Here is a 56169-nt window from a genome sequence, read left to right as displayed (position 1 = left end):
GGCCGTGCTGCGCTGGCCCGACGGGCGTACCCGCCCGCTGCTGGTGGAGGGGGAGCCGATCCTGCCGTCCGGTGTGTACGCCGACACCGACGGGCGCCTGCACGTGGGGCGGGACGCGCTGCGACTGGCCCACGCCGACCCCGACCGCTACGAGCCGAACCCCAAGCGCCGCGTCGACGAGGCGGAGGTGGTCCTCGGCGACCGTCGGTACCGCCCGGCCGAGCTGCTCGGCGGGGTGCTGCGCGCGGTGGGCGAAGCCGCGGTGGGCGCGCTGGGGTTCCTGCCGCCCGCGGTGGTCACCTGCCCGGCCACCTGGGACGCCGACCGGCGGCAGGTGCTCGCCGAGGCGCTCGCCCTGGCCGGCTGGCCGTCGGCGGCCGAGCACACCCTCTCCGGTCCCACCCCGCCCGGTACCCGGCTGCTGCGCGAGCCGGTCGCGGCCGCCCGCTACTACACGGAGGTGCTGCGCCGGCCGGTCCCGGTGGGCGAGTCGGTGGCGGTCTTCGACTTCGGCGGCGGGACGCTGGACGTCGCCGTGGTCCGCAACGAGGGCGCGGACCCGTGGGGTGACTCCGGCTTCCGGGTGATCGCCTGCGGCGGCCTCGACGACCTGGGCGGGCTGGACCTGGACGCCGCCCTCCTCGCGCTGGTCGGCGAGCGGGTCGCCGCCACCCACCCGGCGGTGTGGGCGCGGCTGAGCGAGCCCACCGACACCACCGGGTGGCGGGAGCGCCTCCAGTTCGTCGAGCACGTCCGGGGCGCGAAGGAGATGCTGTCCCGCACCACGGTGGCGCCGGTAGCGGTGCCGGGGGTGCCGGCCGCCATGTCGCTGACCCGGGCGGAGCTGGAGGGGGTGGCCACCCCGCTGCTGCGGCGGGCGGTCGCCGAGACCCGGCGGGTGATCGCCGCGGCCGGGCTGACCCCGGAGCGGCTCGCCGGGCTGTTCCTGGTGGGTGGCTCGTCGCGGATCCCCCTGGTGGCGCGGCTGCTCCACGCCGAGCTGGGGATCGCGCCGACCGTGCTGGAGCAGCCCGAACTGCCGGTCGCCGAGGGCGCGCTGACCGACCTGCCGCTGCGGCGGAACCGGCCGGCCGCCCCGCCGCTGCCGCTGGCCCCGGTCGGCGCGGCCCCCGCCGGCCCGCCGTCGGCCGCGACCCCGGACGCAGCGACCCCGGGCGCCGCGACGCCGGACCCCGGCCCGGCCGGCACGCTGCCCGGTCTCGGCCGCGCCGGCACGCTGCCCGCCGGGATGCCCCCCGCCGCCGACCAGCGGACACCCGTCCTCCCGACCGCCGCGCCGGACGGCACCACCCTCGCCGCCGGACCGCAGCAGCAGGGCGCGGCGCCGGCCGGCCCGAACGGCACGTGGGTCGCCCCCGGACCGCAGGGCACACCGCTCGCCGCCGGACCGCACGGCACCGTCGTGGCCCCGCACTCACCGGCCCCGGGTACGCCGGCGTCCGCGCCCCTGCCGTCCGGTTCGCCGGTCGGCGGCGTGCCTCCGCAGGGTCCCGGCATCCCGCACCAGCCGGGCGCATGGCCGGGCTGGCCCGGCGTACCCGGGAACGGGGCGCCCGGGTCGCCGGCCGCGCCGACCGGCGGGGGCCGGCGCCGGCGGGCGCTGTGGATCTCGGTGGGCGCCGTGGTGGCCCTGGCCGGGGTGGCCACCGCGACCGTGCTCTACCTGACCCGGGACCGCCACCCGGAGCTGGACTTCGAGGCGTTCGGCAAGCCCGTCCGCGTCGCGGCGGGCGGGGAGCGGCCCGTGGAGATGTTCACGGCGGTCGCGGGCGACCGCGCCTACCTGGCCTATCCCCGCGAGGACGACCGGCTGGCGGTGGTGGCCGTCGAGGCGGGCACCGGCAAGGAGCTGTGGCGCAGGGAGAGCGCCACCACGGCCGACCGGTGGGCCGGCGTGGTGGCGCTGCCCGGCGCGGTGGCGCTGCTCGCGGACGCCGCGGGCAGCAGCAGCCCGCGCCAGCTCGAGGTGCTCGACGGTGGGAAAGGCGGTTCCCGCTGGCGGCACACCGTGCAGGGGGACGACGAGATGTTCGTCGGCAGGGACGTGGTCGTGGTCACCGACCACGAGCGGAAGCGGCTCGTCGGACTCAGGCTGAGCGACGGCGACGAGAAGTGGTCGCTGGCCGACCTGACCGACCAGTACGGCAGCACGCGCGACAGCGTGCACCCGGTGACCACCGACGAGGCGGTTTCCGGCCCCGGGTACGGCGACGGTTCGCCCCGCGACCCGGAGCAGGGCCCGGTCGATCAGCTCGTGCAGGTGAGCGCCGACATGTCGGTCCGGCTGATCGACCTCGGGTCGGGCGACGTGATCCGCGACTGGAAGGCCGTGGCCGAGCCGGACGATCTGGTGGCCGCCCACGAGGACCGGCTCTACGTGGCGGGCGACGACGGGCGGCTGCTCGCCTACGACCTGGGGAAGCAGGCGCAGCCGAGCGTGCTCTACCGGGCGGAGGACGCCAACCGGCGGGCCAAGGCGCTGGCGCCGTGCGGGGAGCACCGGGCCTGCCTGCTGGAGGTGACCGACTCCGACGACAAGACCGCCGTGGTGGTGGCCGCGCAGGAGGGCAAGGACGCCAAGCGGTGGCCGGCGCCCGGGATGACCCAGCTCGTGCCGGTCGGCGAGCGGGTGCTGGCCCGGCGGCTCTATCCCGAGCCGGCGGCGACCCTCTTCGCGCCGGACGGGACGAAGGTGTTCGACGACGAGGACGGGGTGGCCGTCCGGGTCGACGCCGGCAACCTGCTGGTCTTCGCCGACCCGCTGGACAGCGGGGTGGACGACCGCAGCGTGGCCGGGGTGGGCGCCGGGTCGGGCACGGTGACCCAGCTCGGCGAGCTGAAGGACGTGCGGGGCGACTCCTGCTCCTGGAACACCCAGATCATCGTGTGCGGCTCGGAGGAGGACTTCGTGCTCCACCGCTTCGTCAAGGAGTAGCCCCGAGGTCGCGGAAGACCGCCAGCGCCGCCGGGTCCTCGATGGTCGGCGGCACCGGCTCGTCCCGCCCCTCGACCAGCCCGCGCATGGTCCGGCGGAGGATCTTGCCGGAGCGGGTCTTGGGCAGCGCCGGCACCACGGTCACCCGGCGGAACGCGGCCACCGGCCCGATCCGTTGCCGGACCAGGGCGACCAGCTCACCGGCGAGCGCGTCCGGGTCCGCGTCGGCGCCGGCCTTGAGCACCACGTACCCGCTGGGCACCTGGCCCTTGAGCGCGTCGGCCACGCCGATCACCGCGCACTCGGCGACCGCCGGGTGCGTCGCCAGCACCTCCTCCATCGCCCCGGTCGAGAGGCGGTGCCCGGCGACGTTGATCACGTCGTCGGTGCGGCCCATCACGTAGAGGTAGCCGTCGTCGTCGAACCGGCCGCCGTCGCCGGTCAGGTAGTAGCCGGGGAAGGTGGCCAGGTAGGAGCGGACGAAGCGCTCGTCGTCGCCCCAGAGGGTGGGCAGGCAGCCCGGTGGCAGGGGCAGCCGGATCACGATCGAGCCGTCGGTGCCCGGCGGCACCTCCCGGCCGCCGCCGTCGACCACCCGGACGTCGTAGCCGGGAACGGGCACCGAGGGCGAGCCAGGCTTGATGGGGAGCGGTTCCAGGCCGCGCGGGTTGGCCGCCACCGGCCAGCCGGTCTCCGTCTGCCACCAGTTGTCCACCACGGGTACGCCGAGCCGCTCCCCCGCCCACGCCCAGGTGTCCGGGTCCAGCCGCTCGCCGGCCAGGAAGAGGGTACGCAGGCTGCTCAGGTCGTGGCCGGCCAGGAGCGCGCCGTCCGGGTCCTGCCGGCGGATGGCCCGGATCGCGGTGGGCGCCGTGAACAGGGCGGCCACCCGGTGCTGGGCGACCACCCGCCAGAACGCTCCGGCGTCCGGGGTGCCGACCGGCTTGCCCTCGTAGAGCACGGTGGTGGCGCCGGTGAGCAGCGGCGCGTACACGATGTAGGAGTGGCCGACCACCCAGCCCACGTCGGAGGCGGCCCAGAAGACGTCGCCCGGCTCGATGCCGTAGACGTTCCGCATCGACCAGCGCAGCGCCACGGCGTGCCCGCCGTTGTCCCGCACCACGCCCTTGGGCCGGCCGGTGGTGCCGGAGGTGTAGAGGATGTAGAGCGGGTCGGTCGCGGCGACCGGCACGCACTCCACCGGCTCGGCGTCGGCCATCACCTCGTCCCAGGTCAGGTCGCGGCCGGGAAGCAGCGGAGCGGGCTCCTGGGGGCGCTGCACGATCACGCAGTGCGCCGGGGCGTGGGTCGCCTCGTCCAGGGCGGCGGCGAGGATCGGGTGGTAGGGCACCACCCGGTCCACCTCGATGCCGCAGGAGGTGGCGACCACCACGGCTGGCCGCGCGTCGTCGATGCGGACGGCCAGCTCGTGGGCGGCGAAGCCGCCGAAGACCACCGAGTGCACCGCGCCGATCCGCGCGCAGGCCAGCATGGCGATCACCGCCTCCGGCACCATGGCCAGGTAGAGCAGCACCCGGTCGCCCCGGCCGACGCCCAGCCGGCGCAGCGCTCCGGCGAACCGGGCGGTCTCGGCGAGCAGTTCGGCGTAGCTGAGGGTGCGGACCGTGCCGGTGACCGGGCTGTCGTGGATCAGGGCGGGCTGGTCGCCCCGGCCGGCCGCCACGTGCCGGTCGAGCGCGTTGTGGCAGGTGTTCAGCACACCGTCGGGGAACCAGCGGTACAGCGGGGCGCCGCTGTCGTCGAGGATCCGCTCCGGCGCCCGGTGCCAGTCGAGGTCCGCCGCGGCCTCCCGCCAGAAGCCGGCCGGGTCGGCGATGCTCCGCTCGTACGCTGATCGATACGCGCCCATCCCGTCATGCTGGCCGCAGCCCCGGGCCGGCGCAACGGCTGACCGGGTCGGGTGCGCCGGAAGCACGCCCCGGCTCGGTGAACGGCCCGGCTCCGCCGGTGGCGGTCACCGTTTCCGCCCGGCCCGGCAGGGGTACGGCTGGCACATGGAGACGAACACGAAGGCGTACCTGGTGGGCGGTCCCCGGGACGGCAGCAGCCAGGACGCGGGTGACCAGGCCCTGTTGGAGATCGAGATCGACGGCATGATCCACCGCTACATCCGGACCACGCAGCAGCACGGCGAGGGTGGCGTCGTCTACAACTACGACGGGATGGTGGCGCCGGGCGGCGGCGAGCCGGGCGTCGAGGATCCGGCGGCACGGGTGGCCTCCCCGAAGGCCGACGCCGAGGGCCGGTGACCGCTCAGCCCACCGGGCGACGGATGAACCGCGTCCGGCCGGGTAATGCGAGCGCCGTCCTGGTGGAGTGACGACCGGCGTCGCGGCGTTCCGCGACCGGGCGCGCGGGCGGGCGGCGGGGGGCCGCCCGCCCGCGGCCACGGTGTCAGTTGCCGGTCACCCAGTTCCAGGCGGAGACCACCCACTCGGTCTGCTGGAGGTAGGCCACCCCCACGCCGGCCAGGAAGAGCGCCGTCACCAGGTGCGCACCGCGGGCGCTGCGGCGGACCCGGCCGAGCTGCCGTTCCAGGACCAGCCGGCCGAGCAGGCGGGCCAGGGCGAACAGGCCGACGGCGGTCAGCAGGCTGAGGACGAAGGTGAGCAGCGGGGCGGTCAGATCGCCCCGGCCGGAGATCGCCCAGATGCCCCAGCAGACGAAGGCGAACAGGGCGCCGGCCGCGCTCCACTCCCCGCCCCGGCGGAGCTGGGCGAGGTGCCAGCCCATCGGGCGCCGGGGCGACGAATCACCCGTCCAGTCGCCGGAGTCGACGGCGGGGAACTGCTCGGTCCGGGGCGTACGCGGCTGGCCGACGGCCGCCACCCCGCGCCGGAACGGGTCCCGCTGCGGGGGCACCACGCCGGGCTGCGGCGGCACCTCGACCGTCCGCTCGGCCCACGGCTGTGTCTGGTCCGCCATCTCGTGTCCTCCCCCTCGACCCACGCCGGGCACGGTTCCGAGGGTAGCGAGCCGGCAAATAGGGTGCCGACCCCGAAGGTGATGGGTTAGACACATCCGATGATTGACGCGTTGGTGCCCCGGGCCGAGGACTTCGACGAGATCGCCGAGTTGCTGGCGCTCGCCTTCCACGGCGACGTCGACCCCGAACTGCGGAAGGTCGAGCGCGGGATCTTCGAACCGGACCGGTCGCTGCTGGTCCGCGACGGCGCGACCGCCGTGGCGCACGCCGCAGCGTTCACCCGCGACCTGGCCGTGCCCGGGGCCAGCGTGCCGGCCGCGCACGTGACCATGGTCTCGGTCGCCCCGACGCACCGCCGGCGCGGGCTGCTCACCGGGCTGATGCGCCGGCAGCTCCGCGAGGTCCGCGACGCCGGCCGGGAGCCGCTCGCGGTGCTCTGGGCCAGCGAGGGCCGGATCTATCCCCGGTTCGGCTACGGCCTGGCCGCGCAGCGGTTCGTCCTGGCCGGCGACACCCTCGGGCTGCGACTGCCGGACCCGACGCCCGCCGAGGGCACCCTCCGCCTCGACCGACCGGCGCCGCACCGGGCCGAGCTGGCCCGGCTGTACGAGCGGGTGCGCGCCGACCGCCCCGGCTGGTCGCACCGGAGCGAGCCCTGGTGGGACTACGTCCTCGCCGACGTGAAGGGGCTGCGGGGCGGCGCCACCGAGCGCCGGGTGCTGCTGCACGAGGGGCCGGACGGCCTCGACGGGTACGCGCTCTACCGGACGAAGGAGGAGTGGGCCGGCACCGGGCCGCGGGCCGAGGTCCAGGTGGGCGAGGTGGTGGCGGCCCGGCCGGAGGCGTACCTGGCGCTGTGGCGGCTGCTGCTCTCGATCGACCTGACCCGCCGGGTGTCGTTCCCGATCGCCGCCGTGGACGAGCCGCTGTTCCGGCTGGTGGACGAGCCGCGGCAGCTCGGCGCCCAGCTCGCCGACGCCCTCTGGGTGCGCGTGGTGGACGTGCCGGCCGCGCTGGCCGCCCGCCGGTACGCCACCGACGTCGACGTGGTGGTCGAGGTCACCGACGACCTGCTGCCCGAGAACGGCGGCCGGTGGCGGCTGGTCGGCGGCCCGTCCGGGGCGGAGTGCACCGCCACCGCGGCGCCGGCCGGGCTGGCCTGCGACGTCCGCGCCCTCGGCGAGCTCTACCTGGGCGGCGCCGGCCTGGCCGCGCTCGCCGCCGCCGGCCGGGTCCGGGAGCTGGTCCCCGGGACGGTGGCGACGACGGCCCCGGCCTTCGGCTGGCACCGCGCCCCGGCGCCCATGGAGGTCTTCTGACTCCCCCGGCGCCTCCCGCGCCCGGTACGGTCGGGTGATGGGTGATGCGGAGCGCCGGCGACGACGGCTGCGGCACCACGGCGACGGCGGGCCGCCGGACGCCGACGGCCCGAGCGCGAGCACGGCCGCGGTGCACGACGACGTGGCCCCCCGGCCGCCACGCGGCGGCGCCAGACGCGCGGAGCCGGAGTCGGAGCCACGGGGCCGGCGTCCGGGGCCGCCCGCCGACGAGGGCGAGCGGGGGCTGCGCGGCCTGGTCGGCTCCGGCTCGTCGCAGGTGAGCGTGACCGCCGCGCTGCGGGCGCGGGACGCCGCCCGGCCGACCGAGGAGGACCTGGCCGAGGCCGAGGCCCGGGTGGTGATCGTCCGCCGCAACTGGGTGCCCCGGGAGGAACTGCCCCGCAGCGGGCGGTGACGGGCGCGACCCGCGCGGGCGCGCCCGTCCGCGCGGCGTCAGGCGGGCAGGTCGGGAAGCTGGCGGCTCTGCTCGTAGTCGGCGACCTGGGCGATCCGCCGGGCGTGCCGGGGGTTGCCCGAGAACGGGGTGGTGAGGAACGCCTCGACCAGGGCGGTCGCCTCGTCCAGGGTGTGCTGCCGGCCGCCGATCGCGACGATGTTGGCGTCGTTGTGCTCGCGGGCCAGCTGGGCGGTGTCGATGTTCCAGGCGAGCGCCGCCCGGACCCCGGCGACCTTGTTGGCGGCGATCTGCTCGCCGTTGCCGGAGCCACCGATGACCACGCCGAGGCTGCCCTGGTCGTCGACCACGCGCTGCCCGGTGTGCAGGCAGAACGCCGGGTAGTCGTCGTCCGGGTCGAAGGCGTGCGGGCCGACGTCGACCACCTCGTACCCCTGCTTGGCCAGGTGGTTGGCGAGGTGCACCTTCAGCTCGAAACCGGCGTGATCGGATCCCAGGTAGACGCGCATACCGCGCAGTCTGACAGGCCCGCCCCCGTGCCGGCGCGCGGGCGGCGGCACGGAGGCGGATTCGTCACACGGGTCAGCGGGGAAGTTCGGCCACGACCAGGCCGGCCCGCGCCTTCGGGGTGAACCAGGTGCTCTTGCGCGGCATCTTCTCCCGGGCCAGGTTCACCGCGACGAAGTCGTCCACGGTCACCGGGGCCACGAGGACGGCCAGCTCGGCCCGGCCCGCGTCGACCTCGCCGGTGAGCCAGCTCGCCGGGTAGTCGCCGCCCACGTAGGTGATCCGCTTGTCGCCCGGGTCGAGGCCGAGCGCGTCGCGCAGCAGCAGCCGCTCGACCAGCGCGTGGTCGAGGTTCTCCAGACGGCCGCCGCCCACGTGCGGCAGGCGCACCGCGTACCCCTGGCCGGCGAGGTGGAGGTGCACGGTGCCACCGGCCGCCGGGACGCCGACCGGGCCGGCGACCGGGGTGATCTCCGCGCCGGCGGCGCGGAGCCGGTCGAGCAGCTCGTCGGGGGTGGTGGTCAACTCGCTGACCAGCCGGTTGTAGGGCTGGATGGCGACCGACGCCGGCGTGGTGATCACCGACAGGAAGCGCGGGAAGCCGCCGGTCTGCGCGGCCAGGCTCCGGTGGTTGCCGTCGGCGACCACCAGCTCGCCGCCGCCCGCCAGGGCGGTCAGCTCGTCCTGCGCCGGGCCCGGGCCGAGCAGCCAGATGGCGTGCGTGCGGCCGGCCTGGTCCACGTCGGTGGCGGCGGGCGCGCCGGCCGACTCGGTCGCCGCCGCGAGCGCGGCGTGCAGCTCGTCGCCGCGCCCGGTCTGCAGCAGGAGTACGGGTGACAGCAGGTGACCCAGCGCCTCGGCCAGGGCGACGCGCTCCCGCACCTTCGCGATGAACACGTCCTCGTTGCGGATCACCAGGCCGGGCTCGTCGGCGCGGGTGGAGATCTGGTCGGTGTCGACCATGGCGAACAGGCCGTACGCGCTCTCCTCGCCCGGCGCGCTGATCCGGTAGAGGACCACGACCTGCTCGGCCGGGGTGTAGCTGCCGTCCGCCTTCGCCTCGGCGAGGCGGGCCACCGCGTCGGGGAGCGCGTCGAGGAAGGACTTCCCGAGGCTCCCCGGCGCCCGGTGGGGCATCTCGATGCCCAGGGCGCTGTGCGGATTCGCCTCGACGATGGCGGTGATCTCCGCGTCGTCGGCGAACTCGTCGTAGTTCTGCGCGCCGGTGCCGCCAGTGGTGATCCAGGCCCGGGCGATCGGATGCACGACCGTCATGCCCGCTGAGGCTACCCGCGCCGTCCGGAGCGCCGGTGCCGGACCCGCACGCCGTCCACCAGATGAAAGGGGACGCGGTTCAGCCGGTGCGGTGCCGGCCGGGGGCCGTGCTCCCGCCCGGCGTCGGGGCGGCCGGCCGCGAGCCGCCGGAGGCGGTGAGCCGGACCGTCGTCGCACCGGCCGGGGCCGGGCGGCCCGCCGCAGCGCTGGTGCGGACCGTGCCCGGGGTGCGGGCCGGCAGGCCCGCGTCGGCGGGCGGGGTCATCCGCGAGGTGGCCACCACCCGGGCCACACCGACCACGATCGGCGGAGCCAGCAGGCCGGCCATCTCGGCCGGGACCGCCGGCCAGTCGCCCTCGGCCACCGACCAGTACGTCGCGCCGGAGTCCTCGGTCGCCGTCTCCGGCGTGTCGGCGGACAGGCGGCGGTGCTTACCCATGGGAACGCCTCCAGGAGCTGCCGGGCTGCGGCCCCGGACGGGCCGCCGGCTGGGACACCCGGTGAAACGAGCCCCGCACCGGCCCGGTGACGGGGCGGCGCGGGGCTCGTCCGGCGCGGCTCAGTCGAAGACCGGGCCGACCTCGCGGCTGCGCTTCAGCTCGTAGAAGCCGGGGGTGCCGGCCACCAGCAGGACGCCGTCCCAGAGCCGGCCGGCGGCCTCGCCCTTCGGCGCCGGGGTGATCACCGGGCCGAAGAAGGCGACCTGCCGGCCGTCCGGGCCCGGGGCGTGGATCACCGGGGTGCCCACGTCGGTGCCGACCGGCCGCATGCCCGCCTCGTGGCTGGCCCGCAGCGCCTCGTCGTACGCGGTCGACTCGGCGGCGTCGGCGAGCGCCGGGTCGAGGCCAACGTCGGTGAGCGCGCCGACCAGCATGTCCCGGCCCAGCTCCTCCTTGCCGAGGTGGATCCGGGTGCCCATCGCGGTGTAGAGCTTCCCCAGCACCTCACCGCCGTGCGCCTGCTCCACGGCGATGCAGACCCGCACCGGGCCCCAGCCCTTCTTCATCAGATCCTGGTACTGCTCCGGCAGGTCCCGGCCCTCGTTGAGCACCGAGAGGCTCATCACGTGGAACCGGATGTCCACGTCCCGGACCTGCTCGACCTCCAGCAGCCAGCGGGAGGTGATCCACGCCCACGGGCACAGCGGGTCGAACCACATGTCCACGGCGACACGTTCGGTCACGGTGTCATCCCTTCACCACTCCACGGCGCCGGAGCTCCGGCGCCCTACCCTCCGATCCTCACCCCAAGCGGCATCGGCCGGTACCGGAATGAGAGCGTGACCTCGGCCACCGAAGGGTGTCCGTGCATGGAAGACTCGGTTTCGGACCGGCCGTCACGAGCGGGCCGGGGAGGCCGGTGCCGCGGGGCGCGGCGAGACGAGTGGGATGGAGACGAACAGTGCCGGGAGTGCGCAACCTGACCCAGGTCGAGGCCACCGAGCGGGCCCGCCTGCTCGATGTCACCGGGTACGACATCAACCTTGACCTGTCGACCGCGGTGCAGGCCGACGGCCGCACCTTCCGGTCGGTCACCGAGGTCCGGTTCCGCTGCGCCGAGCCGGGGGCGAGCACCTTCATCGAGACGGCCGCCGAGTCGGTGCGGTCGGCAACGCTGAACGGCACGCCGGTCGACCTCGCCGGCTGGTCCGCCGAGAAGGGCCTGGCCCTCACCGGCCTGGCCGCCGAGAACGTGCTCGTGGTCGACGCCGACTTCGGCTACTCCAACAGCGGGCAGGGCCTGCACCGCACGGTCGACCCGGTCGACGGCGAGATCTACCTCTACAGCCAGTTCGAGACGGCCGACGCGCAGAAGGTCTTCGCCTGCTTCGACCAGCCCGACCTGAAGAGCGTCTACACCTGGCACGCCACCGTCCCGGACCACTGGAAGGTGGTGTCCAACATGCCGGTCGCGCGGGAGGAGGCGGCCGGCACGGACCTGAAGACGGTCCACTTCGTGGAGTCCGCCCGGATGAGCACCTACATCACCGCGCTCTGCGCCGGCCCATACCACGAGGTGCGGTACACGCACGACGGTATCGACCTCGGGTACTTCTGCCGCGCGAGCATGGCCGAGCACCTCGACGCCGAGGACCTCCACCTGATCACCACGCAGGGATTCGACTTCTTCCACGAGAAGTTCGGGGTGCGCTACCCGCTGCCCAAGTACGACCAGCTCTGGGTGCCGGACTTCAACGCCGGCGCCATGGAGAACTTCGGGTGCGTCACGCACGCCGAGTCGCACTACATCTTCCGCTCGCAGGTCACCGACTTCGAGTACGAGCAGCGGGCCAACACGATCCTGCACGAGCTGGCGCACATGTGGTTCGGTGACCTGGTCACCATGCGCTGGTGGAACGACCTGTGGCTGAACGAGTCGTTCGCCGAGTGGGCCAGCCACTGGTGCAACACCCACGCCACCCGCTTCTCCGACGCGTGGACGACCTTCCTGTCCATCCGGAAGAACTGGGGCTACCGGCAGGACCAGCTCTCCTCCACCCACCCGGTCTACTGCGAGATGCCGGACCTGGAGGCCGTCGAGGTCAACTTCGACGGCATCACCTACGCCAAGGGCGCCAGCGTGCTCAAGCAGCTCGTCGCGTACGTGGGCGAGGAGCCCTTCCTGGCCGGCCTGCGCGCCTACTTCGGCAAGCACGCCTGGGGCAACGCCACCTTCGACGACCTGCTCTCCGAGCTGGAGACGGCCTCCGGCCGGGAGCTGCGCAAGTTCGCCGCCCAGTGGCTGGAGACCGCGCAGGTCAACACGCTGCGCCCCGAGGTGACCATCGGCGCCGACGGCGCGTACGAGCGGGTGCTGGTCCGGCAGGAGGCGCCCGCCGGGCACCCGACCCTGCGCACCCACCGGATCGGCGTGGGCCTCTACGACCTGACCGACGGGCGGCTGGTCCGCCGGGAGCGGGTCGAGGTGGACGTGACCGGCGAGCTGACCGAGCTGTCCGTGCTGCACGGCAAGCCCGCCGCCGACGTGCTGCTGCTCAACGACGACGACCTGACGTACACGAAGCTGCGGCTCGACGAGCGGTCGATGGCGACCGTGGTGCAGCACATCGCCGGCTTCGACTCGTCGCTGGCCCGCGCGCTGTGCTGGACCGCCGCCTGGGACATGACCCGCGACGCCGAGCTGTCGGCCCGGGACTACGTGGCGCTGGTGCTGGCCGGGCTGCCGGCGGAGACCGACATCAACCTGGTCACCGCCACCCTGCGCCAGGCCACCACCGCCCTCACCTTCTACGCCGACCCGGCCTGGGCGCCGACCGGCTGGGCCGAGCTGGCCCGGACCGCCCGGACCGCGCTCGCCGCGGCCGAGCCGGGCAGCGGCTTCCAGCTCGCCTGGGCCCGGGCGTACGCCTCCGCGGCCCGCTCCGCCGAGGACCTGGCCACGCTGCGCGGCTGGCTGGACGGCGCCGAGGTGCCGGCCGGGCTGACCGTGGACACCGAGCTGCGCTGGACCGTCCTCCAGTCGCTGGTGGCCAACGGCGCGGCCGGGGCCGCCGAGGTGGAGGCCGAGCTGGCCCGCGACCGGACCGCCAGCGGCGAGCGGGAGGCCGCGTACGCGCACGCGCTCGTGCCGACGGCCGAGAACAAGGCGGCGGTGTGGGCGCAGCTCACCGGCCCGGAGGCGCTGCCGAACTGGCGCAACCGGGCGCTGCTGCAGGGCTTCACCCACCCGGCGCAGGTGGAGCTCACCGCGCCGTACCGGGAGAAGTACTTCGCCGCGGTGGCGCAGGTGTGGGCGCAGCGGGACAGCGAGCCGGCGCAGGAGTTCGTGCGGCTCGCCTACCCGGCGTACCTGGTCGAGGAGGACACGGTGGCCGCCACCGACGCCTGGCTGGCCCAGGAGGGTCACCCGGCGCCGCTGCGCCGGTTGGTGGCCGAGGGCCGCGACGGCGTGGCCCGGGCCCTCAAGGCCCGCGCCCGGGACGCCCGGACCGCCTGATCCTGCGGTGGGCGGCCCGGCCCGGGCCGCCCACCGGTAGACACGAGAAAGCCCGGCCCGCGATACGCGGGCCGGGCTTCGTCGTGTGCGGGTGGGCTCAGCCCTTGCCGGCGTGGCTGGCGAGCTGGTCGAGGCCCTGGATGATGCCGCCGGCCAGGTCGCCGCCGCCGAACGAGGCCACCATGGAGAGTGCGGCCAGCTTGGCGTACGTGTCCGGGATGCGCTTGCGCGCGTACCGGCCGGTGATGATCTCGAGCTGCCGCTGGTTGGGCGACACGGCGATCAGCACGGACCGGTCCGGCTCGGCGAGCTGGCGGTGCAGCCGCCCGGCGTGCTCGCGGATCGGCTCGTCGAGGCCGCCCACGTAGACCGAGAAGACCAGGCCGGTGCCCTGGTCGGCCAGGCGGAGCGCCTCGTCGATGCGGAGCAGCTGACGGGTCGAGAACGGCCCATCCAGGACCTCGGGCGGGTTACCGGTCCCCGTCGTGGCCTGCTTCTCACCAACGGTCACTTGCGCCTCCGGTTCCACCGGCCGGCGCCTCCCGGCCGGCCTGCTCCTGCTTGCGGCTGGTCAGCGCCGGCGCCTGCGCCCCGGCGGCCAGTGCGGTGCCGGCCGAGTCGGCCAGCTGCTCCGGGCGGCCCAGGAACCAGACCGGAGTGAAGTCGAACGGCCGGCCGGGCCGGTAGCGCTTGGCACCGCCACCGCCGCCACCACGGTTGCCCACGGCCGCCAGCCCGGCGATCACCAGCACGGCGGCCGCCGGGATGCCGACGAAGACCAGCAACGTCTCGGTAACAGACAATCCCAACGCCCCCAGGCGGAAAGAGAGACCAGGAATTTTCCGGGTCGGGTGGACGGTCATGACGACGCGCGCCCGACTCCCCTTGTGCTGTTCACGTTAGCGGAGTCGACGGCCCGCCAGATTGCGGGGTGCTGATCCCATCCGCCACAGCCGTGCTCCAGTTGCGCGGCAGTGGCTATCAATGTCGCGTCGTCGCCGTACCGGCCGGTGAGCAGCACGCCGACCGGCATCCCGTCGCCGGTCCGGCCGACCGGCAGGGAAACGGACGGGTCGCCGGTGACGTTGAAGATGGCGCAGTACGGCGAAAACCGCCGCTGCCGGTCGAAATCCTCGGCCGGATCGAGGCTGGCGAACGCCCCCACGGGCGCCTGCGGGGCCGCCAGCGTCGGGCAGAGCAGCAGGTCGCACCCGGCGGTACGGGCCACCCCGCGGCGTACCTGGGCCTGGAGTTCGCCGAGCGCGGCCATGAGTGGGCCGGCGCCGACGGCCGCGCCCCGGGCCCGGAGGAACCGGGTCAACGGCAGCAGGTCGCTCTCCCGCTCCGCCGGCACCGGGGTGAGCGCCAGCACGTACCAGACGGTCTCGAAGAGCGGCCACGCGTCGGGGCCGAGCGGCGCGGGGACGTCGACCACCTCGTGGCCGGCCGCGGTGAGCAGCGCGGCGGCCCGGTCGACGGCGGCCACGCAGTCCGGGTGGACCGGCTCGTCGGCGAGCATCGGAGCGGTGAACCGGCCGATCCGCAGCCGGCCCGGCGCGGCGGCCCGGGCGGCGCCCAGGTAGCCGCCGGTGGGCGCGGCGGGCGCCAGGTACGGCTCGCCGGGCACCGGTTGCGCCAGCACGTCGAGCAGCGCGGCCACGTCGGTCACGGTCCGGCCGAGCGGGCCGCTGATGGGCAGCCCGAACGCCCCGAACCCGAGCGGGCCGCCGGAGACCAGCCCCCGGCTGGGCTTGTAGCCGACGAGGCCGCAGAGCGACGCCGGGATGCGCAGGGAACCGCCGCCGTCGGAGCCCTGCGCCACCGGCACCAGGCCGCCGGCCACCGCGGCCGCCGCCCCGCCGCTGGACCCGCCCGCCGTGTAGCCGAGGCCCCACGGGTTGCGGGCCGGCGGCGCGACGAGCCCTTCGGAGTAGAGCGAGCAGCCCAGCTCCGAGGTGGTGGTCTTGCCGAGGCTGACCAGCCCGGCGCCGGCCATGAACCGGACCACGTCGGCGTCGACCGGCGGCACGAAGTCGGCGAAGGCGGCCGAGCCGAAGGTGGTGCGGACGCCGGCGGTGAGCGTGAGGTCCTTGATGGCGGTCGGCACCCCGTGCAGCGGGCCGCGCCGGTCCGCCGGCACGGCGTCGGCCGCGGCTGCCGCCGCCCGCGCGCGTTCCGGTGTGACGGTGACGAACGCGCCGAGGGTGTCGGCGAGCGCGTCCACCCGGCGCAGGTGGTGCTCGACAAGCTCCACGCTGGACAGCTCGCCCCGGCGGACCGCGGCGGCCTGTTCCAGCGCGGTCAGGTCGTGCGGCTCGGCCATGCCGTCATCCTGCCCGGTCGGCGGCCGGTTGGCCGGACGACACGACCGGTCGGGGCGCGGCTCAGCCGTGCAGGAAGCGCAGGGCGTTGCGGGACAGCAGCTTGTCGCGCTGCTCGACGGTGAGGAAGTCGGCCTTGCGGACCACCTGCCCGACCGGCCGCTCCCCCAGCGGGTACGGGTAGTCGCTGCCCACCAGCACCCGGTCCTCGCCCATCGTGTCGACGAGCAGCCGCAGGGCGGCCGGCTCGAAGACCACCGAGTCGACGCTGAACCGGTCGACGTAGGCGCTCGGCGGTGCGCTGGACGCGCCGCGTACCAGGTCGCCGCGGCGGTGCCAGGCGTTGTCGGCGCGGCCCAGCCAGAACGGGAAACTGCCGCCGCCGTGCGCGAAGCAGATCCGCAGCGTGTCGGGAACCTTGTCGAAGACCCCGCCGAGGATCAGCGCCAACACCGACAGGTGCGTCTCGGCCGGCATCCCGGTCAGCCAGCGGGCCATCCACCGGTCCAGCCGGGGGCCGCCCGGCATGTCCCACGGGTGCACGAAGACCGGCGCGCCCACCTCGGCGCAGTGCGTCAGGAACTGCACGATGCCGGCGTCGTCGAGGTCGCGGTCGCCGACGTGGTTGCCGATCTCCACCCCGGCGTGCCCGGCGGCCAGGCAGCGGTCCAGCTCGGCGCAGGCGGCGTCCGGGTCCTGCAACGGCACCTGGCAGAACGGCACCAGCCGGTCGCCGCCACCGGCGGTGACCTCCAGCGTGAGGTCGTTGAAGATGCGGGCCACCTTCACCGCCTGGTCGGCGGGGCGGTCGTAGCTGAAGAAGACCGGGGTGGGCGAGACGACCTGCACGTCGACGCCGTCGGCGGCCATGTCGGCGAGGCGGGTCGCCGGGTCCCAGCACTCCGCGCCGACCGGCCGGAACTCCGTCTCCCCCACCATGATCATGGCGGCGCGCTCGGAGTCCACCCGCAGCCAGGGCCAGCCGGACCCGCCGCACGCCGCGGCGAGGTCCGGCCACCCCTTGGGTACGACGTGCGTGTGCACGTCGACGACGCGGTGCGGCATCAGCCCTTGCCCGGGTGCAGCGCGCCGCAGTTGCCGCAGGTGCGGGCCTTCTCGTCGGCGTAGAACTCCGCGAAGACCGGGGGCAGGTCGGCGGCGATGTCGCGCACCTGGAGCTCCACCTCGTGCACCTTGTGGCTGCACTCCGGGCAGTACCACTGGAACTTCTCCAGCGTGCCCTCCTCGCGGACCCGCTCGATCACCATGCCGATCGAGCCGGCCTCGGGGCGCTGCGGCGAGTGCGGGGTGTTGCGCGGCAGCATCCACATCTGACCCTCGCGCACGTGCACCGTACGCGGCCCCTCGGGCAGCATGAGGTTGATGTGCATGTTGCCCTTGACCTGGTAGAAGAACTCCTCGTACGGGTCGACGTGGAAGTCGGTGCGCTGGTTCGGGCCGCCCACCACCATGACGATGAAGTCGTCGCTGCCCGGCAGCATCTCCTTGTTGCCCACCGGCGGCTTGAGCAGGTGCTGGTTCTCCCCGATCCAGCCGGAGAAGCTGAACGGCTCGGCGATCTCACTCATGACTGACCTCCCGACGGAAGTAGGGCCACGGCCTGCATCTCGATGAGCAGGTGCGGATGCGGAAGCTGGTGCACGGCCACCGTGGTCCGGGTCGGCCCGGTGGCGTCGAAGAACTCCGCCCACACCTCGTTGTAGCCACCGAAGTCGTTCATGTTGACCAGGTAGCTGGTGACCTGCACGAGATCGCTCAGGTCGGCGCCGACCGAGCGGAGCAGGTCGCGGATGTTCTCGACCACGGCCCGGGTCTGCGCCCGGATGTCGAGGTCGGTGGTGCCGAACTCGTCGACCGAGACACCGGCGAAGGTGTTGTCCGGCCGGCGCGACGACGTACCCGAGACGAAGACGAACCCGCCCGCGACCTTGACGTGCGGGAAGGCGCCGCGCGGCACGGCCTTGCCGTCGACCACCCGGGCGGTCATGCGGCAGCTCGCAGGGACGCCGTGCCCAGCTTCTCCACGACGGCGCGGACGTGCGCGCCGGGGCGCAGCGGCACGGCGGCGGTGGCCGCGCCGGCCAGGAAGACCCAGCCCTTGCGCAGCCGGACGCCGTGCCGGCCGGCCAGCCGGATGCCCTCGTCCAGCGCCCGGCGCGGGTCGCCGAGGATCGCCGCGGTCGAGCCGACCTGCGCGACCCGGCCGTCGATCTCCAGCAGCACGCCGAGGTTGTCCAGGCCCTCCGGCACCGGCGACCAGGGGCCGACCACGAACGCGGCGGCCGAGGTGTTGTCGGCCACGACGTCCGGGAGGGAGAAGGTGAAGTTGGCGTACCGGGAGTCGATCAGTTCGATCGCCGGGGCGACCGCGCGCACGGCCCGGGTGAAGGAGCCGACCGGCTCGCCGGGCTCGGGGAGGCGGTCCAGCAGGAACGCCACCTCCGGCTCGACCCGGGGGTGGATGAAGTCGGCCACGTCGACCGTGCCACCGTCGGGCACCCGCATCACGTCGGTGAGCCGGCCCCAGATCACCTCGTCCACGCCGACCTGGGCCATCTTCGCCTTGCTGGTCAGCCCCATCTTCAGCCCGACCAGCCGCTCCCCGCGGTCGAGGCGGCGCTGCAGCAGGGCGGCCTGCACGGCGTACGCGGCGTCCACGTCGAGGCCGGTCTCGGCGGCGAGCTGCGGGATCGCGGTGGCCGTGTCGGCGGCCGCGCCCAGCTTCTCGGCGATTCCCGCGATGTCCGGCCCGATCATGAGTTCTCCTTACCGGCCAGGTCGAGTGCCACGTCCACGATCATGTCCTCCTGGCCGCCGACCATCCGGCGGCGGCCCAGCTCGACCAGGATCGAGCGGACGTCCACCCCGTACTTCGCGGAGGCGCGCTCGGCGTGGCGGAGGAAGCTGGAGTAGACCCCCGCGTATCCGAGGGAGAGCGTCTCCCGGTCGACCTGGACCGGCCGGTCCTGGAGCGGGCGCACCAGGTCGTCGGCCGCGTCCATGAGCGCGAACACGTCGCAGCCGTGCTTCCAGCCGTGCAGCTCGGCGACCGCCACGAAGACCTCCAGCGGGGCGTTGCCGGCGCCCGCACCCATGCCGGCCAGCGACGCGTCCACCCGGACGGTCCGGCCGTGCGGGGCGTCCGCGCCGGCCGGCCCGGGGCCGGGGATCCGGCCGTGCTCGACGGCCAGCACGCTGTTGGCCACCCCGAGGGACAGGTTGTGGTGGGCGTGGATGCCGATCTGCGTCTCCGGTTCGAGCACCTGCCGGTACGCGTCGACCCGCTGCGCCACGTCGGACATGAGCAGCCGCCCGCCGGAGTCGGTGACGTAGACGCAGTGCGCCCCGTACGACTCCATGAGCTTGGCCTGCGCGGCCAGCCCGGCCGGGTCGTTCATGTGCGACATCATGAGGAACCCGGAGACGTCCATGCCGTTCTCCCGGGCCCAGGAGATGTGCTGCGCGGAGATGTCCGCCTCGGTGCAGTGGGTGGCGATCCGGACGCTGGTCACGCCGAGCGCCCTGGCCGCCTTGAGGTCGGCGATGGTGCCGATGCCGGGCAGCAGCAGGGTGGTGAGCCGCGCGCTGGTCAGCACCTCGGCGGCGGCGGCGATCCAGTCGGCGTCGCCGGCCGCGCCGTGGCCGTAGTTGACGCTGGAGCCGGCCAGCCCGTCGCCGTGCGCCACCTCGATGGCGGCCACCCCGGCCGCGTCGAGCGCGGCGGCGATGGTCCGCACCTGGTCCACCGTGTACCGGTGCGCGATGGCGTGCATGCCGTCGCGCAGCGTCACGTCCTGGATGTAGAGGTCGGTCATGCGATCCCCCCGTTGTTCGCGACTGCGGGGCTCCGCTCCGCTGCACTCCTCGCGCTCACCCCGACCCCCGTCGCGCGCAGGGCCACCAGCCGCTCGGCGGTGCGCAGCGCGGCCGAGGTCATGATGTCCAGGTTCCCGGCGTACGCGGGCAGGTAGTGCCCGGCGCCGGAGACCTCCAGGAAGACCGAGACCTGGAGCCCGGTGAAGTGCCGGCCCAGCACCGGCGCGTACGTGTCCACCCGGTCGAACTGCACGTCCTGCTTGAGGCGGTAGCCCGGGACGTACTCCTGCACGGTCTTCACCATGTCGGCCACCGAGGCCGCGATCGCGGTCCGGTCGGCGTCGGCGTCCGGGCAGAGGCAGTAGACGGTGTCCCGCATGAGCAGCGGCGGGTCGGCCGGGTTCAGCACGATGATGGCCTTGCCGCGCTCGGCGCCGCCGACCACCTCGATGGCCCGGGCCGTGGTCTCGGTGAACTCGTCGATGTTGGCCCGGGTGCCCGGCCCGGCCGACTTCGAGGCGATCGAGGCGACGATCTCCCCGTACGCGACCGGGGTGACCCGCCCGACCGCGTGCACGATCGGCACGGTGGCCTGCCCGCCGCAGGTCACCATGTTCACGTTGGGCTGGTGCAGGTGCTCGTCGAGGTTGACCGGCGGCACCACGTACGGGCCGATGGCGGCCGGGGTCAGGTCGACCACGGTCCGGCCGTGCGACCGCAGCACCGCGTCGTGGTGCCGGTGCGCGCCGGCCGAGGTGGCGTCGAAGACCAGCTCGACGTCGGCGAACTCGGGCATGGCCACCAGGCCGTCGACGCCCTCGGCGGTGGTCGCCACGCCGAGTCGGCGGGCCCGGGCGAGACCGTCGGACTCCGGGTCGATGCCGGCCATCGCCACCATCCGCAGGCTGTCACTCAGCCGCAGCACCTTGATCATCAGGTCGGTGCCGATGTTGCCCGACCCGAGCACCGCCACTCCGACGGTCATGAGTCCTCCTTGGAGAAGCAGGTCCGCACCGAGCCGAGCCCGGAGATCCGCGCCTCGTACGCCGCGCCGGGCGTCACGGGCACCATGGGGCCGAGCGCCCCGGAGAGCACCACGTCCCCGGCCTTCAGCGGGTCGCCGGCGCGGGCCATCGTGCCGGCCAGCCAAACGAGTGCGTGCAGCGGGTTGCCGAGGCAGGCCGCCCCGGCGCCGACCGAGACCGGCTCCCCGGCGTGCTCCAGCACCATGCCGCAGAGCCGCAGGTCCACGTCGGCGAGCCGGCGGGGCGCGGTGCCGAGCACGAACAGCCCGCTGGAGGCGTTGTCCGCCACGGTGTCCACGATGGAGATGTCCCAGCCGGCGATCCGGGAGTCGACGATCTCGATGGCCGGCAGCACGTGGTCGACGGCCCGGATGAGGTCCACCGTGGTGACCCGCTCGTCGGGCAGGTCGGCGCCGAGCACGAAGGCGATCTCCGCCTCGACCCGGGGCTGGAGCAGCCTGCTCATCGGCACCTCGACGCCGTCACCGACGGCCATGTCGTCGAAGAGCACCCCGAAGTCGGGCTGGAAGACGCCGAAGTTCTCCTGCACGGCGCGGGAGGTGAGGCCGATCTTCGCGCCCACGCGGCGGTGGCCCTTGCCGAGCCGCTGCCGGGTGTAGACCTGCTGGACCTGGTAGGCCGCCTCGATGTCGCCCTCGGGCAGCAGCCGCCCGCGCAGCGGCGGGCACGGCTTCTCCTCCTGCCGGGCCACGGCCAGCTCCCGGTTGGCGGCTTCGATGTCGACGGTCATCCCGGCTCCTCGCTGCGAACGCTTGAGACGCCGGCCATTCTGCCCGTTCCGCGCACTCATGAGAGGTCCACGCAGACGTTGGTGAGTTCCGAGTAGAAGTCGAGCGAGTGCACGCCACCCTCCCGGCCGATGCCGGACGCCTTCACCCCGCCGAACGGGGTGCGCAGGTCGCGCAGGAACCACGTGTTCACCCAGACGATGCCGGCGTCCAACCGCGACCCGGCCCGGTGCGCCCGGCCCACGTCGCGGGTCCAGACCGTCGCCGCCAGGCCGTACTCGGTGCCGTTGGCCAGGGCGTACGCCTCGTCCTCGTCGTCGAACGGCGCCACGTGCACCACCGGGCCGAAGATCTCCTCCCGGTTGGTGCGCGCCTCCGGGCCCAGGCCGGTGAGCACGGTCGGCTGCACGTACGCGCCGCCGTCACGGGCGTCGCCGAAGCGCGGCGTGCCGCCCCCGGCACGCACCTCGGCGCCCTCGGTGCGGGCCAGCTCGTAGTGGCCGAGCACCTTGTCCCGGTGCGTGCGCGAGATCAGCGGCATGTTCACGGTGGCCTCGTCGGCCGGCCACCCGTACGCCAGCTCGTCGGCGCGCTTGGCCAGCCGGGCCGTGAACTCCTCGAAGACCGGCCGCTGCACGTAGATCCGCTCGGTGCACAGGCAGACCTGGCCGCCGTTGGTGAAGCTGGACCGGACCGAGCCGGCGACCGCCGCGTCCAGGTCGGCGTCGGCGAAGACCAGGCCGGCGTTCTTGCCGCCCAGCTCGAAGCTCACCGCCTTCACCCCGTCGGCGGCGGCCCGCATGATGGCGCTGCCGGTGGCCGACTCCCCCGTGAAGGTGATCGCGTCGACGCCCGGGTGCCGGGTGAGGTGCTCGCCGGCCGAGCCGGGGCCGAAGCCGTGCACCAGGTTGAACACGCCCTCGGGCACGCCCGCCGCGGCCATCACCTCGGCCAGCAGGGTCGCCGAGGCGGGGGTCTCCTCGCTGGGCTTCACCACGACGGCGTTGCCGCAGGCCAGGGCCGGGGCGACCTTCCAGGTGAGCAGCAGCAGCGGCAGGTTCCACGGCACGATGATCGCGACCACGCCGACCGGCTTGCGGACCGCGTAGTTCAGCGCCCGGCCGCCGGTCGGGGTGACCGTGGTGAACGACTCCGTCGGCGCGGTCGCCACGATCTCGGCGAACGCGCGGAAGTTGGCGGCCCCGCGTGGGATGTCCAGCGTGCGGGCCTGGGAGATGGCCTTGCCGGTGTCGGCCACCTCGGCGGCCACCAGGTCGTCGAAGCGGCGTTCCAGCTCGTCGGCGACCCGGCGGAGCACCTCGGCGCGCTCCCGCTCCCCCATCCGGCCCCACGGCCCGCGCAGCGCCGCCCGCGCGGCGGTCACCGCGTCGTCCACGACGGACTCGCCCGCCTCGACCACCTCGAAGACCGGCTCACCGGTGACCGGGCTGCGCTTGGTGAACCGCGGCCCGGCGTCGGTGAAGGAGCCACCCACGAAGTTGCGCAGCAGGCCGGGGCCGTCCGGCGCGTGCCCGGCCATCAGCCGGGGATCCCAGAGGGTCATCCTCGCCTCCCTCGGCCGAGCGCGGCCGCCGCACCGGCCAGCGCCACCAGCGCGCCGGCCGCCACCGCACCCACGACGGCGTACTGCCGGCGCACCCGGCGGCGCACCTCCGCGTACGGGGTGGTGGAGAACGAGACCAGCTCGTACTGCGAGACGTAGCGGCCGGGCAGGGCGCGCTCCAGCGCGTGCTCGATCTTCTTGCGGGTCTGGAACACCGGCGAGGCGACCTTGTCCCGCATCTCCACGAAGTTGGTCAGCGCCATCCGGGCGATCGCCTCGGCGTTGGCCTGCCGGCGGTGCTGGAACAGCGGCAGCGCCGACGCCCACCGGTCGCCGCACTCGTCCAGGCAGCGGTCCAGCTCGACCACGTCCTCGAACGCGCAGTTCGCGCCCTGGCCGTAGAACGGCACGATGGCGTGCGCCGCGTCGCCGAGCAGGCCGACCCGGCCGGCCACCTGCCACGGCGTGCAGCGGACCGTGCCGAGGACCCCGACCGGGTTGTGCTGGTAGTCGTCGACCAGGTTCGGCGCGAGCGGCACGAGGTCCGGGTAGTGGGTGGCGAAGTACGTCTCGATGGCGGCCGGGCTGCCCAGCGAGGCGAAGCTCTGCGTGCCGTGGGTCGGCCAGAACAGCGTGCAGGTGAAGGAGCGGTCCGGGTTGGGCAGCGCGATCATCATGGACGTGCCGCGCGGCCAGATGTGCAGCGCGCCCGGGTCCAGGGCGAACTCGCCGCCGATCGGCGGGATGGTGAGTTCCTTGTAGCCGTAGTCCAGGAAGTCCAGGCTCTCGGTCACCGCCCCGTACGCCAGCAGTTGCCCGCGCACCGCGGAGCCGGCGCCGTCGGCGCCGAGCACGACCGACGCGGTCTCGGTGACCTTGCCCTGCGGGGTCTCGAAGGTCATCTCGCCGGTGGTCGGGTCGAGCCCGACGAGCCGGTGGTCGAAGGCGATCCGCACGCCGGGCAGCGCGGTGGCGGCGTCCAGCAGCGCGTTGTTCAGCGCGCCCCGGCTGATCGAGTTGATCGCCCGGTCGCCGGAGACGCTGTACGACTGGAACTGCGGCTCCCCCTCCACCGGGTGGATCATCCGGCCGCGCATGGGCAGCGCGTCGGTCATCACCTGCTGGTCCAGCCCGATCCGCCGCAGCGCGTCCAGGCCCCGCTCGGAGAGCGCCAGGTTGATCGAGCGCCCCCGCTCGACCTTCCCGGTGCGCGGGTCCGGCCGCCGCTCGTAGAGGGCGACCGGGTAGCCGCGCCGGGCCAGGAAGCAGGCCAGCAGGCAGCCGGCCAGCCCCGCGCCGACGACCGCGATCTCCTCGCGTTCCGTACTCATGAGGTGGCCTCCACCGTCGCGGCCAGCGCGTCGGCGACCCGCCAGCAGTCGTGGTACGTCGAGTAGAGCGGCACCGGGGCGAACCGGACGACGTCCGGCTCCCGGGCGTCGGCGATCACGCCGTGCTCGTGCCGCAGCCGCTTGGTCAGCTCGTTGGCGCTGCCCGCGCCGATCCGGACCGAGAGCTGGCAGCCCCGGCGCTCCGGGTCGCGCGGGGTGATGACGGTCAGCGGCCGGTCCGCGGTCACCTCGTCGAGCAGCGTCTCCAGGTAGCCGGTGAGCCGGAGGCTGCGCTCGCGCAGCGCGGGCATGCCGACCGAGTCGAACAGCTCCAGCGAGGTGCGCACCGGGCCCATGGCGAAGATCGGCGGGTTGGAGATCTGCCAGGCCTCGACGGTGGCCGGCGGGCGGGAGACCGGGGTCATCTCGAACCGGGTGGCCGCCTCGGTGCTCCACCAGCCCTCGAAGCGGGGCAGCGCGGGATCACCGAGGTGGCGCTCGTGGACGAAGACGCCGGCCAGGGCGCCGGGGCCGGAGTTCAGGTACTTGTAGGAGCACCAGGCGGCGAAGTCGACGTCCCAGTCGTGCAGCGACAGCGGCACGTTGCCGGCCGCGTGCGCCAGGTCCCAGCCGACCACCGCGCCGGCGGCCCGCCCCGCGGCGGTGATCGCCGGGATGTCCATCAGCTCGCCGGTCAGGTAGTTGACCCCGCCGAGCAGCAGCAGCGCCACGGTCTGCCCCTCGGCGGCCAGGAAGTCGAGCACGTCCTGCGTCCGCAGGGTGTCCTCGCCGGGGCGCGGCCGGAGCCGGACGACCGCGGTGTCCGGGTCGAGGCCGTGGAAGCGGGCCTGGCTGCGCACCGCGTAGCTGTCCGAGGGGAAGGCGCTGTCCTCGATGACGATCCGGGTCCGCTCCCCCGCCGGCCGGTAGAAGCTCACCATCAGCAGGTGCAGGTTGACCGTGAGGGAGTTCATCACCACGGTCTCCGCGGGGCGGGCGCCGACCAGTCGCGCGGCCGGCGCGGTCAGCAGTTCGTGGTACGGCAGCCAGGGCCGTTCCGCCTCCAGGTGCCCCTCCACGCCCAGCCGCCGCCAGGCGTCCAGGTCGGCGAGGAGTTCGTCGCGGGTGGCGCGGGGTTGCAGGCCCAGCGAGTTGCCGGCCAGGTACGCCACCTCGGGGTAGCGCCCACCCTCGGCCGGCGGAACGAGGAACAGGTGCCGGTGGCCGGGGTCGGCGGCGTCGCGGGCGCGGGCGTCTTCTTCGGGGGTGTGCATGCTGCTCTCTCCGGTCACATCGCGGTACGGGCGGACCACAGCTCCGGGAAGACCACCCGGGCCATGCTCCGCTGCAACCAGGCCAGCCCGGCGGAGCCGCCGCTGCCGACCTTGGCGCCCATCGAGCGCTGCACCGCCTTGATGTGGTGCCAGCGCCAGTCGCTGAACCCCTCGGCCACCTCGGTCAGCGCGTCGCCGAGCAGGCGGAGGTGGTTGTCGGGGCCGCTGTCGGCGTAGATCCGCACCCAGGCCGCCTCGACGGCCGGGTGCGACTCGTGCTCGGTCGCCACGTCCCGCTCGAGCAGGTCGGCGGGCAGCTCGAAGCCGCGCCGGGCGAGCAGCGCCACCACGTCGTCCCAGAGGCTCGGCGTGGTGAGGGCGGCGGTCAGCTCGGCGTGCACCTCGGCCTGCCGGCGGAACGGGCGGATCAGCGCCGGGTCGCGCAGGCCGAGCAGGAACTCCAGTTGCCGGTACATGGCCGACTGGAAGCCGGAGCCCTCGCCGAGCCGGTCCCGGAACCGGTTGAAGTCGGCCGGGGTCATCCAGCGCAGCCCCTGCCAGGCGGCGTTGAGCCCCTCCAGGTGCAGGGCGGCCCGGCGCAGCGGGGGCAGCGCGTCCCAGACCCGGTTGGCCCGCAGCTCGCGCTGGGCGTGCCGCAGCTCGTGGCAGGTCAGCTTGAAGTACAGCTCCATGATCTGGCTGACCATCAGGAAGGACATCTCGCCCGGGTCGTCGCTGAGCGGCTGCTGGAGCTGGTGCAGCGTGCTGGCGTGCACGTAGGCGTCGTAGGGCACCCGGTCGGCGAACTCCAGGGTCGGCTCGCCGCCGTTGCGCGCCGCGCGGACCGCCCGCTGCTGCGGGGTCGCCGGCCGCACCGCCGTCGTCTGTTCCACCGTCATCTCCCTTCGTACGCCGGGGTAGACGACATGATGCCGCCGGTTGATCCGCAGATGGAATGCCTGTTCAACGGCGGTACGGTGGTATCACCTGTCGAGTCGAAGGCGTGCCCCGCGCATCGCTTCACGAAGGAAAGGTCACCGCGTGGACGACATGGACTGGGCGCTGCTGCGCGAACTCCAGGCCGACGCCCGGCTCTCGTACAGCGAGCTGTCCCGCCGGGTGCACCTCTCCCCGCCCGCGGTGGCCGAGCGGGTACGCCGGCTGGAGGAGTCCGGGGTGATCACCGGCTACCACGCGCACGTGGACCTGACCCGGGCCGGCCGGACCGTGCTCGCGCTGATCCGGATGTCCTGCTACGGGTCGCGCTGCATCCTCAACGATCCCGAGGTGGCGGACTGGCCGGAGATCATGGAGATCCACCGGATCACCGGCGACGCGTGCAGCATGCTCAAGGTGGCCGCCGGCACGATGGGCGAGTTCGAGGGGGTCATCGACCGGCTCGCCCCGTACGGCCAGCCGTCCAGCACGATGGTGCTCTCCACGCCGCTGGACTGGCACCCGGTCACCCCGCTCCCGCCCGCCGGACCGTCCCCGGCCGGCCGGCGCCGCTGATCCGCCCCGGGTTTGCCCTCCGATCAGGGGGAATGCAGCCGGCGCTGCCCGTCAGCAGGATTCCGGTGCGCCGCACCGGAAGGGGGGAATCATGCGAGGGCTCCTGTCACACCGCGCACTCCGGGGCGTTCTGAGCCTGGTCGGCCTGATCGCGGCGTTCGTCCTGGCCACCGCCTCGCCGGCCCGCGCCGGGGAGAACGTCTTCGTCGAGGTCACGCCGAACAGCGCCCAGGCCGGCACCCGGGTCAGCATCCGGGCCAGTTGCGACAACAACAACGACCGGCAGGCCCAGGTCACCTCGGACGCCTTCGGGCGGGTGATGCTCCGGCCGGACAACGGGTTCCTGACCGGTGCGGTCACCATCCCCGGCAACAAGGCGCCCGGCGACTACCCGGTGAACCTGGAGTGCCGCAACGGCCAGACCGCCTCCACCATGCTCACCGTGCTGAACATGGCCCAGCCGAGCAAGGGCCCGGCGACCGGCGGAGGGGGCACCGCGGGCGGTCGGGGCGCCGGTTCGCTGCTTCTGGTCGGCGGCCTGGTCGCGGTCGCCGTGGTGGCCGGGGTGAGCGCCCGCCGCAAGACCGGTAGCCGCGTCTGATTGGGGTGCGGCCATGGCCCGCCAACCGCGCCGCGCCCGCCGGGGCCGGCACCGGGCGGGGTCCCGGGTCGGCGCCGGGCTGCGACTGGTGTCCCGCGCCTCGCGCCGGTTCGCCCGCGCCGCCGGGCACGCCTTCTCGGCCAGCGTCACCACCGCCGACCCGCACGCCCGCCCGGTGCCGCCGCGGCCCGCCCACGCCGCCGGCCGCTGGCGGTACGCCGTCCAGCGCGGCCCCGGCGCCCCGGTGCTGGTCGTGGCGGCGCTCATGGCGCTCATCGTGGCCATGCTCGGCGTGCAGCGGGTGACCGGCGTCAGCGTGCTGCCGGAGCAGCTCACCGCCGGGCTGCGCCCGCCGCCGAAGAAGTTCCCCGTGCTGTCCGGCAGCCCGCCGACCGACCTGACGATCAGCAAGATCGACCTGCGGGCGCCCGTGCACCGGGTCGGCATCGCCCCGGACGGCAGCATCGCGGTGCCGGACGTCGGCCGGTCCGGTGAGGTCGGCTGGTACGACCAGGGCCCCACCCCCGGCCAGTACGGCCCGGCGGTCATCGTGGGGCACGTCGACACCACCACCGGACCGGCCGTCTTCCACGACCTCAAGGACCTCGACGACGGCGACCGGATCGAGGTGACCCGGCAGGACCGCTCGGTGGCCGTCTTCGAGGTGACCTCGATCGAGCGGTACGGCAAGGAGCGGCTGCCCGTGCGGGAGGTCTACGGCGACTTCAGCCGCCCGAACCTGCGGCTGATCACCTGCGGCGGCCGCTGGGTGGGCGGCGAGACCGGCTACGCGGACAACCTGGTGGTCTACGCCTCGCTGGTGAAGGCACGGCAGTGAGCGCCGCTCAGGCCGCCGCCTCGGTCTCCGGCTCGCGGAGGTCGAGCCAGTCCGCCCAGCGCGGGTCGGGCGCGCGGTGGCCGAGCACCCGCCAGGCCGTGCCCCTCGGGGCCGCCGGCAGGTTGTGCAGCCGCCAGCCCAGCTCGGCCGGCGTCTTGTCGCCCTTCGTGTGGTTGCAGCGGGCGCAGGCCGCGACCACGTTCTCCCAGGCGTGCCGGCCACCCCGGCTGCGCGGGAAGACGTGGTCGATGGTCTCCGCCGGCCCGCGGCAGTAGGCGCAGCGCCAGCCGTCCCGGGCGAAGATCGCCCGGCGGGAGAGCCCGACGTGGGTGCGGTAGGGAACCCGGACGTAGCGGGTCAGCCGGACCACCGAGGGGACCGGGAGCGCGTTGCGCGCGCTGTGCAGGATGCCCTCGCCGTCGGCCACGCAGACGGCCTTGGCGGAGAGCACGAGGATCGCGGCACGACGCACCGACACGACGCACAGGGGCTCATAGGTGGCATTGAGAACGAGCGCACCGGAGCCCGCCGTGGGTCGTATGTCAGGCATCGCGCTCACCCTCCCGGTCCAGCCGCTCCGGCCACCATGGCGCCGGGCGCGCCCCGCGGGCAGCGGGGAACGACACCGACGCCCGGCCGGATCACCGACGTCCGTTGCGCCAATAGTCCCTGATCGCGCCCCGGATTGCACGCACTAATCCGGGGTACCCTCGGGAAGCTGTCCCCGCCTGTGCCACGATGACCGGTTCCGCCCGGCATGATCGGTTGGCCGCCCCATCGGCGGGAGGGGGGCGGGTCGCCAGCGGGCGCCCAGCGACCTTGCGGTACGAAAGCAGGGTGAGTCCCGCCAACCTGCTGCTCCATGCACTGTCCGCCGTCGAGCCGAGCCCGTCCCCGTCCGTGGACTGCCGCACCGACACCTGGTGCAAGAACGTCTACGACATCACCGGCTCGGCCTGGTTCGCCGAGGGCAGCTACTGGATCGTCCTGAAGCCGCTGCGGATCGTGCTGATCCTGCTGCTCGCCGTGGCCGCCCGCTGGGCGCTGCACCGCACCATCAACCGGCTGGTCCGGACCACCACCGAGGGCGCGGTGCCCACCATGCTCCGCCCGCTGCGCGAGCGGATCCCCAGCGCCACGCTCGACCCGGAGCAGTTCGTGCCGGAGCGGCGGCGCCAGCGCGCCGAGGCCATCGGCTCGGTGCTGCGCAGCATGGTCACGGCGTTCATCTTCGGCATCGCGCTGCTCATGGTGCTCAAGGAGTTCAGCTTCGACCTGGCGCCGCTGCTGGCCAGCGCCGGCATCGCCGGCGTGGCCCTCGGCTTCGGCGCGCAGAGCCTGGTCAAGGACCTGATCGCCGGCCTGTTCATGCTGATCGAGGACCAGTACGGCGTCGGCGACACCGTCGACCTGGGCGAGGCGACCGGCGTGGTGGAGGCGGTGGGCCTGCGGGTCACCACGGTCCGGGACGGCCGGGGCGTGCTCTGGTACATCCGCAACGGCGAGATCATCCGGGTCGGCAACAAGAGCCAGGGCTGGGCGCTGGTCGTGGTCGACCTGCCGATCGGTTTCGCCGGCACCGAGGAGGCCACCGCGGTGCTGCGTACGGCGGCCGCCTCGGTCGCGCTGGACCCGGAGCTGTCGCCGCAGATCGTCGAGGAGCCGGAGGTGCTCGGCGTCGAGCAGATGACGGTCGACGGGGCGGTGATCCGTACCGTGGTCAAGACGACCGCCGACGGGCAGTTCGCGGTCGGCCGCGAGCTGCGCCGGCGGCTCGCCGAGGCGCTGGAGAACTCGGGCATCACCGCGCGGATCGCGGCGGCCCGGCTCTACCCCGGGCTGCCGCCCCGTGCCGCGGCCCCGGGCGAGACGGGCACCGGCGGGGCCACCTGAGGCCGGTCTTCTCCGGCGGGACGGGCCGGACGATTTTCGGGGGTCGCGCACCGCGCGGCCCCTCGGGTATCGTCCGTTCGTTCAGTCGGAGATGCGACGATCAATCCGTTCACCCTAGCCAGTTGTCAGACGATCGGGCAGAATCCGGTGAACACGCTCCCCAAAGGAGCGTGCTCGTGTCCTCGCTGATCCTCAGATCTGACGACGGTTCCCAGGTCCGGCCATCAAGAGTGGCCAGCCCGGGAACGATGGAGGCGACGGTGTCCGACGAGCGATCCGCCCAGGAGGGCCCGGCAAGCTTCCGCGAACTGTTCGGCCTCGCGGAGTTCCGTGTTCTCTTCACGGCAAGCGCTCTGTCCTGGATCGGTGACTACGTCGCGAAGGCCGCGGTCACCGTCCTGGTCTACCGGCAGACCGACTCGGTGACGCTCTCGGCCGCCGCGTTCGCGGCGAGCTACCTGCCCTGGCTGGTCGGCGGTCCGCTGCTCTCCGCGCTCGCGGAGCGCTACCGGTACCGGCAGGTCATGGTGGCCTGCGACCTGGTGCGGATGGCCCTCATGGTGCTGGTCGCCCTGCCCGGGATGCCGCCCTGGGCAATCCTCGCCCTGGTCTTCGCGACCACGCTGGCCAACCCGCCGAGCCAGGCCGCCCGGTCCGCGCTGATGCCGCAGATCCTGGCCGGTGACCGGCTGGTGCTCGGCCTGTCGGTCTCCGCGAGCACCGGGCAGGCCGCCCAGGTCCTCGGCTACCTGCTCGGCGCGGCGATCGCCGTGGTCAACCCGGCCGCCGCGCTGCTGGTCAACGCGGCCACCTTCGGCCTCTCCGCCGCGCTGGTCCGCTTCGGCCTGCGGAACCGGCCGCCCGCCATGACCGAGGCGCACCGCAGTCACCTGCTGCGGGAGACCGCCGAGGGGTTCCGGCTCGTGTTCGGCCGCCCGGTGCTGCGCGCCATCGCCGTGCTGGTCTTCAGCGCGATGGTCTTCTCGATCGTCCCCGAGGGGCTCGCCGCCGCCTGGGCCGCCGAGCGGAGCGGGGACGGCATGGACACCGGCACCGCCCAGGCGGTCATCATGGCCGCCAACCCGGTGGGGTACGTCCTCGGCGGGCTGATGGTGGGGCGGCTCGTCGCCCCGGCCCGCCGGCTCGCCCTGATGCGCCCGCTCGCCGTGATCGCCCCGGCGGTGCTCGTCCCGGCGCTGCTCGACCCGCCGCCGATCGTGGTGGCGCTCCTCGCGGCCGCGTGCGGCTTCGCGGTGGCCGGGCTCATCCCGGTCGCCAACGGCCTCTTCGTCCAGGCGCTGCCGGACGGCTACCGGGCCCGCGCGTTCGGCGTGATGGCCAGCGGGACCCAGATCATCCAGGGCGCCGCCGTGCTGGCCACGGGTGCCCTCGCCGAACGGTTCACCATCCCCTCGGTGGTCGGGCTGTGGAGCGCCGCCGGCGTGCTGCTGATGCTGCTCGCGGTGCTCACCTGGCCGCATCCCGGGACGATCGAGGAGGCCGTCGAGGTCGCCCGGGCGGAATCCGCCGCGACGGCCGCCATGGCGGGGCGCGGCACGCACACCCCGGCGCGGGCGACGGCGGTGGGCGAGCGCAGCCGGCGCCGGCACGCGGTGACCTGAGTCCCGCTCCGGCGGTGGGCGGGAGCCGCCCCCGGGCGGCACCTGGCAGGATGGGTGACGTGACTTCCCCTGGCGAGTCGATGACGCTCTTCGAGGCGATCGGCGGCGAACCCGCCTTCCGCAAGCTGGTGGACGAGTTCTACGCCGGCGTCGCCACCGACCCGCTGCTGCGGCCGATGTACCCGGAGGAGGACCTGGGCCCCGCGGCGGACCGGCTGACCCTCTTCCTCATGCAGTACTGGGGTGGCCCGCACACCTACTCCGAGCAGCGCGGTCACCCGAGGCTGCGCGTGCGGCACGCGCCGTTCCGGATCGGCGCGGTCGAGCGGGACGCCTGGCTGCGCCACATGCGCCGGGCGGTGGACCGGCTGGACCTGCCGCCGCAGCTCGCCGCCGCGCTCTGGGACTACCTGGAGCGGGCCGCGTACTTCATGGTGAACGTGATGGAGGACCCGGCGGCCGAGGGCTGACCGGCCGGCCGCCCGGGTCGTGCCGGTGCGGTCAGAGCAGGGCGCCCTCGTCGTGCAGCCAGTCGACGAAGGTGGTGGCCACCGCCGCGCCGCAGTCGAGCATCTCGACCAGCAGCGCGTCGTGGGTGCCCGCCCCCAGCGGGACCTGGAGCTCGGCGTAGATGGGCAACTGGCCACGCTCGGTCGGGTCGCCGATGTACGCCTTGCAGAACCGCCGGGTGTGGTTCCACTCGTTGACCACGCGGTAGGCGCGGTCGGCCCAGTCCGGCGGGACCGTCGCGTGCGGCCGGGCCCGCATGACCAGGATCTCGTCCTCGGGGCCCTCCAGCGTGACCAGCACGGCGTGCCGCTCCCACATGGCCAGCAGGTTGCCGTCGCCATCGGCCAGGTAGCGCACGTCGAGCAGGTCGAGCGCGTCGCAGACCCGGCCGAGGGTGACCGGCGCGACGGTTGCCGGCATGTCGGCGATCACGGGCCGCTCGGCGGCCGCCGCGTCGTCCGCCGGCTGACGGGGGGTCGGTGGCCCGACCCGGACGGTGTCATCCACTGTGATCCCGCTTCGAGTTTCCGGATCGCCGCCACTGGCGGGACCGGGGCGCCATGACCACCACGGCATCGCTCGCGCACCTCACTCCCCAGCGGATCCAGTCGCCTACGGTGCGTTGGATCCGAGGATGGACGGTACCCGGACAGCCGGGATGAGGCATCCCCCCAACGGCTGCCCCAAACCGGAAGAACGAACAGGGGTCATCCGATCGGATGACCTCTGGTGGGCGTGACGGCGAGCTCTGCGACCTTCCGCGACCAGGCCGCTCCGTACGGTCCGACGAGCCCGACCCAACGGCCGGCGGTACGCACCTGAACGTCACCCGCGCCGAGGAAGCCCATCCGGACCAGCCCCTGCACCAGCCGCTGGGGCACCTCCACCGGGGCGTCCGGCGCGTCGTCCGGGGTCACCACGACCGCGACGTGGTCGAGCAGCGCGTCCCGCAGCGCCCGCTGGCCCACCGCCCGACCGGCCACGCCGTGGGTGGACGCCTCGCGCAACGTCCCGGCCGCCGCGGCGGCGATCCGCTGGACCTCGGTCGCGGGCAGCACCTCCACGGCCCGGCTGGCCGCCGGCGGCAGCGGCCAGCGCCACCCGTCGTCCCGGCGCCGGGGCAGCGCGTCGCCGCCGGCCGACAGCTCCGCCAGCAACTCCGCCGCCCCGACCGTGGCGTCGCCCGGCGCCGTGCCGGGGACGGTGCGCACCACGAGCACGTCCCACGGCAGCCGCGCCCAGAGGGCCGTACGCGCGGCTCCCGGCACCGGCCGGAGCCGGACCAGGATGGCCGGCTCCAGCCGGACGAGGCGGGCCAGGAAGGCGCCCGCGTCGGCCACCCCGTCCAGCCCGTGGCCGGTGGCCGGCGCGGTCATGCCGGGCCGCCCTTCGTTCGCGACTGCGGGGCTCGCAAACCCGGCTCACTCCTCGCGCTCATCGGCAGCCCGGGCGCGTACCGGAGCAGGAAGGCCCGCTCGTCGGCGGAGATCCGGCGCGGCCGCTGCGCGGCCAGGTCGAACGGGACCAGCACCGAGCGGGCCCGGCTGGCCAGCACGTCCCGGTCGTAGAGCTCGTAGGCGACCGTGAACGAGCCGGCCTTGATCTCCTCGACCCAGAGCTCGATCCGGACCGTCGGGGCCGCCTCCGCGGTGTCCCGGCCCAGCGCGTAGTCGACCGGGCGCAGGTAGTCGACCTCGTGCCGGCGGATGACCACCCCGTCGGCGAACGAGCCCACTCCCCACGCCCGGCCGCCGGCGAACATCAGGGCCACCCGCGCCTCCTCGTAGAGCGTGAGGAAGCGCGAGTTGTTGACGTGGCCGTACGCGTCCAGGTCGGACCAGCGCAGCGTGCAGTCGTAGACGAACTTGTCAGTCACGGGTGAGCTTGCGGTACGTCACGCGGTGCGGCCGGGCGGCCTCGGCGCCGAGGCGGTCGATCTTGTTCTTCTCGTACGCCTCGAAGTTGCCCTCGAACCAGAACCACCGGGCCGGGTTCTGGTCGTCGCCCTCCCAGGCCAGGATGTGGGTGGCCACCCGGTCGAGGAACATCCGGTCGTGGGAGATGACCACGGCGCAGCCGGGGAACTCCAGCAGGGCGTTCTCCAGGCTGCCGAGCGTCTCCACGTCGAGGTCGTTGGTCGGCTCGTCGAGCAGGATGACGTTGCCGCCGATCTTGAGGGTCAGCGCCAGGTTGAGCCGGTTCCGCTCGCCGCCGGAGAGCACCTTGGTCGGCTTCTGCTGGTCCGGCCCCTTGAAGCCGAACGCGGCGATGTACGCCCGGGACGGCATCTCGACCTTGCCCACGAGCAGGTGGTCGAGCCCGTCCGAGACGGTCTCCCAAACCGTCTTGTCCCCCGCCAGGCCGGCCCGGCTCTGGTCGACGTACGACAGCGAGACGGTGTCGCCGACCCGCACCGTGCCGGCGGTCGGCTCCTCCAGGCCCACGATGGTCTTGAAGAGGGTGGTCTTGCCGACGCCGTTCGGGCCGATCACGCCGACGATGCCGTTGCGGGGCAGCGAGAACGACAGGTTGTCGATCAGCACCCGGTCGCCGAACGCCTTCACGAGGTTGTTGACCTCGATCACGGTGCTGCCCAGGCGCGGGCCCGGCGGGATCTGGATCTCCTCGAAGTCCAGCTTGCGGGTCTGCTCGGCCGCGGTGGCCATCTCCTCGTAGCGGTCGAGGCGGGCCTTGGACTTGGTCTGCCGCGCCTTGGCGTTGGAGCGGACCCACTCCAGCTCCTCGTCGAGGCGCTTCTTCATCTTGGCGTCGCGCCGGCCCTCGACCGCCATGCGGGCGGCCTTCTTCTCCAGGTAGGTGGAGTAGTTGCCCTCGTAGCCGATGGCCCGGCCCCGGTCCAGCTCCAGGATCCAGCCGGCCACGTTGTCGAGGAAGTACCGGTCGTGGGTGATGGCGATGACCGTGCCGGCGTACTTGGCCAGGTGCTGCTCCAGCCACTGCACGCTCTCCGCGTCCAGGTGGTTGGTGGGCTCGTCGAGCAGCAGCAGGTCCGGTGCCTCCAGCAGCAGCTTGCACAGCGCCACCCGGCGGCGCTCACCGCCGGAGAGCTGCGTCACGTCGGCGTCCGGCGCGGGGCAGCGCAGCGCGTCCATGGCCAGCTCGAGCTTGGAGTCGATGTCCCACGCGTCGGCGTGGTCCAGCTCCTCCTGGAGCTTGCCCATCTCCTCCATCAGCTCGTCGGAGTAGTCGGTCGCCATCTGCTCGGCGATCTTGTTGAACCGCTCCAGCTTGGCCTTGGTCTCGGCGACCGCCTCCTCGATGTTGCCGAGGACGGTCTTGGCGTCGTTGAGCGGCGGCTCCTGGGCCAGCATGCCGACGGTGTAGCCGGGCATGAGCCGGGCCTCGCCGTTGCTCGGCTGGTCCCAACCTGCCATGATCTTGAGGAGGCTGGACTTACCGGCGCCGTTCGGACCGACCACACCGATCTTGGCCCCCGGCAGGAAGTTCAGCGTCACGTTGTCGAGCACGACCTTGTCGCCGTGCGCCTTGCGCGCCTTTTCCAGGACGTAGATGAACTGGGCCACGGTGCGGGCTACCTCCGTCGGTTGCGATCGCGAGCTGGCGGGCGCCTGGCGCGGGCCGTGAGGTCCACCCGCCGCCGCCGGCCGGGGCCGGCCGCGCGCACGCCATCGTCAATCCTGACAGGTACGCCCGGCTCCGCCCACATCACCCCGCCCCCGGAGCACCCGACGCCGCGACTGTCGACAAGATCACGATGAGGATTCGGCCCTTCTGGGACGGGTAGGGAACTCAGGCACGGGGCACCAGACGCCGCAGCTACGCTCAGTACGCTCATCGCGGTGGACCCGTCAGCACCCGGAGGTGGCCGATCGTGACCGTCCGTAGCTCCTTTGTCGTCGTGGCGAACCGACTGCCGGTCGACGAGGTGAGCACACCCGAAGGGGAGCGGCAGTGGCGACGCAGCCCGGGCGGCCTGGTGACCGCGCTGCACCCGGTGCTCGCCGAGCACCAGGGCACCTGGGTCGGCTGGGCCGGCGGCACCGGCGCCGCCCCCGAGCCCTTCGACCTGGAGGGGATCCGGCTGCACCCGGTGCCGCTGAGCGCCGAGGAGCTGGAGCGCTACTACGAGGGGCAGTCGAACGCGACGATCTGGCCGCTCTACCACGACGCGGTCGAGACCCCGGCCTACAAGCGGCGCTGGCGCGAGGCGTACCGGCTGGTCAACGCCCGGTTCGCCGAGGCCGCGGCGGACGTCGCGGCCGAGGGCGCCACGGTCTGGGTGCAGGACTACCAGCTCCAGCTCGTGCCGGCGATGCTCCGCGAGCTGCGGCCGGACCTGCGGATCGGGTTCTTCCTGCACATCCCGTTCCCGCCGATCGAGCTGTTCATGCAGATGCCGTTCCGCACCGAGATCCTGCGCGGCCTGCTCGGCGCGGACCTGGTGGGCTTCCAGCAGCGGCTGGCGGCGCAGAACTTCGTGCGCCTGGCCCGGCACCTGCTCGGCCTGCGCTACGAGGGGCAGATGATCCAGGTCGACGGCAGGCAGGTGAAGGCCGGCGCGTTCCCCATCTCGATCGACACCCGGGAGATGGAGCGGCTGGCCGAGGACCCGGCGATCCAGGCCCGCGCCAAGCAGATCCGCGAGGAGCTGGGCAACCCGAAGACGATCATCCTGGGCGTCGACCGGCTCGACTACACGAAGGGCATCGAGCTCCGCCTGAAGGCCTTCCGCGAACTCCTCGCTGACGGAAAGTTGACAGTCCCGGACGCGGTTATGGTGCAGGTCGCCACGCCGAGCCGCGAGCGCGTGGAGCACTACCAGGCACTTCGGGTGAAGGTGGAACGCGAGGTAGGCCGGATTAATGGCGAATTCGGACGGGTCGGCGTGCCGGCGGTGCATTATCTGCATCAGTCGTACAGTCGCTCCGAACTGGCCGCGATGTACGTCGCGGCCGACGTGATGATGGTGACCCCGCTGCGAGACGGAATGAATCTGGTGGCCAAGGAGTACGTCGCATCGCGCGCCGACCAGGGCGGCGCGCTCGTGCTCAGTGAGTTCGCCGGCGCCGCCACCGAGCTGCGCCAGGCGTTCCTGTGCAACCCGCACGACCCCGACGCGGTCAAGGACGCGCTGCTGCGCGCCGTGCACGTCGAGAAACCCGAGGCCCGACGCCGGATGCGGATAATGCAACGCCACCTGCGCAGCCACGACGTGGGCCACTGGGCCAAGTCGTTCCTGACCGAACTCGGCGTCACCGATGCGGAGGCGGCGTGACCTCTCCTGCCACCACCACTCCGCACGGCGGGGTGATGGATCCCGAGCTGCGTGCCGCCATCGGCCGGATCGCCCGGGTCCCCCAGCTCCTGGTCGCCTGCGACTACGACGGCACCCTGGCCCCGATCGTCGAGGACCCGAGCAAGGCCGTGCCGCTGCCCGAGTCGGTGGCCGCGGTCCGTGCCCTCGCGTCCCTGCCGCAGACGAGCGTCGCGGTGGTGTCCGGCCGCGCGCTGCGCGACCTGGCGACGCTCTCCCGGCTGCCCAGCGAGGTGCACCTGGTCGGCAGCCACGGCTCCGAGTTCGACATCGGCTTCGTCGAGCGGCTCACCCCGGAGCTGATCGCGGTCCGGCACCGGCTCCGCAACGAACTGCGCGAGATCGCGGCGGCCCACCCGGGCGTACGCCTGGAGCGCAAGCCGGCCAGCGTCGCCGTGCACACCCGCGGGGTCGACCCGCAGATCGCGGCCGCGGCCATCGAGGCGGTCCGCAGCGGCCCCGCCACCTGGGACGACGTCACCGTCACCCAGGGCAAGGAGGTCATCGAGCTGTCGGTGGTGGCGACCCACAAGGGCACCGCGGTCGACCAGCTCCGGACCCAGCTCGCGGCCAGCGCCGTGCTGTTCATCGGCGACGACGTCACCGACGAGAACGCCTTCGGCAACCTGCACGGGCCGGACGTCGGCATCAAGATCGGCCCGGGCGACACCCAGGCCGACTACCGGGTGGCCGAGCCCATCGAGGCCGCCCGGGCGCTGGGCCTGCTCCTGGAGACCCGGCGGCACTGGCTCTTCGGCGAGCGGGCGGTGCCGATCGAGCGGCACTCGATGCTGGCCAACGGCCGCACGGTCGCGCTCGTCACCCCCGAGGCGAAGATCACCTGGCTGTGCCACCCGAAGCCGGACTCGGCGGCGATCTTCGCCGACCTGGTCGGCGGCAGCCCGGCCGGGCACTTCACGGTCGGCCCGCAGCGGGGCGGCATCCCGCTGGGCCAGCGCTACCGTAGCAACACCATGACCGTGGAGACCCGCTGGTCCGGCCTGACCGTGACCGACTGGCTGGACCTGCCGGCGCGGGAGACCACGCCGGACGGCCCGGCGGTCGTCACCGGCGACTCGACCCTGGTCCGGGTGCTCAGCGGCACCGGGCGCGCCCGGATCGAGTTCGCCCCGCGTCCCGAGTTCGGTCAGGTCGCCGTGCAGCTCCAGCCGCTCGACGACGGGCTGCTGGTGCTCGGCTCCAACGAGCCGGTGGCGCTCCACTCGCCGGGCGTCGAGTGGGAGGTCACCAGCGACGCCGGCTACGAGTCCGCCAAGGCCGTGGTGGACCTGTCGGCCGCCGGCGGCCAGGTGGTGCTGGAGCTGCGCTTCGGAACCCAGAGCCTGGAGCACCACCGGGTGCCCATCCACGAGCGGCAGGCCGCCGCCGAGCAGCCCTGGAAGGACTGGGTGGCCTCGCTGCGGCTGCCCGCCACCGCCCGGGACCTGGTGGCCCGCAGCGCGCTCACCCTGCGCGGGCTCTGCCACGAGCCGACCGGCTCGATCCTCGCCGCGGCGACCACCTCGCTCCCCGAGGAGCTGGGCGGCGTCCGGAACTGGGACTACCGCTACTGCTGGCTGCGGGACGCGGCGATGACCGCCCGCGCGCTGGTGGACCTCGGCTCCACAGAGGAGGCCGAGGGCCTGCTGCGCTGGGTCGACGGCGTCATCGACCGCACCGGCGGGCACCCGGAGCGGCTGCACCCGCTCTACACGGTCGACGGCTACGAGCTGGGCGCCGAGGCGGTCATCGACACCCTGCCCGGCTACGCCGGCTCCCGGCCGGTCCGGGTCGGCAACCTCGCCAACCACCAGCTCCAGCTCGACGTCTTCGGCCCGGTCGCCGACCTGATCGCCGCGGTGGCCGACGCCCGGGGCTCGGTCCGCGAGGACGAGTGGCGGGTGCTGGAGAACATGGTCGAGGCGGTCCGCCGCCGCTGGCACGAGCCCGACCACGGCATCTGGGAGGCCCGCCTCCCACCCCGGCACCACGTGTTCTCCAAGGTCATGCTCTGGATGACCGTCGACCGGGCGCTGCACGTGGTGCGGCAGCACGGCGGCGAGGACCGGCCGGAGTGGGTCGAGCTGCGCGACCGGATCGCCGACAACGTGCTGGAGCACGGCTGGCACCCGGAGGCGGAGGCGTACAGCGTCGCCTACGGGTACGAGGAGATGGACGCCTCGTCGCTCTGGATCGGCATCTCCGGGCTGCTCGCCGGGGACGACCCGCGCTTCCTGTCCACGGTGCTGAAGATCGAGGCGGAGCTGCGCAGCGGCCCGGTCGTCTACCGGTACCACTGGGACGACGGCCTGCCCGGCCGGGAGGGCGGCTTCCACATCTGCACGGCGTGGCTGATCGAGGCGTACCTGCGCACCGGCCGGCGCACCGACGCGGAGGAGCTGTTCGCGCAGATGGTCGACACGGCCGGGCCGACCGGGCTGCTCCCCGAGCAGTACGACCCGCTGGCCGAGCGCGGGCTGGGCAACCACCCGCAGGCGTACAGCCACCTCGGGCTGATCCGCTGCGCGCTGATGCTGGACAACATGCTCAAGCAGTGACCTGACGAGGCACGACAGCGGCCCGGGACCGTGCGGTCCCGGGCCGCTCGCGTTCTCAGGTGTCGAGAGCCCCCACCACGTCCCCGATCACCACGATGGCCGGTGGGCGCAGGCCGACGGCCGCCACGTCGTCCGCCACCGCGCCGAGGGTCGAGCGCAGGCTCCGCTGGCCGCTCGTGGTGCCCTCCTGGATCACCGCGGCCGGGGTCCCCGCGGGCCTGCCGTGGGCCACGAGGGTGGCGCTGATCGCCGCGAGGTTCTTCAGGCCCATGAGGATCACCAGGGTGCCGCGCAGGCCGGCGAGGGACTCCCAGCGGACCAGCGAGGCCGGCGAGTCGGGCGGGACGTGCCCGGAGACCACGGTGAACTCGTGCGCCACCGCCCGGTGGGTGACCGGCACCCCGGCGGCGGCGGGCACCGAGATCGCGCTGGTCACTCCGGGCACCACGGTGACCGGCACGCCCGCCTCGGCGCAGGCCAGCAGCTCCTCGCCGCCCCGGCCGAAGACGTACGGGTCGCCGCCCTTGAGGCGGACCACGACCTTCCCGGCCCGGGCCCGGTCGACCAGGATCCGGTTGATCTCCTCCTGGGCCCGCGACGGCCCGTACGGGATCTTGGAGGCGTCGACCAGCTCGACGTCCGGGCGCAGCTCGTCGAGGAGCAGCCCGGGGACGAGCCGGTCGGCGACCACGACCTCCGCCTCGGTGAGCAGCCGCCAGCCCCGGACGGTGATCAGCTCGGGATCGCCCGGTCCGGCGCCCACCAGCGCCACCCGGCCCACCGGCGCGGCGCCGGTGTCCGGCCCGCCCGGAGCCGGCACGCTCGGCCGTCCCGGCGCGGCACCAGCGGCCGCGTCGACGGACGCGGGCTCCCCGGCGCGGGCGGCCAGCAGCTCGCGCACCGCGTCCCGGACGCTCATGGCCCGGCGGGGGTCGCCGCCGCCGAGCACGGCCACGGTGACCGGGCCGTGCCGGGTCACCGCCGGGGTCCACGCGGTGGCGGCGGCCCGGTCGTCGGCGCGGACGCAGAAGATCCGCCGCTCGGCGGCGGCGGCGCTGACCGCCGCCGCGGCGACCCGGTCGTCCACGGCCACCTGGACCAGCCAGGCCCCGTCCAGGTCGTCGGGGACGAACCGGCGTGGCTCCCAGCGGAGCCGGCCGGCGTCCACGTGCGCCCGCAGCGCCGGGGTCAGCTCCGGCGCCACCAGCAGGACGTCCGCGCCGGCGTCGAGCAGCGCGGGCACCCGCCGGGTGGCCACCGCTCCCCCGCCGACCACGACGACCCGCCGGCCGGCCAGCCGCAACCCCAGGGGGTACGGGCTGCCGCTCACGTCGCCACCGTCCTCACGCCACGGAGCAGGCTGGGCGGAAGGGTCGGCGCGCTCACTTCTCGGCCACTCCCGCCGAGTCGAAGGTGGCGACCTCGTGCAGCACCCGCACCGCGCCCGTGACGACGGGGAGCGCGAGCAGCGCGCCGGTGCCTTCGCCGAGCCGCAGCCCGAGGTCGATCAGCGGGTCCAGGCCGAGGTGCCGCAGCGCCGCCGTGGCGCCCGGCTCGGCCGAGCGGTGCCCGGCCACCATGGCCCCGACCGCGTCCGGCGCGAACGCGGCGGCCGCCAGCGCGGCGCTCACCGCGATGACGCCGTCCAGCAGCACCGGCACCCGGCGCGCGGCGGCGCCGAGGACCAGCCCGGCCAGCGCGGCGTGCTCCAGGCCGCCGACCGCGGCCAGGACGCCCAGCGGGTCGGCCGGGTCGGGCGCGTGCCGGTCGAGCGCGGCTCGCACCACGCCGACCTTGCGGGCGTACGTCTCGTCGTCGACCCCGGTGCCCCGGCCGGTGGCCGCCGCCGGGTCGACCCCGGTGAACGCGGCGATCAGCGCGGCGGCCGGCGTGGTGTTGCCGATGCCCATGTCGCCGGTGAGCAGGATGCCGGCCCCGGCGTCGACCAGTTCCCCGGCGATCCGGATGCCGGTCTCCACGGCCGCCCGGGCCTCGTCCCGGGTGAGCGCCGCGGTCACCGTGAGGTCCCGGGTGCCGGGGCGTACGTTCGCCGCGACCAGGCGGGGGCCGGCCGGGTCGGCGGTCGGCTCGACCGGGAGCGGGGTGGCCACGCCGACGTCCACCACGGTGACCGAGGCGCCGGCCTGCCGGGCGAACGCGTTGACCACCGCGCCGCCGGCCACGAAGTTGGCGATCATCTGGGCGGTGACCTCCTGCGGCCACGGGGTGACGCCCTGGGCGTGCACGCCGTGGTCGCCCGCGAAGATCGCCACGGCGGCCGGCTCGGGCAGCGGCGGCGGGCAGGTCCCGGCGAGGCCGGCGAGGCGTACGGAGAGCGGCTCCAGGGCGCCGAGGGAGCCGGCGGGCTTGGTGAGCCGGCCCTGGAGTTCGCGGGCGGCCGCCATGGCGGCCTCGTCGAGCGGCCGGATCGCCGCGACGGTGGACTCCAACATCATGCCTCCAGGATCTCCGCCAGCACGCCGGTGAGGGCGTCGGTCGTCGCCGGATCGCGCACCGCGATCCGCAGCCAGTCCGGGCCCAGCCCGGGGAAGGTGTCGCCGCGGCGGACCGCCCAGCCGCGCTCGCGCAGCCGCTCCCGCACGGTGGCGGCGCCGGCCAGGTGCACCAGGACGAAGGCGCTGGCGGGGCGGCCGACGACGCGTACCCCGGGCAGGCCGGACAGGCGGGCCACCAGGTGGTCGCGGTCGGCGGCGAGCCCGGCGGCGATGGCGCGCTCGGCCGCGACGGCGGCCGGGGACGCGCAGGCGGTGGCGGCGGCCAGCGCCGGGGTGGAGACCGCCCAGAGTGGCTGGGCGGCGGCGAACCGGGCGAGCAGCCCGGGGTCGCCGAGCAGGTAGCCGATCCGCAGCCCGGCCAGCCCCCAGGTCTTGGTGAGGCTGCGGACCACCACGAGGCCGGGCAGGTCGCGGCGGGCGGCGAGGGACTCGGGCTCGCCCTCGACGCCGGGGGCCGCCGTGGTGTCGGCGAACGCCTCGTCGACCACGAGCACCCGACCGGGGCGGGCCAGCGCGGCGAGCGCGCCGGCGGGGTGCAGCACCGAGGTGGGGTTCGTGGGGTTGCCGAGCAGCACGAGGTCGGCGTCGGCGGGCACCCGGGCCGGGTCGAGCCGGAAGTCGTCGCCCGCGTCGAGCAGCACCCGCTCGACGGTGTGGCCGGCGGCCCGCAGGGCGGCCTCGGGCTCGGTGAACTGCGGGTGCACCACCACCGGCCGCCGGGCCTCGCGCAGGGCCCGGGCGATCAGCACGAAGCCCTCGGCGGCGCCGGCGGTGAGGAGTACCTCCTCCGGGGGACGCCCGTGCCGGGCGGCGACGGCGGCCCGGGCCGGACCGGGATCCGGGTACGCGGCCAGCGCGCCCATGGCGGCGACCAGCGGGTCGGCCAGCCAGTCCGGCATCGGGGCGCGGCGGACGTTGACCGCCAGGTCGACCAGGCCGGGGGTGGCCTCGGCGTCTCCGTGGTGGCCGAGGTCGGGCTCGCCCGCCCGAGCGTCGGTCCCGATCAGCTGAGCACGCATGTCCGCGATCCTGCCGGGAAGCCGCCGCCCGGGACAGCGGATCCCGGCGTGGGCCGCGTCACCACCGCTGAACCCCCTCGCCCGTTTATGAATTCTTCTCATTTCCGAATCGGAAATGTCATAGCTTGACCACGTGAGCAACCGACCCCTTGCCTCCGCTGGTCGTGCCGTGCCCCTCCTCCGCGCCGGGCTCATCGCCGGCATCGTGGTCGCCGCCGCGGCCTACCCACTGGCCGCCGTCACCGGCATCGGCGCCAAGGCCACCGCACACGCAGTGGAGCAGAAGACGAGCATCCTCAAGACCGCGCTGCCCGCCGAGACCTCGTACCTGTACGCGCCGGACGGCAAGACCGTGCTGACGATGTTCTACGAGGAGTACCGGCAGTACACCAAGATCGACGAGATGTCGCCGAACATCCAGCAGGCGATCGTCGCCGCCGAGGACAACCGCTTCTACCAGCACCACGGCGTCGACCCGAAGGGCGTGGCGCGCGCCTTCGTGTCCAACGCCCGGTCCGGCGGCGTCTCCCAGGGCGCCTCGACGATCACCATGCAGTACGTGCGGATGGCCCTGCGGGACAGCGCCAAGACGCCGAAGGAGGTCCAGGAGGCCACCCAGCAGACCAGCCTGCGCAAGGTCAAGGAGATGCGCATGGCGCTGGACATCGAGAAGCACGTCAGCAAGGAGCAGATTCTCGAGCGCTACCTGAACTCGGCCTACTTCGGCCACCGGGCGTACGGGATCTACGCGGCCGCGCAGATCTTCTTCTCCAAGACCCCGGCCACCCTCACCCCGGTCGAGGCGGCCACCCTGGCCGGCCTGGTCAAGTCCCCCTCGGAGTACGACCCGATCACCTCCGACCAGAAGGACGCCACCGGCCGGCGCAACTACGTGCTCGACAACATGGCCCGCCTCGGCTACCTCTCGCCGGACGCCGCCGCGGCGGCCAAGGCCGAGCCCATCAGGCTGCGGCTCACCAACCCGCCGAACGACTGCGCCTCGATCAACGACCAGTACCGCACCTGGGGCTTCGCCTGCGACTACCTGAAGAACTGGTGGAGCGCGCAGCCCGCGTTCGGCGAGAACCGGCTGGAACGAATGGACAAGCTGCGCCGGGGCGGCTACCGCATCGTGCTGAGCCTCGACCCGAAGATCCAGTCGGCGGCCGAGAAGAACGTCGGCGCCAAGGACAACACCGGCAGCCCGTTCGCCAACGGCGTGGTGGTCGCCGAACCGGGCACCGGGCGGGTCAAGGCCATGGCGGTCAACCGGAACTACTCGCTCGACCTGAGCGAGAACCCGAACAGTTCCAACCCGGAGGCCGGCCCGAAGGTGAAGGCGAACTATCCGAACACGGTGGCGCCGCTGCTCGGCGGCGGCACGCTCCCCGGCTACCAGGCCGGATCGACGTTCAAGATGTTCCCGATGCTCGCGGCCCTCGACTCGGGGATGAAGCTCTCGACCTCGTTCAACGCCCCGTACCGGTACAAGTCGTCGGTGTACGACGGCTGGGCCCCGTCGAACGCCAGCGGCGCGATGACCGGCCAGCAGACCATGTGGTCCGGCTTCGGGAAGTCGGTGAACACGTACTTCGTGTGGCTGGAGGAGCAGGTGGGCGCGGACCGGGCGGTCCGGCTGGCCGAACAGCTCGGGCTGCGCTGGCGCACCGACGTGGACCGCGACCAGGCGTCCCCGACCAAGGTGAAGAAGTGGGGCGCGTTCACCCTCGGCGTCTCCGACGCCACCCCGCTGGAGATGGCCAACGCGTACGCGGCCGTCGCCGCCGACGGACGCTACTGCGAGGCGATCCCGGTCAACTCGATCATGAACCGGGACGGCACGCCCGCCACCTACCGCACCCCGGGCGGGGTGCAGCGGGAGGTCGCCAAGCCGCGCTGCCGGCAGGTGGTCAGCGCCGACGCGGCCCGGGCGGCCACCGACGCGGCCCGCTGCCCGACCGGCGACAGCCCGGCCAAGGGGGGCTGCGGCGGCTGGTCGACCGCGGACAGCGTGCGGGGCACGGTCGGCCGCCCGGTCGCCGGCAAGACGGGTACCACGGACAGCACCCGGTCGGCCTGGTTCGTCGGCTACACGCCGGAACTGGCGGCGGCGAGCTTCATCGCCGACCCGGACAACCCGTTCAACGCGGTCGGCGACGGCCAGTCCCAGATCCCGGTGAACGCCGTGGCCATGACCCTCCGCGACGCCCTGAAGGGTCAACCCACCCGCCAGTTCACCCCACCCAGCGACCAGATCGTGGGCTGACGACCCCTCCCCGCGACTACCCGGGGGTGCGCCCGGGCCAGTTGATCAAGAGGTTTGCGCGCGGAATCGCTCGATTCCCGACGCAAACCTCTTGATCAACATCGGGGGTCAGCGGAGGTCGGCGGAGACGAAGCTCCACAGTTCCAGGTCCACCCGCGCGCCGTGGACGAAGCCGGCGTTGCGGAGCAGGCCCTCGTAGCTGAAGCCGGCCTTCTCCGCCACGCGGCGGGACGCCACGTTGCCGGCGGCCACCCGCAGCTCGACGCGCTGGAAGCCGTGCTCCAGGATCAGCGCGATGGCGACCGCGTCGACCGCCTCGGCGGCCAGGCCGTAGCCGCGGGCGTGCGGGGCGATCGCGTAGGACACCTCGGTCAGCCGCGCGCCCCAGTCGGTGCGCCGGGTCCACAGGCAGCCAACCACCCGCTGGTCCTCGCGGCGCACCACCGCCCAGTGGTCGCCCTCGCCGCTGTCCCGGCGCTGCCGGGCCAGCTCGGTGCACCAGGCCCGCCCGTCGATCTGACCCGAGGAGTCGGCCAGCGGCAGCCAGCGCTGGGTCTGCCGGTCCGCGAACACCTCGTCGACCGCCTCGGCGTCCGCCGCGACGAGCTGGCGTACCTCCGTGCGCGGCGTGGAGACGGTCAGCGCCGGGAAGCGCCGCACGGCCACCTGCCCGATCACGCCGGAGCCTCCGCGGGGGCCACGGCCGCCGCGACCAGCCGGGTCGCGATCTCCGGGTACGCCGCCCAGTGCGGCACGAGCTGCGAGGCGTGCACGCCCCGCCAGACGAAGCCCTCCGGGGCGCCGCCCTCCCAGCGCCAGGCCGCCCGCTCGCCGGCCCGCGGGGTGAGCACCGCGGCGTGCTGCTTGTGCCCCACCACCGTGGCGCCGGCCCGGGCCACCACGCTGTCACCGGCCGCGGTGGCCTCCCGGTAGCCGACCACGAGGCCGTCGCGGCTCGCGCCGACCGCGTCGAGCACCCCGCACATGGGCAGGCCGTCCAGCTCCCGGGCCAGCCAGAGCAGGCCGGCGCCCTCGGCGATCACCGGGCGGCCCGTGCGGGCCAGCTCGGCCACCGCGATGCAGAGCCGGCGGTTGGCGGAGAGCTGCTCCGCGTACGTCTCCGGGAGCCCGCCGCCGACGACCAGCGCGCGGGTGCCGGCGGGCAGCGACTCGTCGCGCAGCGGGTCGACGGTGACCACCTCGGCCCCCGCCGCGCGCAGCAGCTCGGCGGTCTCCGGGTGGCTGTAGCTGCCGCCCGGACCGCCGGCCAGCGCGACCACCGGCCGCTCCCCCGCGGGCGCTCCCGCGGCCGGCTCGGGCGACCACGGCGCGACGGTCAGCTCCGGGGCGGAACGGGCCAGCCCCAGCAGCCGGTCGAGGTCGACCGTGGCGGCGACCGCCTCACCGAGCCGGCGGACCGCCCGCTGGGCCTCGGCGTCGCGCTGGACCACCGGCACCAGCCCGTGCCGGCGGGCCGGCAGCACCGGGGGCAGCTCGTGCCGCCGCAGCGCCCCGTAGACCGGCACCCCCACGTCGTCGAGCGCCTCGCGCAGCATCGCCTCGTGCCGGGGCGAGGCCACCCGGTTGAGGATGACGCCACCCAGCCAGAGCTGCTCGTCGTACGCCCGGAAGCCGTGCACCAGGGCGGCCACCGACTGGCCCATGGCGGCCACGTCCACGACCAGCACCACCGGGCTGCGCAGCGCGGTCGCGACGGCCGCCGTGGACTCGGTCTCCGGGCGGCCGGCGATCGAGTCGTAGAGCCCCATGGTGCCCTGGACCAGCGCGAACCCCGCCCCGGCGGCGCCGTGCGCGAACAGCGGGGCGACCCGCTCCGGGCCGACCAGCCGCGGGTCCAGGTTGCGCCCCGGCCGGCCGGCGGCCAGCCCCAGGTAGGCCGCGTCCACCTGATCCGGGCCGATCTTGAACCCGGCCACGTCCAGCTCCCGGTCGGCGAGGGCCGCGAGCAGGCCGAGCGAGAGGGCACCCGTGCCGTGCCCCGAGGAGGGCGCGCTCAGCACGACGCGCGGCACGACGGTCATCATCGACTCCTGGTCTGGGGTGGTTTCCGCCCGCGTGACCATACCCGCCCGGCCCGACGCGCGGCGGCCGCCGGCCGGCCCGTTCCGGCCCGGTGCGGGTCAGTGGCGCCGCTCATACGGGTAGCCTTTGCCAACGTGTACCGGTTCCTGCTGACCCCGCGCTGGCTCGGCTATCTCGCGCTGACCCTGGTGGCCGCCGCGGTGATGGTGTTCCTCGGCAACTGGCAGCTGGACCGCTACCGGGGCCGCACGGCCATCAACGAGCGGATCGACGCCGGCGCCACCATGACGCCCGCGCCGCTGCGCGACGCCCTGCCCGCCCCGACCGGCGGACCCGGCACCGCCGGCCCGGCACCGGCGGACCGGCTCACCTGGACCCGGGTCACCGCCACCGGCCGCTACGACAGCGCGAACATCGTCCTGGTCCGCGGCCGGACCGTCGACAACAAGGTCGGCTTCGAGGTGCTCACCCCGCTGGTCCTCGCCGACGGCAGCGCGGTGCTGGTCGACCGGGGCTGGATCCCGCCCGTGCCCGGGGGCAACGCCACGGCCCAGCCGCCGGTGCCGGCCGCGCCGACCGGCGAGGTGACGGTCACCGGCCGGCTGGTGTCCAGCGAGAGCGGCGGCGGGGCGGTCGACCGGCGCGACGGCAAGCTGGAGACCCGGCGGATCAGCATCCCGCGCCTGGCCAGGCAGCTGCCCTACCCGGTCTCCGGCGGCTACGTGCTGCTCGACCAGCAGACCCCGACCGCCGACCCGGCCTTCCAGGCGGTGCCCATCGGGCACACCAACAACTGGCAGAACTTCGGCTACGTGGTGCAGTGGTGGCTCTTCGCCGGGATGAGCCTGGTCGGCTACGGCTGGGTCGCCCGCCGGGAGGCCCGGCGGCTGGCCGGCCTGGACGCCCCGCGCAAGCCGCTGGACCGGGCCGCCGAGCCGACCTCCGCCTGACCCCGTTTCGAGGCGCCCGAACCGGACATTCGGCGGGCACACCGGGCGGCGGGGACGCTGTAGGGTCCGGCCATGATCGCCAACCGTGGGGGGTCGCGGTGACCCCTGATCCCACGACGCCGCTGCCCGCCGAGCCGCCGCCCCCGGCCGCGTACGACCCGTGGTCCGCCATGCCGCCGGCCGCCGCCCCGTTCCCGGCGCCGCCCGCGCCGCCCGCTCAGTTCTCGGCGCCGCCCGCCACCGCTCAGTTCTCGGCGCCGCCCGCCACCGCCCAGTTCTCGGCGCCGCCCGCCACCGCCCCGTTCTCCGCGCCGCCCGCCACCGCCCCGTTCTCCGCGCCGCCCGCCACCGCCCCGTTCTCGGCGCCGCCCGGCCAGTTCGCCGTGCCGCCGGGGGCGCCGGTCGGGATGCCGGCGCCGCACGGCGGGGCGCTGGTCCCGGCGGCGCCGTACCCGCCCGTACCGGCCCCGCTCCCTGGCCCGCTGCCGCCGGCGCAGTCCGTGGTGGCCGTGCAGATCGGCGAGATCATGGTGACGCCGCCGGTGATCCGCACCCCGGCCGGCGTCCTGCCGCTCGCCGGCTCCTCCTGGCACGTGGTGGACCACTGGCAGAAGGAGGAGAAGGTGGCCACCTGGGCCGTGGTCGCCGCGATCCTCGGCTTCTTCTGCCTGACCGTGTTCAGCCTCCTCTTCCTGCTGGTCAAGGAGACGCGGCACCACGGGACCGTGCAGGTGACGGTGACCAACGGCGGCCACCAGTACGTCGCGCGGATCCCGGTAAGCGACCAGTTCCAGGTGCAGCAGATCAACAACCAGGTCAACTACGCGCGGTCGCTGTCGACGGGTTGAGCCGCGCGCCCGGAGGCGGTGCCGCGCCGCCTCCGGCCCGGCGGGTCAGCCGGTGACCCGACCGGCGTGGATGGCCCGGACCGCGTCGATGGTGTCCGCCTCGGCGGCGGTCTTGTCGTCCCGGTAGCGCACCACCCGGGCGAAGCGCAGCGCCATGCCGCCCGGGTAGCGGCTGCTGGCCTGCACCCCGTCGAAGGCGATCTCGACCACCTGCTCCGGCCGGACCCGGACCACCCAGTCGCCCTTCTCCACCGCCAGCGCGAGGAAGCGCTCGGTCTGCCAGCGCAGCAGCTCGTCGGTGAGCCCCTTGAACGTCTTGCCGAGCATCACGAACTCGCCGGTGCGCGGGTCGCGGGCGCCCAGGTGCAGGTTGGAGAGCCAGCCCTGCCGCCGGCCGCTGCCCCACTCGACGGCCAGCACCACCAGGTCGAGGGTGTGCCGGGGCTTCACCTTGACCCAGGCCGCGCCGCGCCGGCCGGCGTCATAGGGCGCGGCCGGGTCCTTGACCACCACGCCCTCCTGACCGGCGTCGACCGCCGCCGCGAAGGCCGCGCCGGCCTGCTCGGGGTCGTCCACCTCCACGCGGCCGACCAGCAGCGTCGGGTCGACCGCGGCGGCCAGCGCGGCCCACCGCTCCCGGCCGGGCAGGTCGATGAGGTCCGTGCCGTCGAGGTGCAGCAGGTCGAAGAAGTATGGCGTCAGCACCGTCTCGCCGGTGCGCTCGGCCGCGGCCAGCACCGCGGGCGCCACCGGCGTGCGCCCGGTGGTGCTCGGGGTGGTGCGCCGGGCGGCCCGGCTGGAGGTCTCCTGGAACGGCAGCGGCCGGCCCTCGGCGTCCAACCCGATCGCCTCGCCGTCGAGCACCAGCTCCCGGGCGGGCAGCGCGCGGACGGCGGCCACCACCTCGGGCAGCCGGCCCGTGATGTCGTCGAGGCTGCGGGTGAAGACCGCGATGTCCTGACCGGACCGGTGCACCTGGATGCGGATGCCGTCGAGCTTGACGTCCACCACCGCCGGGGTGCCGGTGGCCGTGAGCGCCTCGTCGACCGAGGGCGCGCTCTGGGCCAGCATCGGGGCGAGCGGGCGGCCCACCTGGAGGCCGAACCCGGCCAGCGCGGCCGCACCGCCGGAGAGCGCCGCGACCGCCACGGCCCGCAGGTCGCCGGCGAGCAGCAGGGCCCGCCGGACGGCCGTGACCGGCACGTCGGCGGCCCGCGCCACCGCTTCGGTGAGCAGGCCGGCCTGGGCGCCCTGGCGCAGCTCGCCACGGAAGAGGCCGACCAGCAGCCGCTGCTCGTCGGCCGTCGCCGCGGCGAAGAGCCGGCCGAGCAGCTCACGCCGTCGGGCCTGGGAGCCGGCGCCGCCGACCGCTGCGATCTCCTCGATCGCCGCGTCGACGCCGCCCACGGTCAGGCTCGGCTCGGCGGCCGGCGGGGGCAGGTCACGCAGGCTCGCCCAGCCCACCCCGGTCTGCCGTTGCCGCAGCTCGCCGGCCAGGTAGCCGGCGCCCGCGGGCACCTCGTCGGGGTCGAGCGACCGCAGCGCGGCGGCCAGGAGCTCCACCTTGGCCCGCCGGCCGCTGGTGGCGCCCACCGCCGCCGACGTGGCCGCCAGCTCAAGGAACCGCACGTGACTCATCCTGCCAGCCACCCCCGACACCGGGGCGGATCCCGGGCGATCTTGGGGAGTTGGCGCCCCCCAGGAACGTCAACTCCCCAAGACCCCGGAAGCCGCGGGCCGGCTCAGGCCGAGACCGGCTCCTCGATCCGCAGCCCGCGGGCGCGCACCTCGTCGGCGACCCGGGTGAGCAGCGTGTCGAGCGCGACCAGCGCGGCGGAGAGCTCGCCGAGCTGTTCCTTGAGCGTGTCCTCGGGCCACGCGGAGACATCGACGTCCCCCAGAGCACTGACGGCGGCCTGGAGCCGCGACATCTCGTCGTTCGTACGCATGTTCGAAAGGCTATAACACCCCGTCGCCCGACACACCACAAACTCCGACATCGGCCCCGAAGTTACGGTTTCGACACCTCAAGTGCGGTTCCGGCCCGCCTCGGCGACCTTCGCCAGCAGCAGCGCCTCGGCCGCGCAGACCCGGGCGAACTCGCCCAGGTGCAGGCTCTCGTTCGGACCGTGCGCCCGGGCGTGCGGGTCCTCCACGCCGGTCACCAGGATCGCCGCGGCCGGGAACATCTCCTGGAAGGTGGCGATGAACGGGATCGAGCCGCCCACGCCGATGTCGACGGGGTCCGTGCCGTCCCAGGCCTCCCGGAACGCCGCCCGCGCCGCGTCGAACATCGGCCCGGTGGCGTCGATGACGCAGGGCGCGCCGTCATGCTCGAACGTCACCGTCACCTGCGCGCCCCACGGGGTGTGCTTCTCCAGGTGCGCGATGAGCGCCGCGTACGCCTTCTTCGGGTCGTCGCCCGGCGCCAGCCGTACGCTCAGCTTCGCCTTGGCCGCCGGGACCAGCGCGTTCGGCGCCTCCCCGGTGGCCGGGGCGTCCACGCCGAGGATCGCCAGGGCGGGCTTGGTCCAGAGCCGGTCGGTGATCCGGCCGGTGCCGAAGAGCTCGGCGCCGTAGACCAGCCCGGCCTCGGCGCGGAACCGGTCCTCCGGGTAGTCGACGGCGGCGCCCTCGCGGCCGACCAGACCCTCGACGGCCACGTCACCGGCCTCGTCGTGCAGCGTGGCGAGCAGCTTCACCAGCGTGGTGAGCGCGTCGGGCACCGCACCGCCGAACATGCCGCTGTGCACGGCGTGGTCGAGGGTGCGCACCTCCACGAAGCAGTTGACGATGCCGCGCAGCGAGGTGGTCAGCGCGGGCACCCCGATGTCCCAGTTGCCGGAGTCGGCGATGACGATGACGTCCGACGCGAGTTCCTCACGGTGGGCGATGAGCAGCTGCTCCAGCGACTCCGAGCCGTACTCCTCCTCGCCCTCGATGAAGAGGACCACGCCGACCGGGAGCCGGTCGCCGAACGCGCGCAGCGCCGCGACGTGCGCCATGATGCCGGCCTTGTCGTCGGCGGCGCCCCGGCCGTAGAGGCGGCCGTCCCGCTCCACCGGCTCGAACGGGTCGGACTCCCAGAGCGACAGGTCGCCGACCGGCTGGACGTCGTGGTGCGCGTACAGGAGAACGGTGGGCGCGCCGGGCGGGGCCGGCTTCGTCCCGATCACCGCCGGCTGGCCGCCGGAGCGCACGATCTTCGTGTCGAGGCCGCAGCCGCGCAGCAGCTCGGCCACCGCCTCGGCGGAACGCTCGACGTGCGAGTGGTCGAAGCCCTCGAAGGCGATGCCCGGGATGCGGACGAGTCGCTCGAGGTCGGCACGGACGCCGGGCAGTTCCCGCTCGACGGCGGCCCGCACCTCGGACTCGGACATGATCGGTGAGGTCATGACCGGAATCGTATGCCGGCCTTACCTCGCCCCGCCGTCCGAGCCCGCCCCTCCGCATCGGCGGACGTAGTAGCGGCCGGCGTCGTGCGGCAGGTCGGGGGCGCCGTCGACCACCAGGTCCACCGCGGCGCCGGTGCCGTCGGCGGCGAAGTGCGCCCGCTCCCCGGCGTGCCAGCGGCGCAGCTCGGGCAGGATCTCCGCGCCGTCACGGGCGAGCGCCCGGGACAGCCGCAGCCCGGCGGGCGCCGTGACGAGGACCGACAGGGTCGCCTCCGGCCGGATCGCCGCCCGCGCCGCGCTCACCCCCTCCACGATGAGCACCGGACCCGCCGGCACCGGCACCGCCCGGTCCAGGAACCGCCGCCGGACCCAGCTGTACCGGCGGTAGGCCCCCGGCCGGCCCGCCCGGACTGGTCCGAGCACCCACTCCTCAAGCCGGGGCCAGAAGGTGAACTGGTCGTCCCAGCCGTCGAGCAGGTCGTCGGTGCGGACCACCGGCGGCCGGGTGCCGCCGGGCAGCGCCGCGACGGCGTCCGCGAGGCGCGTCGCGAAGACGCTCTTGCCCGCGCCGCTCGGCCCGTCGACCGCCACCAGTCGGGTACGCCCCAACCGCGCCGGCCCGGCCAGCACCCGCCGGGCCAACCCGGCGTACGCCTCGACCACCGCCACCGTCACCCGACCGACGCTAGCGAGTCCCTCTTCCGCTGGATCCTGCGGCACCAGCGGACCGTTCGCCGCGCGGGCCGGCGTCGCCGTGGGCATCATCGGGAGGTGCTCCATGACGTGATGAGTCCGGGCGTCGACGCCCTCCTCGAACAGGCCCGCGCCGGCCTCCACCGGCTCACCCCGCACGACACCGTCGAGGCGGTCCGGGCGGGGGCCCTGCTGGTCGACACGCGGACCGAGGCGCAGCGCCGCGAGCAGGGCGAGCTGCCCGGGGCGATCGTCATCGACCGGACCGTGCTGGAGTGGCGGCTCGACCCGGCCAGCGCCTGGCGCATCCCCGAGTCGACCAGCTACGACCGCCAGATCGTGGTGGTGTGCCGCGAGGGCTTCAGCTCCAGCCTGGCGGCCGCCGGCCTCCAGGCGCTCGGCCTGCGCCGGGCCACCGACATGATCGGCGGCGTGCAGGGCTGGCGGGAGGCGGGCCTGCCGATGTCCGAACGCCCCGCCGACATCCGCTACTGACGCCGCACACGGCCGGCACGCCCGGGCCGCTCAGGCGGTCGGAGCGCCGGGCGGGATGAACGGCAGGCCCGGCGGCGGGCCGGACTCGATCAGCCGCCACAGCGCGTCGGTGTCGAGGTGCTCCTCGACCAGGTCGCCGAGCAGGTCGAGGGTGCGCTCCCGGGCGGCGGCGAACGCGGTGTCCGGGGCGACCTTGAACCCGGTCCGCCCGGCCAGCTCGGCGACCTCGGTGAGGAAGCGGCGGCGGAAGGCGTCGGACTCGAAGGCGCCGTGCCAGTGGGTGCCGTGCACGGCGCCCAGCCGTGCCCCCTCGCCGGTGCCGTCGGCGTAGCGGAGCAGCGGCGGCAGGCCCGGGTCGGCGGCGGACACCTGGCCGTGGTGGATCTCGTAGCCGTCGACCGGCACGTCCCCGGCGGCGGTGCCGGCGGCGCGCCGGACCGTCTTGCGCGGGTCGAAGGTGATCTCGACGGGGAGCAGCCCCAGGCCGGGCACGCTGCCCGCCCGGCTCTCCACCGGGTCGTGGATGGCGCGGGACAGCATCTGGAACCCGCCGCAGATGCCGAGCAGCGGCCGGCCGGCGGCGGCGTGCGTCAGGACGGCGTCGGCCAGGCCGGTCTCCCGCAGCCAGGCCAGGTCGGCCACGGTCGACTTGGAGCCGGGCAGCACCACCAGGTCGGCGGCGGCCAGCTCGGCCGGCTCGACGGTCAGCCGGACCCGGACGCCGGGCTCGGTGGCCAGCGCCTCGACGTCGGTGGCGTTGCTGATCCGGGGCAGCCGGACCACCGCCACGTCGAGCCAGTCGGTGCCCCGGGGCGCGGCCGGCCGGCCGAGCACCCGCCCGTACGCGAGCGAGTCCTCCGCGTCGAGCCAGAGGTCGAGCGCCCAGGGCAGCACGCCGAGGGTGGGACGGCCGGTGACCTGGTGCAGCATGTCCAGCCCCGGCCGGAGCAGCTCCAGGTCGCCCCGGAACTTGTTGATCACGAAGCCGGCCACGAGGGCCTGGTCGGCCGGGTCGAGCAGCGCGACCGTGCCGAACATCGAGGCGAACACGCCGCCCCGGTCGATGTCGCCGACCACGATCGCGGGCAGGCCGGCGTGCCGCGCCAGCCCCATGTTCACGTAGTCGCCGGCCCGCAGGTTGATCTCGGCCGGGCTGCCCGCGCCCTCGCAGATCACCACGTCGTACTCGGCCCGCAGCTCGGCCAGCGCCGCGTACGCGGTCCGGGCCAGCCGGGGACGCAGCTCCCGGAAGTTGCCGGCGGTGACCGTGTCGACCGCCTCGCCGAGCAGCACCACCTGGCTGGCGTGGTCGCTGCCCGGCTTGAGCAGGACCGGGTTGAAGCGCAGGTTCGGGTCGAGCCCGCAGGCGGCGGCCTGCATGGCCTGGGCGCGGCCGATCTCGCCGCCGCGCCCGTCCGGCCCGACCACGACGGCCGAGTTGTTGGACATGTTCTGCGCCTTGAACGGGGCGACCCGCACGCCGCGGCGGCGCAGCCAGCGGCAGATGCCGGCGGTGAGCACGCTCTTGCCGGCGTCGGAGGTGGTCCCGGCGACCAGCAGCCCGCCGCTCACCGCCCGCTCCCCGCTGCTCGCCCGCTCCCCGGTCGCGCCCCGCGGAGGGCGCGCAGGGCGGCGCG

Annotated in this window: 53 protein-coding genes (2 of these 53 cut by a window edge); 17 read left to right on the top strand and 36 right to left on the bottom strand. The window is 74.5% G+C overall.

The features are described 5' to 3' along the window. Window positions 1–2956, top strand: partial view of an Hsp70 family protein gene (locus FXF50_RS30145; protein ID WP_148430747.1) — the 3' portion only. 59 nt of this gene lie to the left of the window's left edge; 2956 of the gene's 3015 nt are visible here — the last part of the coding sequence; the start codon falls outside the window, past its left edge; its stop codon occupies window positions 2954–2956. On the opposite strand, the gene FXF50_RS21875 is transcribed toward FXF50_RS30145, so the two are convergent. Next, entirely contained in the window at window positions 2946–4826 is a 1881-nt protein-coding gene (locus tag FXF50_RS21875; protein ID WP_148430745.1) for a propionyl-CoA synthetase, read from the bottom strand. The two genes, FXF50_RS30145 and FXF50_RS21875, sit on opposite strands and share 11 nt — an antisense overlap. A 145-nt stretch (window positions 4827–4971) precedes the next feature. Here FXF50_RS21875 and FXF50_RS21870 point away from each other — a divergent pair, with 145 nt between their 5' ends. After that, entirely contained in the window at window positions 4972–5226 is a 255-nt protein-coding gene (locus FXF50_RS21870) for a hypothetical protein (protein WP_148430743.1), read from the top strand. Between the two features lie 145 nt (window positions 5227–5371). On the opposite strand, the gene FXF50_RS21865 is transcribed toward FXF50_RS21870, so the two are convergent. Continuing rightward, window positions 5372–5902, bottom strand: a complete 531-nt coding sequence (locus FXF50_RS21865) for a hypothetical protein (protein WP_148430741.1) — start codon at window positions 5900–5902, stop codon at window positions 5372–5374. Between the two features lie 99 nt (window positions 5903–6001). Between FXF50_RS21865 and FXF50_RS21860 the strand changes: the two genes are divergently transcribed. Together FXF50_RS21860 and FXF50_RS21855 are read left to right on the top strand one after the other, a co-directional pair. Continuing rightward, window positions 6002–7222, top strand: a complete 1221-nt coding sequence (locus FXF50_RS21860) for a GNAT family N-acetyltransferase (protein WP_148430739.1) — start codon at window positions 6002–6004, stop codon at window positions 7220–7222. Between the two features lie 37 nt (window positions 7223–7259). Continuing rightward, window positions 7260–7637 (top strand): hypothetical protein, encoded by a 378-nt coding sequence (locus FXF50_RS21855; RefSeq protein WP_148430737.1) that lies wholly within the window; start codon window positions 7260–7262, stop codon window positions 7635–7637. Between the two features lie 38 nt (window positions 7638–7675). Here FXF50_RS21855 and FXF50_RS21850 read toward each other — a convergent pair whose 3' ends face one another. From FXF50_RS21850 to FXF50_RS21835, 4 genes are all read right to left on the bottom strand, one after another. Continuing rightward, a complete protein-coding gene (locus FXF50_RS21850; protein ID WP_148430735.1) occupies window positions 7676–8146 on the bottom strand; it encodes a ribose-5-phosphate isomerase in 471 nt (156 codons plus the stop codon). Window positions 8147–8219: 73 nt separating this feature from the next. Continuing rightward, a complete protein-coding gene (locus tag FXF50_RS21845) occupies window positions 8220–9419 on the bottom strand; it encodes a DUF1015 family protein (protein WP_148430733.1) in 1200 nt (399 codons plus the stop codon). Between the two features lie 79 nt (window positions 9420–9498). Further along, entirely contained in the window at window positions 9499–9858 is a 360-nt protein-coding gene (locus FXF50_RS21840; protein WP_148430731.1) for a hypothetical protein, read from the bottom strand. Between the two features lie 120 nt (window positions 9859–9978). Next, window positions 9979–10602: a DsbA family protein gene (locus FXF50_RS21835; RefSeq protein WP_148430729.1), complete on the bottom strand. Its 624-nt coding sequence runs from the start codon at window positions 10600–10602 to the stop codon at window positions 9979–9981. A 227-nt stretch (window positions 10603–10829) separates the two neighbouring features. Between FXF50_RS21835 and pepN the strand changes: the two genes are divergently transcribed. Then, on the top strand, window positions 10830–13376 hold the full coding sequence (gene pepN / locus FXF50_RS21830) for an aminopeptidase N (RefSeq protein WP_187399761.1): 2547 nt from the start codon (window positions 10830–10832) through the stop codon (window positions 13374–13376). Window positions 13377–13473: 97 nt separating this feature from the next. On the opposite strand, the gene FXF50_RS21825 is transcribed toward pepN, so the two are convergent. The 14 genes from FXF50_RS21825 to FXF50_RS21760 all read right to left on the bottom strand — a co-directional run bounded on the left by FXF50_RS21825 (window position 13474) and on the right by FXF50_RS21760 (window position 26376). Next, window positions 13474–13887, bottom strand: a complete 414-nt coding sequence (locus FXF50_RS21825) for a DUF5130 family protein (protein ID WP_148430725.1) — start codon at window positions 13885–13887, stop codon at window positions 13474–13476. Next, entirely contained in the window at window positions 13874–14161 is a 288-nt protein-coding gene (locus FXF50_RS21820) for a hypothetical protein (protein ID WP_148430771.1), read from the bottom strand. Before FXF50_RS21820 ends, FXF50_RS21825 begins: the two co-directional genes overlap by 14 nt. A gap of 74 nt (window positions 14162–14235) precedes the next feature. Continuing rightward, window positions 14236–15699 carry an amidase gene (locus FXF50_RS21815; protein WP_148430722.1) on the bottom strand — a complete coding sequence of 488 codons (1464 nt, stop codon included), beginning with the start codon at window positions 15697–15699 and terminating at the stop codon, window positions 14236–14238. A gap of 61 nt (window positions 15700–15760) precedes the next feature. Further along, the gene (locus tag FXF50_RS21810) at window positions 15761–16762 is read right to left on the bottom strand and encodes an amidohydrolase family protein (RefSeq protein WP_148430720.1); all 1002 of its coding nucleotides are present in this window, start codon (window positions 16760–16762) and stop codon (window positions 15761–15763) included. Further along, the gene (locus FXF50_RS21805; RefSeq protein WP_091319075.1) at window positions 16762–17286 is read right to left on the bottom strand and encodes a 3-hydroxyanthranilate 3,4-dioxygenase; all 525 of its coding nucleotides are present in this window, start codon (window positions 17284–17286) and stop codon (window positions 16762–16764) included. Before FXF50_RS21805 ends, FXF50_RS21810 begins: the two co-directional genes overlap by 1 nt. Beyond that, the gene (locus tag FXF50_RS21800) at window positions 17283–17705 is read right to left on the bottom strand and encodes a RidA family protein (RefSeq protein ID WP_148430718.1); all 423 of its coding nucleotides are present in this window, start codon (window positions 17703–17705) and stop codon (window positions 17283–17285) included. The genes FXF50_RS21805 and FXF50_RS21800 overlap by 4 nt, the downstream gene beginning before the upstream one ends. Further along, window positions 17702–18475, bottom strand: a complete 774-nt coding sequence (locus FXF50_RS21795) for a 2-keto-4-pentenoate hydratase (protein ID WP_148430716.1) — start codon at window positions 18473–18475, stop codon at window positions 17702–17704. The genes FXF50_RS21800 and FXF50_RS21795 overlap by 4 nt, the downstream gene beginning before the upstream one ends. Next, a complete protein-coding gene (gene dmpG / locus FXF50_RS21790) occupies window positions 18472–19533 on the bottom strand; it encodes a 4-hydroxy-2-oxovalerate aldolase (protein WP_148430714.1) in 1062 nt (353 codons plus the stop codon). The genes FXF50_RS21795 and dmpG overlap by 4 nt, the downstream gene beginning before the upstream one ends. Continuing rightward, window positions 19530–20519, bottom strand: a complete 990-nt coding sequence (locus FXF50_RS21785; RefSeq protein WP_148430712.1) for an acetaldehyde dehydrogenase (acetylating) — start codon at window positions 20517–20519, stop codon at window positions 19530–19532. The genes dmpG and FXF50_RS21785 overlap by 4 nt, the downstream gene beginning before the upstream one ends. Further along, complete coding sequence (locus FXF50_RS21780) at window positions 20516–21310, bottom strand: 2-keto-4-pentenoate hydratase (RefSeq protein WP_148430710.1); 795 nt, start codon at window positions 21308–21310, stop codon at window positions 20516–20518. The genes FXF50_RS21785 and FXF50_RS21780 overlap by 4 nt, the downstream gene beginning before the upstream one ends. A gap of 56 nt (window positions 21311–21366) precedes the next feature. Next, window positions 21367–22848, bottom strand: coding sequence for a 2-hydroxymuconic semialdehyde dehydrogenase (locus FXF50_RS21775; RefSeq protein WP_148430770.1), 1482 nt, complete (start codon window positions 22846–22848; stop codon window positions 21367–21369). Window positions 22849–22868: 20 nt separating this feature from the next. Beyond that, window positions 22869–24203: an NAD(P)/FAD-dependent oxidoreductase gene (locus FXF50_RS21770; RefSeq protein ID WP_148430708.1), complete on the bottom strand. Its 1335-nt coding sequence runs from the start codon at window positions 24201–24203 to the stop codon at window positions 22869–22871. Continuing rightward, window positions 24200–25477 carry a kynureninase gene (kynU, locus tag FXF50_RS21765; protein WP_148430706.1) on the bottom strand — a complete coding sequence of 426 codons (1278 nt, stop codon included), beginning with the start codon at window positions 25475–25477 and terminating at the stop codon, window positions 24200–24202. Before kynU ends, FXF50_RS21770 begins: the two co-directional genes overlap by 4 nt. A 14-nt stretch (window positions 25478–25491) precedes the next feature. Further along, window positions 25492–26376 (bottom strand): tryptophan 2,3-dioxygenase, encoded by an 885-nt coding sequence (locus FXF50_RS21760; RefSeq protein ID WP_148430705.1) that lies wholly within the window; start codon window positions 26374–26376, stop codon window positions 25492–25494. A gap of 142 nt (window positions 26377–26518) precedes the next feature. Between FXF50_RS21760 and FXF50_RS21755 the strand changes: the two genes are divergently transcribed. The 3 genes from FXF50_RS21755 (at window position 26519) to FXF50_RS21745 (ending at window position 28428) form a co-directional block, all read left to right on the top strand. Beyond that, a complete protein-coding gene (locus tag FXF50_RS21755; RefSeq protein ID WP_091319054.1) occupies window positions 26519–26989 on the top strand; it encodes an Lrp/AsnC family transcriptional regulator in 471 nt (156 codons plus the stop codon). 91 nt (window positions 26990–27080) lie between these two features. Continuing rightward, window positions 27081–27590 (top strand): hypothetical protein, encoded by a 510-nt coding sequence (locus FXF50_RS21750; protein WP_148430703.1) that lies wholly within the window; start codon window positions 27081–27083, stop codon window positions 27588–27590. A 13-nt stretch (window positions 27591–27603) separates the two neighbouring features. Beyond that, on the top strand, window positions 27604–28428 hold the full coding sequence (locus FXF50_RS21745; protein WP_148430701.1) for a class F sortase: 825 nt from the start codon (window positions 27604–27606) through the stop codon (window positions 28426–28428). 7 nt (window positions 28429–28435) lie between these two features. Here the strand turns inward: FXF50_RS21745 and FXF50_RS21740 are convergent, their stop codons facing one another. Beyond that, a complete protein-coding gene (locus FXF50_RS21740; protein WP_148430699.1) occupies window positions 28436–28978 on the bottom strand; it encodes an HNH endonuclease in 543 nt (180 codons plus the stop codon). Window positions 28979–29265: 287 nt separating this feature from the next. Here FXF50_RS21740 and FXF50_RS21735 point away from each other — a divergent pair, with 287 nt between their 5' ends. From FXF50_RS21735 to FXF50_RS21725, 3 genes are all read left to right on the top strand, one after another. Further along, window positions 29266–30321 (top strand): mechanosensitive ion channel family protein, encoded by a 1056-nt coding sequence (locus FXF50_RS21735; RefSeq protein ID WP_370464136.1) that lies wholly within the window; start codon window positions 29266–29268, stop codon window positions 30319–30321. Between the two features lie 248 nt (window positions 30322–30569). Then, window positions 30570–31943 carry an MFS transporter gene (locus tag FXF50_RS21730; protein ID WP_148430695.1) on the top strand — a complete coding sequence of 458 codons (1374 nt, stop codon included), beginning with the start codon at window positions 30570–30572 and terminating at the stop codon, window positions 31941–31943. A gap of 50 nt (window positions 31944–31993) precedes the next feature. Further along, a complete protein-coding gene (locus FXF50_RS21725) occupies window positions 31994–32413 on the top strand; it encodes a globin (protein ID WP_370464135.1) in 420 nt (139 codons plus the stop codon). 31 nt (window positions 32414–32444) lie between these two features. Here FXF50_RS21725 and FXF50_RS21720 read toward each other — a convergent pair whose 3' ends face one another. The 4 genes from FXF50_RS21720 to ettA all read right to left on the bottom strand — a co-directional run bounded on the left by FXF50_RS21720 (window position 32445) and on the right by ettA (window position 35998). Beyond that, window positions 32445–33029: a YbjN domain-containing protein gene (locus FXF50_RS21720; RefSeq protein ID WP_091319038.1), complete on the bottom strand. Its 585-nt coding sequence runs from the start codon at window positions 33027–33029 to the stop codon at window positions 32445–32447. A 131-nt stretch (window positions 33030–33160) separates the two neighbouring features. Beyond that, the gene (locus FXF50_RS21715) at window positions 33161–33829 is read right to left on the bottom strand and encodes a hypothetical protein (protein ID WP_148430693.1); all 669 of its coding nucleotides are present in this window, start codon (window positions 33827–33829) and stop codon (window positions 33161–33163) included. Then, complete coding sequence (locus FXF50_RS21710) at window positions 33826–34329, bottom strand: thioesterase family protein (protein ID WP_148430691.1); 504 nt, start codon at window positions 34327–34329, stop codon at window positions 33826–33828. The genes FXF50_RS21715 and FXF50_RS21710 overlap by 4 nt, the downstream gene beginning before the upstream one ends. Next, on the bottom strand, window positions 34322–35998 hold the full coding sequence (gene ettA, locus FXF50_RS21705; protein WP_148430688.1) for an energy-dependent translational throttle protein EttA: 1677 nt from the start codon (window positions 35996–35998) through the stop codon (window positions 34322–34324). The genes FXF50_RS21710 and ettA overlap by 8 nt, the downstream gene beginning before the upstream one ends. Window positions 35999–36306: 308 nt before the next feature. Between ettA and FXF50_RS21700 the strand changes: the two genes are divergently transcribed. Continuing rightward, on the top strand, window positions 36307–37710 hold the full coding sequence (locus tag FXF50_RS21700) for a trehalose-6-phosphate synthase (protein WP_091319030.1): 1404 nt from the start codon (window positions 36307–36309) through the stop codon (window positions 37708–37710). Window positions 37711–37745: 35 nt separating this feature from the next. Beyond that, window positions 37746–40307: a trehalose-phosphatase gene (otsB, locus tag FXF50_RS21695; protein ID WP_148430768.1), complete on the top strand. Its 2562-nt coding sequence runs from the start codon at window positions 37746–37748 to the stop codon at window positions 40305–40307. A 55-nt stretch (window positions 40308–40362) separates the two neighbouring features. Here the strand turns inward: otsB and cobA are convergent, their stop codons facing one another. The 3 genes from cobA to cobC are packed head-to-tail and all read right to left on the bottom strand — an operon-like array spanning window position 40363 to window position 43842. After that, entirely contained in the window at window positions 40363–41637 is a 1275-nt protein-coding gene (cobA, locus tag FXF50_RS21690) for a uroporphyrinogen-III C-methyltransferase (protein WP_148430686.1), read from the bottom strand. A gap of 52 nt (window positions 41638–41689) precedes the next feature. Continuing rightward, window positions 41690–42760, bottom strand: coding sequence for a nicotinate-nucleotide--dimethylbenzimidazole phosphoribosyltransferase (gene cobT / locus FXF50_RS21685; protein WP_148430767.1), 1071 nt, complete (start codon window positions 42758–42760; stop codon window positions 41690–41692). Next, window positions 42760–43842, bottom strand: coding sequence for an Rv2231c family pyridoxal phosphate-dependent protein CobC (gene cobC, locus FXF50_RS21680; protein ID WP_148430684.1), 1083 nt, complete (start codon window positions 43840–43842; stop codon window positions 42760–42762). The genes cobT and cobC overlap by 1 nt, the downstream gene beginning before the upstream one ends. A gap of 133 nt (window positions 43843–43975) precedes the next feature. Here cobC and FXF50_RS21675 point away from each other — a divergent pair, with 133 nt between their 5' ends. Then, complete coding sequence (locus FXF50_RS21675; protein WP_148430682.1) at window positions 43976–46108, top strand: transglycosylase domain-containing protein; 2133 nt, start codon at window positions 43976–43978, stop codon at window positions 46106–46108. A 108-nt stretch (window positions 46109–46216) separates the two neighbouring features. Here FXF50_RS21675 and FXF50_RS21670 read toward each other — a convergent pair whose 3' ends face one another. Further along, entirely contained in the window at window positions 46217–46786 is a 570-nt protein-coding gene (locus FXF50_RS21670) for a GNAT family N-acetyltransferase (RefSeq protein ID WP_148430680.1), read from the bottom strand. Beyond that, window positions 46783–48150, bottom strand: coding sequence for a cobyrinate a,c-diamide synthase (locus FXF50_RS21665; RefSeq protein WP_148430678.1), 1368 nt, complete (start codon window positions 48148–48150; stop codon window positions 46783–46785). The genes FXF50_RS21670 and FXF50_RS21665 overlap by 4 nt, the downstream gene beginning before the upstream one ends. A gap of 135 nt (window positions 48151–48285) precedes the next feature. Between FXF50_RS21665 and FXF50_RS21660 the strand changes: the two genes are divergently transcribed. Next, window positions 48286–49101: an SURF1 family protein gene (locus FXF50_RS21660; RefSeq protein ID WP_148430677.1), complete on the top strand. Its 816-nt coding sequence runs from the start codon at window positions 48286–48288 to the stop codon at window positions 49099–49101. A 98-nt stretch (window positions 49102–49199) separates the two neighbouring features. After that, a complete protein-coding gene (locus tag FXF50_RS21655; RefSeq protein WP_148430675.1) occupies window positions 49200–49949 on the top strand; it encodes a hypothetical protein in 750 nt (249 codons plus the stop codon). Between the two features lie 45 nt (window positions 49950–49994). On the opposite strand, the gene FXF50_RS21650 is transcribed toward FXF50_RS21655, so the two are convergent. The 4 genes from FXF50_RS21650 to FXF50_RS21635 form a co-directional block, all read right to left on the bottom strand. Beyond that, on the bottom strand, window positions 49995–51587 hold the full coding sequence (locus FXF50_RS21650) for an ATP-dependent DNA ligase (RefSeq protein WP_255510137.1): 1593 nt from the start codon (window positions 51585–51587) through the stop codon (window positions 49995–49997). Between the two features lie 104 nt (window positions 51588–51691). After that, window positions 51692–51898, bottom strand: a complete 207-nt coding sequence (locus FXF50_RS21645; protein ID WP_148430671.1) for a hypothetical protein — start codon at window positions 51896–51898, stop codon at window positions 51692–51694. Between the two features lie 78 nt (window positions 51899–51976). Continuing rightward, window positions 51977–53329 carry a dipeptidase gene (locus tag FXF50_RS21640; protein ID WP_187399766.1) on the bottom strand — a complete coding sequence of 451 codons (1353 nt, stop codon included), beginning with the start codon at window positions 53327–53329 and terminating at the stop codon, window positions 51977–51979. Window positions 53330–53365: 36 nt separating this feature from the next. Further along, the gene (locus FXF50_RS21635) at window positions 53366–54019 is read right to left on the bottom strand and encodes a uridine kinase (RefSeq protein WP_187399760.1); all 654 of its coding nucleotides are present in this window, start codon (window positions 54017–54019) and stop codon (window positions 53366–53368) included. A gap of 111 nt (window positions 54020–54130) precedes the next feature. Here FXF50_RS21635 and FXF50_RS21630 point away from each other — a divergent pair, with 111 nt between their 5' ends. Then, entirely contained in the window at window positions 54131–54532 is a 402-nt protein-coding gene (locus FXF50_RS21630) for a rhodanese-like domain-containing protein (protein WP_148430765.1), read from the top strand. Between the two features lie 30 nt (window positions 54533–54562). Here FXF50_RS21630 and FXF50_RS21625 read toward each other — a convergent pair whose 3' ends face one another. Both FXF50_RS21625 and FXF50_RS21620 read right to left on the bottom strand, forming a co-directional pair. Continuing rightward, entirely contained in the window at window positions 54563–56104 is a 1542-nt protein-coding gene (locus tag FXF50_RS21625; RefSeq protein WP_148430667.1) for a cobyric acid synthase, read from the bottom strand. After that, window positions 56101–56169 carry the 3' end of a cobalamin biosynthesis protein gene (locus FXF50_RS21620; RefSeq protein ID WP_148430665.1) on the bottom strand. It continues 963 nt past the right edge of the window, so the window shows 69 of its 1032 coding nt (coding positions 964–1032); its start codon lies beyond the right edge, outside the window — the gene reads right to left on this strand; its stop codon occupies window positions 56101–56103. Before FXF50_RS21620 ends, FXF50_RS21625 begins: the two co-directional genes overlap by 4 nt.

The organism is Micromonospora sp. AP08 (assembly GCF_008085935.1).
Classification (GTDB): Bacteria; Actinomycetota; Actinomycetes; order Mycobacteriales; family Micromonosporaceae; genus Micromonospora; species Micromonospora chersina.
Note: the sequence above shows the minus strand (reverse complement) of the source record. Positions and strands in the feature narration are given on the sequence as shown.

Bases quoted from the DNA above. Each gene is read 5' to 3' on its own strand.
- FXF50_RS21855 (WP_148430737.1), top strand. From the start codon at position 7,260: ATGGGTGATGCGGAGCGCCGGCGACGACGGCTGCGGCACCACGGCGAC.
- FXF50_RS21815 (WP_148430722.1), bottom strand. From the start codon at position 15,699: ATGGCCGAGCCGCACGACCTGACCGCGCTGGAACAGGCCGCCGCGGTC.
- FXF50_RS21640 (WP_187399766.1), bottom strand. From the start codon at position 53,329: ATGTCCGAGTCCGAGGTGCGGGCCGCCGTCGAGCGGGAACTGCCCGGC.
- FXF50_RS21800 (WP_148430718.1), bottom strand. From the start codon at position 17,705: ATGACCGCCCGGGTGGTCGACGGCAAGGCCGTGCCGCGCGGCGCCTTC.
- dmpG (WP_148430714.1), bottom strand. From the start codon at position 19,533: ATGACCGACCTCTACATCCAGGACGTGACGCTGCGCGACGGCATGCAC.
- kynU (WP_148430706.1), bottom strand. From the start codon at position 25,477: ATGCACACCCCCGAAGAAGACGCCCGCGCCCGCGACGCCGCCGACCCC.
- FXF50_RS21850 (WP_148430735.1), bottom strand. From the start codon at position 8,146: ATGCGCGTCTACCTGGGATCCGATCACGCCGGTTTCGAGCTGAAGGTG.
- FXF50_RS21630 (WP_148430765.1), top strand. From the start codon at position 54,131: ATGAGTCCGGGCGTCGACGCCCTCCTCGAACAGGCCCGCGCCGGCCTC.
- FXF50_RS21865 (WP_148430741.1), bottom strand. From the start codon at position 5,902: ATGGCGGACCAGACACAGCCGTGGGCCGAGCGGACGGTCGAGGTGCCG.
- FXF50_RS21730 (WP_148430695.1), top strand. From the start codon at position 30,570: ATGGAGGCGACGGTGTCCGACGAGCGATCCGCCCAGGAGGGCCCGGCA.
- FXF50_RS21875 (WP_148430745.1), bottom strand. From the start codon at position 4,826: ATGGGCGCGTATCGATCAGCGTACGAGCGGAGCATCGCCGACCCGGCC.
- cobC (WP_148430684.1), bottom strand. From the start codon at position 43,842: ATGCGTGCTCAGCTGATCGGGACCGACGCTCGGGCGGGCGAGCCCGAC.
- FXF50_RS21785 (WP_148430712.1), bottom strand. From the start codon at position 20,519: ATGACCGTCGGAGTGGCGGTGCTCGGGTCGGGCAACATCGGCACCGAC.
- FXF50_RS21775 (WP_148430770.1), bottom strand. From the start codon at position 22,848: ATGGCCGGGCACGCGCCGGACGGCCCCGGCCTGCTGCGCAACTTCGTG.
- FXF50_RS21745 (WP_148430701.1), top strand. From the start codon at position 27,604: ATGGCCCGCCAACCGCGCCGCGCCCGCCGGGGCCGGCACCGGGCGGGG.
- otsB (WP_148430768.1), top strand. From the start codon at position 37,746: ATGGATCCCGAGCTGCGTGCCGCCATCGGCCGGATCGCCCGGGTCCCC.
- FXF50_RS21725 (WP_370464135.1), top strand. From the start codon at position 31,994: ATGGGTGACGTGACTTCCCCTGGCGAGTCGATGACGCTCTTCGAGGCG.
- FXF50_RS21810 (WP_148430720.1), bottom strand. From the start codon at position 16,762: ATGCCGCACCGCGTCGTCGACGTGCACACGCACGTCGTACCCAAGGGG.
- FXF50_RS21645 (WP_148430671.1), bottom strand. From the start codon at position 51,898: ATGCGTACGAACGACGAGATGTCGCGGCTCCAGGCCGCCGTCAGTGCT.
- FXF50_RS21795 (WP_148430716.1), bottom strand. From the start codon at position 18,475: ATGATCGGGCCGGACATCGCGGGAATCGCCGAGAAGCTGGGCGCGGCC.
- FXF50_RS21770 (WP_148430708.1), bottom strand. From the start codon at position 24,203: ATGAGTACGGAACGCGAGGAGATCGCGGTCGTCGGCGCGGGGCTGGCC.
- FXF50_RS21860 (WP_148430739.1), top strand. From the start codon at position 6,002: ATGATTGACGCGTTGGTGCCCCGGGCCGAGGACTTCGACGAGATCGCC.
- FXF50_RS21760 (WP_148430705.1), bottom strand. From the start codon at position 26,376: ATGACGGTGGAACAGACGACGGCGGTGCGGCCGGCGACCCCGCAGCAG.
- FXF50_RS21665 (WP_148430678.1), bottom strand. From the start codon at position 48,150: ATGACCGTCGTGCCGCGCGTCGTGCTGAGCGCGCCCTCCTCGGGGCAC.
- FXF50_RS21845 (WP_148430733.1), bottom strand. From the start codon at position 9,419: ATGACGGTCGTGCATCCGATCGCCCGGGCCTGGATCACCACTGGCGGC.
- FXF50_RS21805 (WP_091319075.1), bottom strand. From the start codon at position 17,286: ATGAGTGAGATCGCCGAGCCGTTCAGCTTCTCCGGCTGGATCGGGGAG.
- FXF50_RS21780 (WP_148430710.1), bottom strand. From the start codon at position 21,310: ATGACCGTCGACATCGAAGCCGCCAACCGGGAGCTGGCCGTGGCCCGG.
- FXF50_RS21650 (WP_255510137.1), bottom strand. From the start codon at position 51,587: ATGAGTCACGTGCGGTTCCTTGAGCTGGCGGCCACGTCGGCGGCGGTG.
- FXF50_RS21840 (WP_148430731.1), bottom strand. From the start codon at position 9,858: ATGGGTAAGCACCGCCGCCTGTCCGCCGACACGCCGGAGACGGCGACC.
- FXF50_RS21750 (WP_148430703.1), top strand. From the start codon at position 27,081: ATGCGAGGGCTCCTGTCACACCGCGCACTCCGGGGCGTTCTGAGCCTG.
- FXF50_RS21715 (WP_148430693.1), bottom strand. From the start codon at position 33,829: ATGACCGCGCCGGCCACCGGCCACGGGCTGGACGGGGTGGCCGACGCG.
- FXF50_RS21740 (WP_148430699.1), bottom strand. From the start codon at position 28,978: ATGCCTGACATACGACCCACGGCGGGCTCCGGTGCGCTCGTTCTCAAT.
- cobT (WP_148430767.1), bottom strand. From the start codon at position 42,760: ATGTTGGAGTCCACCGTCGCGGCGATCCGGCCGCTCGACGAGGCCGCC.
- FXF50_RS21870 (WP_148430743.1), top strand. From the start codon at position 4,972: ATGGAGACGAACACGAAGGCGTACCTGGTGGGCGGTCCCCGGGACGGC.
- FXF50_RS21720 (WP_091319038.1), bottom strand. From the start codon at position 33,029: ATGCCGTGGTGGTCATGGCGCCCCGGTCCCGCCAGTGGCGGCGATCCG.